The organism is Nitrospira sp., assembly GCA_015709715.1.
Lineage (GTDB): Bacteria > Nitrospirota > Nitrospiria > Nitrospirales > Nitrospiraceae > Nitrospira_A.
On the sequence record CP054184.1, the window covers coordinates 3,832,932 to 3,890,602 of the forward strand.

Genomic DNA, 57,671 nt, shown 5'->3' on the forward strand with positions numbered 1-57,671 from the left:
ATCAGAATCTGGCCGAAATGGTGAGAATCCAGAATCTGCAGCGTAGAAAAGGCGTGACAATTCCCCCTAATCGTCTGGAAACCCCGCATCTAGGGGTTGAACATGCGGATTACCTCACAACTTGCGGGAATGAATTTACGACGAACACTTATACCTATGCCAATAAGCCCATTTTCCGCCTTCCGATGGTGGTTCAAAAAATGTGGCCGTGGCCGGATGATAAAGATTTTGAAGCTTCTCGTCGACGGTTTCTCTGGTTCGGAAGTCGAGGAATGGTTCATAAAGGTCTCGATATAGTTCTGGAAGCATTCATTCAAATGCCCGAATACCAACTGACTATCATTGGGCCGGTGCTGGAGGAGCCGCAGTTTGTTGATTTGTATCGAAAAGAATTGTTTCATACTCGGAACATCCATTTCGTCGGATGGGTGGATAATGTAGATGAAGAGTTTGGAAAGATCTTGAAGCAAAACGTGGCGCATGTTTTCGCGTCCTGTTCAGAAGCAGGAGCGGCTGCAGTTCTAGAGACGATGGCTGGCGGGGTGATTCCTATTGTCACTTACGAATCGTCCATTGATGTGAAGAGTTTCGGAGTCCTGCTGGAAGATGCTACTGTTGAATCGGTTATGCATCGAGTTCGGGAGATAGCTGCGATGTCCAGAGAACAGTTGCTTAAGATGAGCAAGAGAGCGTGGGAGTGTGCACATAGTAACCATACGCCGGAGAAGTTTGAGCATGCCTATCGTGCAGTTATTGAGATGCTGTTGGCGAAGCACGGTAAGGGGTAATAGCAGCAGGTACTGTCTCCGCCTGCGTAGCAAGACAGTTGTGCCCTAAAACGCATGTCAGAACCAAGAAAGTCGAGCATCGTTCAGCGTCTCAGCCGGTTTTCCAGTGTCATATTGGGGACGGGAGCAGTGACATCACTGTTCGTGTTCGGATTACTAGTCAACCGTTACGGCATCACTCCTCACTATTTCGTCTTCGTCGGAGCGTCTATTCTTTTGGTTTGGGGATTACGGCTTCCCGAATCGATTCGCATAAACGTAGTGCTCTGCTCCATTTCCGTCATTCTTGCGCTGTATACCGCTGAATTCTTGCTCGCCCACGCTAAGCCGGCGATTAAAGCCATGGGGCCTCAGGCGTGGCTTAGCTTTCCCCAGGATGCCAACGCTAAGGTTGCCGCTGAGAGGATGAGAGCGCTCGATCAGACCCAAGATAGGTTTGACACAAGAACAAGATTAGAGGTGGTCCTGGATATGCGCCGGAAGGGCATTAATGCCTATCCGGATGTGTTTTCTATGGTTCTCTTTACACCATCTTCGGCTGAGTCGATCCGATCAATTTTTACCGAAGGCCAGGAAGAGTTTCTTCCGTTAGCAGGTATGGCCACAAGCACTACTGTTTTCTGCAATGAGAGCGGCGAGTATGTTGTCTACGAAAGTGATGAGCATGGATTTCACAATCCCAAGGGCATTTGGAGTCACAAACCAGTAGATCTGGTGGCGCTCGGTGACTCCTATACGCACGGTGTCTGTGTGCCGTCAGGAAAGGGATTTGTGGCTGTGCTGAGGTCGCAGTACCCGAATACCATTAACCTGGGCATCAACGGTCATGGTCCACTCACGAGTTTGGCGACCTTGAAAGAATATGGAAGCTTCCTCAAGCCTAAACTCGCATTGTGGTTTTATTATGAAGGTAATGACTTGCGGGATCTCGATGGCTGGGAAAAAAATTCACCGTTGTTAATGCGCTATGTAACGTCCTCCTTCTCTCAGCACTTGATCGATCGACAAGATGGCATTGATCGTTCTCTAAAGGACTATCTTGACCGTGAAATGGAAAAGGCGACGGCTGGCCCATCGATTGAGAAGATTGTCAAGTTACAGCATGTGCGCCATGCAATCCAGTCGTTTTATGATCGTCGGCCTTCCGAGGAGGGCCTGCCTGCGGAGTTGGTTGACTACCTCAGGCGGACCGGTGCTCCGGCCAATCCTGCGGATCTCAAGTTGTTCGAACGTGTTCTGGCAGAAGCGAAGAATACGGTAAATTTGTGGGGAGGCCGACTCGTATTTGTCTATCTTCCAACTTGGGAGCGCTACCGCTTTCCGGAATTGGCGAGCAAGGATCGCGATAAGGTCTTGCTGATTGCAAAGATGCTAGATTTAGAGGTTATCGATCTCCACGAGATCTTTTCTGCACACCCTGACCCCCTGTCGCTATTTCCGTTTCGCCGCTATGCGCATTATAACGAGGCTGGACATAGGCTGGTGGGAGAGGAAGTGTTGCGGCGACTGATCAAGTGACGTCGGTGTACCGAGAGAGGGAATATCTAGCCCGGCTGAATGCGCGATACAGGCAGGTGTGGATGGAATCGTAGATGGCGGGGAAAAGAAAAAATAGAGTGGCGGTAGTAGTGCCAATGCATAATCGCAATGAGTTGACGCCGGATGAGCAGATTTCCTTTCGGCATCTGACACACTATCTCAAAGACTATGACAAATACCTAATAGCGCCTGAGTCGCTGAGCATTGACTTGCCAGGGTGTGCAGTACGGAAGTTCGGAAACGAGTATTTCGGCAGTGGAGTGGCAAACACGCGGTTGCTATTGTCCGAACATTTTTATGCCTCATTCTCTGATTATCAGTATATGCTGATTTATCATCTCGATGCTCTGGTCTTCTCGGATCAACTTCGTGCCTGGTGTGATGCTGGATTAGACTATATTGGGCCTCCTTGGATTCCGTGTGCGGATAGTCCTTGGGTGAAAGAAGCTAGGGTAGGCAATGGGGGACTGTCGTTGCGGAGAATCGATAGTTTCTTGAAAGTCTGTCGGTCCCGGATACATTGGATGGATCCCGAAGAATATTGGAAAAGCCAAATCGCCCGACAGCCCTCATACATGCAGGCACTTCTCCTGCCGAAGAAAATAATCAAGCAATTCTCCTATTTCAATAATGCACGACGCGAAATGAACCAATGGCACCTGCGCCTAGACGGGTCAAGGAACGAAGACCACTTCTGGTCTGATCGTGCCAAACACTATATGCCAGAGTTTAAAGTTGCCACCGTCGAAATGGGTTTGAGGTTTGCTTTTGAGGTAGCTCCGCGACTCTGTTTCGAATTGAATCACGAGTGTCTTCCATTTGGGTGCCATGCCTGGCCTCGGTACGATCGGGATTTTTGGGAGCCGTATTTGCTTAAGTCCCAGGTCACCTAGCGCGATCTTTCGGAGAAGTTTCCACAAGATAGTCTGTATGGAAGATATTGCAGCAGCGAGCCTGAAGACGATGAGCTATGGCGAGAAGGTGCATACTTCTGATGGCGGGCTTTGAAATCAAGAAAGGCATAGAGTGGGTGTGGATGTAATCGCCAAACGTTTTGAGAAGAATTCAAAGCGGGATCGCATCGTTTGCGTGGAGTCTGTGAGTTGATCATCAGGTAAGAGGAGGAGCGGTCAGACTATGAAACGAATGCTTGTCACCGGCTCATCTGGACTCATTGGTTCGGAGGTGTGTGCGTATTTTCATGAGCAGGGATGGTTTATCCATGGGGCCGATAACAACAACCGAGCGGCATTCTTTGGACCCAGTGGTGATACCCGATGGAACCAACGACGGCTGCAGCACGAGTTGACAGCATTTAGACATCACGAACTTGATATTCGAGATCGGAAGGGTGTGCTTGGTCTCATTGAAGAATTGCGACCGGATGCGATCGTACATACAGCGGCGCAGCCTTCGCATGACCTTGCAGCAAAGATCCCATTTGATGATTTCGACACGAACGCGGTGGGAACGCTCAACTTACTTGAGGCCGCGAGGCTGCATGCACGTGAGACGGTGTTTGTGCACATGTCCACGAATAAAGTGTATGGGGATGCGCCGAATGAGCTTCCTCTGGTTGAACAGACTAAACGGTGGGACTATGCATCTCCTCAAGACTGGAATGGTATTGCAGAGCAGATGCGGATCGATCAATCAAAACATTCCTTATTTGGCGCGTCAAAGGTGGCAGCCGATGTCATGGTTCAGGAGTATGGACGGTACTTTGGGATGAAAACATGCTGTTTGCGTGGGGGATGTCTCACAGGGCCGAATCATTCCGGCGTAGAGCTGCATGGTTTTCTAAGTTACCTTGTTAAGTGCAATTTAGAGAAAAAGAAATACAGCATATTCGGATACAAAGGGAAGCAGGTGAGGGACAATATCCATTCTTTGGATGTGGCTCGTTTTATCCATGCATTCATTGAAAACCCGCGAAGTGGAGAAGTCTACAACCTGGGCGGGGGGCGTGAAAATAGCTGTTCGATTCTCGAAGCCTTTGAGATGATCGAGTCCATTTCTGGACAAAAAATGGAGTACGAATACGTGGAAAAGAACCGAGAGGGCGATCACATTTGCTACATCAGTGATCTCAGGAAAATGAAGAGTCATTATCCAAGTTGGAGCATTACGAAAAACCTGGCGCAAATCTTCGGTGAAATCCACGAGTCATGGTTAAAGCGAGGGGCGTCGGTCCAAGCCACGGCCTAACGAAGAATCGTTGTCGTAGTAATCAGAGGCTTCATCGAATGAAAGTGTTGGTGATTTCAGCGGCTTACCCTCCCATGCATGCGGGGGAGGCAACCAATACCTATCATTTATGCCAACGACTCGTAGACCGTGGCGTTGAAGTTCACGTTTTGACTTCAGTAGGTAATCGCGGAACGAACAATGGCCGAATTCATGTCTATCCGATCATGCGGGAGTGGGGCTGGGCCGAACTATTGCGAGTCCGCTCCTTTATCCGGAGTTGTGAGGTGGATGCATTTTTTCTGATGTACATCGGTTTGATGTACAAGTTCCATCCAATGGTCACGTTTCTGCCGACCCTGTGTAAACGTCTTTTCCGGGACATTCCTTTTGTCACGCGATACGAAAGTGCGTTCGTTGGAGCTGATCCATCTAAGACCAGCATACCTGCGCGGGTCTTTCGCAAGTTGATGGTTCGATGGGCGGGACCGGCGGGAGTGGCCTACAGTTCCGGAACGCTCTTGCGTGATAGCGATGCAGTGATCGCCCTTTGTGAGAGACATCGCGCGATGTTGACTGAGGAATGGCCCGCTGCGGAACAGAAGGTTGTATTAATCCCCCCTCCGCCGAATCTGTTGATCGCATCAAATGAGGGAGGTGGAGCGAGGGCGCGCGGCCGTCAGCGGCTAGGGCTTACGGGACAGGAGTTTGTAGTTACATTTTTTGGCTATCTGTACCCAATCAAGGGGATCGAGACGCTATTACGTGCATTTGCGATTGTGGCAGAGAAATATTCTCATGCCAGGCTGTTGTTCGTTGGTGGAAAAGTTGATCTGGCAGTGGAGGGTGCTGGCTCTTATTTTGACGAGATGCAGAGGCTTCATAGGACGCTTGGCCTAGAGTCCAAGACAATTTGGACTGGTGCATTCAAGTCTGAGGAGGAGGAGGCGTCGCTCTATCTACATGCCTCGGATGTGAGCGTATTACCATTTCTAGAAGGCGTGCAGTTGAACAACAGTTCCTTCGCGTCCTTGATTGCGCACGGACTTCCTGTGATCGTGACGAGAGGCCCCATGATGGATGGCGCCTTTGTTCATGGGGAGAATGTGCTGACCTGTGCACCACGAGATCATGAAGGGCTGGCAGAGCTGCTACTCCAAGTTATGAATGATGGAGATCTTCGGACACGTCTGCAGACCGGAGCCTTGAAGTTCGCGCAAGAGTGGTTTTCCTGGGAGTCAGCAGTGGAAAAAACCATCGCCTTAATGCGTTCTTCTAAAGAAGTAGTCAAGGCACACAAACACTATATCTAAGGGGCCACGCGCCATGCCTCGTGTTTCAGTCATCATCCCCACGTACAACTGTGAGCGTTTCCTGGGTCGGGCAATTGATAGTGCGCTGCAGCAAAATTATAAAGACTATGAAATTATTGTTGTTGACGATGGTTCAACAGACCATACCCGCAATCTTCTTTCTCTTTACGAAAAAAACGTTCAATGGATTCAACAAAAGAACAGCGGCGTTTCTGCAGCTCGCAATGTGGCAATAAGTCGTGCAACGGGTGAGTTTCTGGCCTATCTGGATGCTGATGATATGTGGTACCCGAACAAATTGGACTCCCAGATTGCATTCATGGATGCGCATAAAAAGTGTGGATTGGTTCATAGTGACGTATCCGTAATAGACGAAGATGACAGAATTCTTTACTCGCGCTTTAACCATGAGACACAAAGGTCAGTTCCGCAAGGTGAATGTCTTGAGCAAGTAATCCGGCGATGTCATATCCAAACTCTCACCGTAGTAGAGCGACGAGAGTGTTTTGATCGCGCGGGCTCTTTTGATGATCGACTTCCGATTGCGCAGGACTATCATCACTGGATGAGGGCTGCCGTTGAGGGGTTTGCCTTTGGCTACATCTCTGCTCCTTTGGGGAAATATCGCTGGCGCCGCGGAAGCCTCATGACAGATGGTACACGATTTTTGGAAGATGTAGTCCTAATCTATCAGAGTCTTCTTGATAAGGAAGTGGCCACGGGAAAGATTGACAAGAGCATGAAGGAGGTTGTGGCGGAGGAACTTCATTCGAAACATCGAGAATTAGCGTACCTTGAAAGAAAAGCAGGAAAGTTTTCTGGATCTAGAAGCCGGATAAAGAAGCTTCTTAAAGGCCGGCCTTGGACGTTTGCCTTATATCTTGATCTGCTGAGATTATATAGCGAGGAGATGTTTGTTCAGGGGCAGAGGTTGCTGGCCCATGGCTCGACAAAGTATGGGAAGCGATCATGAACATACTTTTTGTTACCCCGTTCTTTCCCCCGCAAACTGGCGGAGTTGCAACCTTCGTAGAAGATATTCGGCGATGTTTAAGTAATCGTGGTCATCGGGTTGTGGTTCTTCGTTCTGGCGAATCCGACACGATCACACCATGCGCAAGCAGCCAGCACGGTACTGTGTATGAATTCTACATGAGACCCTCCTGGTTTCCCGACAATCCCATGAAAGGGTTCGTCGCGACGCTTTGTTTCTTCATCCCAACGCTTTGGAAATTGGCGGAATTTATTGCTAAACACGAGATTAACCTGGTGAGCATTGAATACCCGCTTCCGAACGTCTTTTACTTTCATGTTTTGCGGCTCTTTATGCCATTTAAGTTGGTAATTGGGATTCATGGTGACGATATATTGTCTTTGCACTTGTTGCATCGCATAGGGCAGGAGACAGTTCGCAGCTCTATTAAGGGAAGCAACTGGCTCTTGGCGCACTCAGCGAGTCTCCTCTCACAAGCAGAGAGTCTTGTAGAAGGCCTCAAGGTAAGGCGGACTTATTTACCCTACGGAGTGGATATTGAGCGGCTCCGTGTTTTGGCCTATGACCAGAATCGTCATCAAATTCGGCTCAAAGAACCTTATGTATTGACGGTGGCGAAGTTGCACGAGAGAAAAGGCCTAGACATTCTTTTGCTGGCTTTGCAGAAGGTTAAACAAAAATCGAACGGAATCCAGTTTGTCATAGCTGGTGATGGTCCCGAAGAGGTTCGTCTGCGCAGAATGGCTGCGGAGTTGAAGGTGAATGACATGGTGGTGTTTCTTGGCGAGATTCATAGTGATGATATCCCTTTTTTGATGCTTGAGAGCCAATTCTTTCTGCTGCCATCTCGATCCGAGCCATTCGGCATTGTTCTGCTTGAAGCCATGACTTTTGGCAAGGCTATCGTTGCATCCGATGTAGGAGGAATACCAGAATTCGTAAAAACCGACTACAATGGCATTTTAGTGCCTCCGTGTGATGTTGATGCTCTTGCAGCTGCGATAGAACAGATGCTAGGAAGCCGGGAATTGCGTACCCGTCTTGGGGCGAATGGCCTTGCACTAGTGGAACGGCAGTATGACTACCCACGGTTGGTGGAACAGTATGAACGCTTGTTCGAAGGAATCCTCAACTGTGCATGATGCTGTCCTCCCATTAATAGTCTAGATAGGTTTGTAGTGCGATAAGTTGCGTTGGTAGTAGAGGAAACGAAAGTGATGAATATTTTGGGGGTATCCGCTTTTTATCATGACAGCGCTGCCTGTTTGGTTCGTGATGGCGAGATCGTAGCGGCAGCGCAGGAAGAGCGTTTTACTAGAAAAAAACATGATCCTGGATTTCCGCACAAGGCGATAGACTTTTGTCTTCGTGAGGGGCAGATCGGGCTGAAAGATGTTCGGCACTTCGTCTTCTATGACAAACCATTGATCAAGTTTGAGCGACTGCTGGAAACATACCTTGCTTTTGCTCCTCAAGGTATCCAGTCGTTTGTTGCCGCTATGCCGGTGTGGCTAAAGGAAAAGCTTCTATTAAAAAGTCTGCTTCAAAAAGAGTTTCTCCTTCATGCCCCTGAACTGACGGCTTCTGCGCTGTCGCCCATTTTGTTTTCGGAACACCATGAGTCCCACGCGGCATCTGCATTTTTCCCTTCGCCTTATGAGAAGGCGGTCGTCTTGTGTATGGATGGAGTGGGAGAATGGGCGACAACTTCAGCTTGGCTAGGAGAGGGCAATGTGTTGACTCCGTTATGGGACATCCCATTTCCTCATTCTATCGGACTCTTGTATTCAGCCTTTACGTATTACACTGGATTTAAGGTGAATTCAGGCGAGTACAAAGTTATGGGGCTTGCGCCCTATGGGGAGCCGAAGTATGTAAAAGCGATCTACGAACATCTGCTTGATCTTAAGCCAGATGGGACCTTTCGGTTGAACATGGAGTACTTCAACTACTGTACCGGTCTCACTATGACGGGGAACAAGTTTGATGAAGTCTTTGGTGGTCCTCCTCGGAAGCCTGAGTCAAAACTTACGCAACGCGAGATGGATTTGGCTCGGTCGGTGCAAGAGGTAACAGAGGAAGTAATGCTGCGCCTCTCTCGGACCTTGCAGAAGGAGACCGGAGTCGATTATCTCTGCATGGCGGGAGGTGTTGCCCTTAACTGTGTTGGAAACGGCCGCATTTTGAGGGAGGGACCTTTCAAAGGCATATGGATCCAACCTGCTGCCGGGGATGCTGGTGGTGCCTTAGGCGCTGCCTTGACGACGTGGTATCAGTTCGAACAGCAGCCGCGCAAAGTGAATCCTGCGAAGGATGGCATCAAGGGATCCTACTTGGGCCCCGCACATACGAATGATGAGATAGAAACGTATCTGAATAAAATCGACGCGCCCTATCTTCGATTGGATGATGATGCCCTGTTTTCGCGAGTCGCCGAAGAGCTGGCCGCGGGCAAGGTTGTCGGTTGGTTGCAAGGGCGTATGGAATTCGGCCCGCGAGCGTTGGGAGGAAGAAGCATTCTCGGCGATGCTCGTAACACAACCATGCAATCCGTGATGAATCTGAAAATTAAGTATCGAGAGTCCTTTCGGCCATTCGCCCCTTCTGTTCTGCGAGAACGGGTGTCTGATTACTTTGATTTGAATGCAGACAGCCCTTACATGTTATTAGTAGCACCAGTCATCGAAAAGCGCCGTATACCAATCAATGAACAGCAGAAGGGGCTGTGGGGTATCGACCTGTTGAATGTTCCTCGTTCGGATATTCCGGCGGTGACACACCTCGATTATTCTGCGCGGGTTCAAACGGTACATCAGGAGACCAATCCCCGATACTACGCGCTCCTTAAGGCATTTGAGGCTAAAACCGGTCATGCCGTATTGGTGAATACCTCTTTCAACGTCCGTGGAGAGCCAATTGTCAGCACACCTGAGGATGCCTATCGATGTTTCATGCGGACGGAAATGGATGTGCTGGTTCTCGAAAATTGTGTGCTATTCAAGGCGGAGCAGAAGCCGCTCGAAGGCGACTCTGACTGGAAGAAAGAGTTTGAACTGGACTAACAATGCGGCGGAGAGCCTGAGGAGGGCAACTTATGCGAGTTCTGATCACGGGGGGAGCTGGTTTTCTTGGTAGTCATTTGTCAGATCTTCTGATCGGTCAAGGTCATGACGTGATTGTGCTGGATAACTTAATCACTGGAAGAACGGAAAACATTGCGCATCTCATGGGGCATCCTCGGTTCAGTTTTGTGAAGTATAACGTCTGTGATTATCTGCATGTCGATGGTCAACTAGACGCGGTCATGCATTTTGCCTCTCCTGCCAGTCCCCAGGATTACCTGGAAATGCCGATTGCGACCCTCAAGGTAGGCGCATTGGGAACCCACAAAGCGCTTGGGCTTGCAAAAGCCAAGGGCGCGAGATTTTTGCTTGCCAGCACCTCGGAGGTATATGGAGACCCCCTACTTAACCCGCAACCAGAATCCTATTGGGGTAACGTCAACCCTATTGGGGCGCGAGGAGTCTACGATGAAGCGAAACGGTTTGCAGAAGCTATGACGATGGCCTACCACCGCTATCATGGCCTGGACACGAGGATCGTTCGAATTTTCAATACCTATGGACCTCGGATGAGGCCAAAAGATGGTCGGGTGGTGTCCAATTTCATTGTGCAGGCGTTGCAGGAAAAGCCGCTCACCGTCTTCGGTGATGGTACTCAGACTCGTAGCTTTTGTTATGTCGACGATCTGGTTCGTGGTATCGTGGCGCTGTTGATGGTGAAATCCGATAAATCAGTAGAAGAGCGCACTAATCGCGCTAAGTTTCTCACTCAAAAACCTGATGCGACTCTGGAAAGCATCCACGACCCTGTCAATATCGGCAATCCACGCGAACTGACTGTTCGTCAGATTGCTGAAATTATTCTGAAGTTGACCGGTTCAAGGAGTCAGATTGAGGAACGTCCGCTTCCAGCAGACGATCCCAAAGTTCGTCGACCGGACATTACACGGGCAAAGAGCCTGTTGAGTTGGGAGCCAAAAGTAGAGCTTGAAGACGGAATCAGGAAAACAACGGAGTATTTTCGACAGGTGATTGCGAAATAGAGGCGGAGAATAGGGGAACACTCGCGGAGGCTCTTAACTCGCAATGTGTGGAATTGCCGTTGCATTTGGAGTAAACGGGAAACCGATCGAACGACAGGCTATTGAGCGAATGGCTCAGAGCTTGATTCACCGCGGCCCCAATGATCGTGGCATCTATATGGATGGGGCGGTAGGGATGGGGTTTCGTCGCCTCTCCATCCTTGATCTGTCGGACGCCGGCCATCAACCAATGGTCAGTCCTGACGAGCGGCACGTCCTTGTCTTTAACGGGGAAATCTTCAATTACATCGAGTTGAGGACCGAGCTGAGTGCGTTGGGCCATGTATTTCGTTCCAGTGGCGACAGTGAGGTCTTATTGGCTGCTTATCGGCAATGGGGGCGGGAGTGTTTGCCGAAATTGAACGGAATGTGGGCCTTCGTCATTTATGACCGTGAGCATCGTCGGCTCTTTGGTTCTCGTGACCGCTTTGGTGTCAAGCCGCTCTATTACACTCAAAGTGCCGATGTCGTTCAGTTCGCTTCTGAAATCAAGGCCTTGCGTGCTTCCGGCTATTACGAGACGGATATGAACTGGCATGTGGCTGCCAAGTTTCTTTTTGACGGGTGTTTGGACTCTCAAGTGGAGACATTTTACGAGGGTGTCCTCCAGATTCCACCCGGAACGGGATTTGAGCTGTCATTCGATGGTGGATGGAATCGATGGTCGTTCTGGTCTCTGGATAATCTGCCCAGTGTTGCGTGTGAGGATCCTCCTGCTACATTTGCGGATATTTTTGAAGATTCGATCCGGATCCGCATGCGTAGCGATGTTCCTGTGGGGGTATGCTTGTCCGGCGGATTGGACTCAACAGCAATTATCTGTGCTGCCGCTCGATATCATGGGGAGCACGGCAGTGGAGATGCAGGGGGGATTCAAGCCTTCTGCTATATGGCCAAGGAATTTGATGAGTCAAAGTATATCGCGGACACGTTGGCTCAGACCCATGCGCAGTTGCGGTCGCTTCAGACCAGTCCAATCGAATTGTGGAACGATGTGAGCCGCATGCTATGGCACCAAGATGAGCCGGTCCACACCATGACCGCGGTCGTTGGATACCAGCTCATGCGCCTTGCTGCGGCACACGGTGTTCGCGTCGTGCTGAATGGACAAGGAGCCGATGAGACAATCGGTGGATATTCAAGTTACTTTCAAGACTCGTGGCTCGGATTGATCCGGCATGGACGGGCGGGGGCTGCATGGAAGGCCATTCTTGCGTATACCGCAGCTCATGGCGGTAATCCCGCTCGCCTTGCGAGCGACGCGGCACTTCGCTTGCTCTCGTGGGAGTTACACAGAATTGATGCCTACAGACAATGGGCTCTGGCAAAGCGTAGAAGAACCGCCAGAGGGAACCCATGGTTCTCACCTGATCTCGGCCGTCATCTTCTGTACGAAGACGAGCCTCCAACATCAGCAGGTCTAGGCACCGCGCTGAAGCAGTCCGTGAGTACTGCGCCATTACCGCTGTACCTTAGAATTGAAGATCGCAATTCTATGGCCAATTCAGTCGAGGCGCGGCTTCCTTTTCTTGACTATCGATTAGTGTCATTTGTTTCTGCGCTTCCAGATGAGTGGAAGATCCGTGGCCCCTGGAACAAGTTCATCTTGCGAGAGGCGATGAAGGACCGAATTCCTGACTCGGTGAGGACACGAGTCGACAAGATGGGCTTCCCCACTGCAAGTCGAAAATGGTTTGCACATGACCTCTATGAACCTCTACGGGATGTGTTGGGGAGTCGAACAACCCGTGAGAAGGGGATATATAACGTTGATATTTTGCTGGCTGATCTGGACCGGCATCATCGAGGCCAGGTCGATCTTGCTAACCGATTTTTTCATGTTGCAGAGTTTGAGATTCTCTCCGGACTAGTCCGACAACACCCGATGCCTTCCAGCAGAACTCAGTAACTGGCCCCCCCCATCGGCCGTTCGGAATCAATGGCTCGATAGAGTGTCGGCACGCAGAGCATGTGAAATCCACCAAAGGTACGCCATCAATGAAATTCGTGAACATCGTCGGTGCCAGACCAAACTTTATGAAAATTGCACCCCTGATAAGAGAGATGCGCCGACACAACCATCTGACGCCGATCCTGGTCCATACGGGGCAACATTACGATGTGAAAATGGCGGGACAGTTTTTCGAAGACCTGCAAATTCCCCTGCCGGATGTCTCGTTGGACGTGGGTTCCGGTACCCATGCCGTCCAAACCGCTGAAGTGATGAAGCGGTTGGAACCAATCCTGGAGCGGGAGCGTCCGGACCTCGTCGTAGTTGTCGGTGATGTCAACTCCACTATGGCAGCTGCCTTGACGGCAGTGAAACTCCATATCCCTGTCGCGCATGTAGAGGCAGGACTCCGCAGCGGCGACCGGTCCATGCCGGAGGAGATTAACCGTCTCGTCACTGATGCCATCTCCGACTATTTGTTTGTCACCGAAGAAAGTGGGCGTCGTAATCTTCTTGCCGAAGGCGTTCCGGAGAAGAAGATATTCTTTGTTGGAAATGTCATGATCGACTCCCTAGAAGCGTCGCGTCGGTTGTGGGCCAATTCGTCGATTCTTGAGCGGCTACACCTGTCTAAGGCTGGCTACGCCGTTGCAACGCTGCACCGTCCATCGAATGTCGACGACAGTGTGACTCTTAAGGGATTAATCACCACCTTACAAGTGATTGCCGAACGACTTCCGATAGTGTTTCCGATCCATCCTCGCACGAAGAAAATTATCGAATCGATTGGTGGAATGGCTCAGGGCCTTTACTTTGGTCCTCCTCCGACGCCGACCCGAGGCGTGCATTGCATGGACCCTATTGGCTACCTGGATTTCATGTCGTTGGTGGCGAATGCGCGACTTGTGTTGACTGACTCAGGGGGTATTCAGGAGGAGACTACGGTCCTTGGGATTCCCTGTCTGACGCTCCGTGAAAACACAGAGCGCCCAATCACGGTCACCCATGGGACCAATCGAGTGATCGGCGCGGATCCGAAACGTATTCTGGATGAGGCCATGCTTGCATTGACCACTGTTCCTCCGTCGCTCCCGCCGCCGCCAATGTGGGATGGTCATGCATCGGAACGTATTGTCAAAGTGCTGCGAGAGCAATTCAGGGGGAGATGATTCGATCAGCGTGCTGGCTTCGATAAATACTCCTGGTGATCGGCGGTGAACGGGTGAAACGCGTTCTCATGGTAGCCTATTACTTTCCGCCGGTTGCCGCGAGCGGCTCCATGCGGCCTCTGGCCTTCTGCAGAAATCTCCCAACCTTCGGGTGGCGACCTCAAGTTCTGACTACGACTCCCGACTGCATCTATCCAGCTCACCCCCTCGATACCAATTTGGGGCAGCGTGTTCCTGAGACCGTTTTCGTGACTCGGATTCCCTACCGGGACCGGCTTCAGGAACTTCTTCTCTGCAGGGAGAAGATTAAGAGTGTACTTTGGGGCAGTAGTTCCCGTGACCCTATCCCCGATCGTTCACTTGCGAATCAAGCGACCTCCGCGGAGAAAACGACTGTCACTCGGAATCCTCTTAAGGATTTACTGCTGGACTGGGCCTTTGCCTATCCCGATCGTCAATGCGGCTGGTACCGTCCCGCCTTGAAGCATTGGCGGAAAATCTCAGAAAACGGCACTCCCGACGTCATATTTGCGACGGGGGGGCCTTGGACCAGCTTCCTCATCGGGGCAGCCCTGGCCCAGCGATTTGATCGCCCGTTGGTGATAGACTACAGAGATCCGTGGACCTGCAATCCGTACTATTCCTTCAGCTCTCGAGCGTTAACTCAGAAATCCCAGACCCTTGAGCATCGGATTTGCAAATCTGCGGCTCACGTTATTGCCAACACTCAAGAGCTCCGAGACCGACTTCTCATGCAGTACCCCGCCCTGAAAGACCGATGCAGCTGTATTCCCAACGGCTTCGACCGGGAAGTCTTTCGTCCTGACGCGGTCATTGGGAAGGAGTACGTCTCCGTAATCGGAGCCCGGTACGAACTCTGCCACTTTGGCACGGTGTATGGAAAAAGAAGCCCGCGTATGTTGCTCCAAGCCGTGTATGAACTATCTCGTGATGGCCATCTCAAGTCTGACGATATCCGACTACGCTTCGTCGGCTCTTGGGATACGACTGACCAGGTTTGCGGCCGATACGCAGATGAACTGGAAAAAACGGGATTTCTTCGCCGCGAGCCTCCGGTGCCGCACAGCCTGTGCTTGCGGGAAATGCAGCGAGCCAGTGTGTTGTTGGTCCTTCAGCCGGAGTCTCCACTCCAAGTGCCTGCAAAAATTTACGAATATATTGCGACCGGTCGCCCGCTTCTCTTGATAGGAGGGGAGGGCGCAACGGCGAATCTAGTGGAGCGTTATTCGCTGGGGGTAAGGACCTCCAACCAAGTTTCAGACATCAAGCATTTGTTACGTGAGTTGATCGATGGTAAACGGAGTTTCGTCGCTCCGACCGGTAGTATGGTCAACCAATTTGACTATCACACTTTGACCGGTAAGCTCGCGGCCGTGCTTGAGGGAGTATCCGCATAGGACAGCGAAGTAGCATGTCTGTGGGGGAAATGTCGTTGATCTGTTCTATCGTGGGGCGCACGCATGCCGAGGCGGCGGCCTGGAACGAGTTTGTGCTGAGCGTTCCTGAAGCGACCGGGTACCACATGATTGAATGGCGTCGGGTCATCGAAGAGTCGTTTGGACACCCAACGTATTACCTAACCGCAAAAACGCCTGATGGATCCGTACGTGGCGTGCTGCCCATGGTTCTTCTGGCGAGTAGGATTTTTGGGCGGTTTCTAGTGTCACTGCCTTTTGTCAATTATGGCGGGCTTCTCGCAGACTCCACTGAGCGTCGAGAGCAGCTTCAAGAAGCGGCCATCAAACAAGCTCAAGCGCTCGATGCGGAGCATATAGAATTACGAGAACAAGAGGTCATCAGCTCTTCATGGGTATCGAGTCCGCGTAAAGTATCTATGCGCCTCATGCTGCCCGGTTCCTACGAGGAATTGTGGAAGGGCTTTCCCTCGAAGCTTCGAAGCCAGGTCCGCCGTGCCCAGAAGGAAGGCATGGTAACGAGAATCGGAGGGAGCGAATGCCTGAACGATTTTTACGATGTTTTTTCGCGTTGTATGCGTGATTTGGGGACGCCTGTTTACGGAAAGGATTTTTTTGCGAAGATTCTCGATGTGTTTCCAAAGGAGGCGTGTATCTGTCTGGTGGCCTACGAGGGAAAGCCGGTAGCCGCGGGTTTTCTATACGGATTTCGGTCTACGCTTGAAATCCCTTGGGCTGCCTCAGACAAACGCTTCAACAAGCTGGCGCCCAATATGCTGTTGTATAGTACAGTTCTCGATCACGCTTGCCAGCAAGGTTTCCATGTTTTCGATTTTGGGCGCTCAACGCTGGATAGTGGTACCTACCGGTTCAAGGAGCAGTGGGGAGCCAAACCGAAGCAATTGCATTGGTACTACTGGTTGAACACGGGGAGGCAGATGCCGCAACTCAATCCTCAAAATCCCAGGTATGCCCTCGCGATAAGAACGTGGCAGTGCATGCCACTCTGGTTAACGAATGCCTTGGGCCCAGGCATTGTAAAGTATCTCCCATGAGAATCCAACGAACGCTCCCTCCAGTCGCGGCCCCAATTCCATGGAAAGACATTCTGCGGAGTTTATGGGGAGTCATACGGCCACAGACCGCTTTGGAAACCATTCAGGAGGAATTTCGGACGTATTTCGGGGTAAAACACGTCTGGTTTGTTTCATCGGGTAAGGCCGCCCTTACGCTTATTCTCCTGGCCTTGCGCAATCTTTCCAAGGGGCATCGAGTCGTTGTGCCTGGGTACACTTGTTTTTCTGTACCTTCTGCAGTGGTGCGAGCAGAATGTTCTGTAGTGCCCTGCGATGTTGAGGAAAACTCCTTGGACCTCGATCTTGCGCAGCTCTCAAACGAGCTTGATGACGAGACCCTCTGTGTGCTGGTGACTCACTTATTTGGAATTGGACGCGATGTCGCACGTGTCGCTGATTTGTGTCGGCGTCATGGAGTTTTTGTAGTCGAAGATGTCGCCCAGGCGCTTGGGGGAACTTATGGGGGGAGTCGCCTGGGAACCATAGGAGACGTCGCATTCGTGAGCTTCGGACGAGGAAAAAATGTTTCTTGCGGCGCAGGAGGCGCCATTCTTACGAATAATGATCTCATTGGAAAAGCCATTGCGCGTGAGTACGATGCTATTCCCCAGGAATCTGTTTGTGAGATGCTGAGGAACTGGTTGGAAGTGGTACTGACCAAACTCCTGACCCATCCTGCTGTCTATTGGTTGCCGGCGAGCCTTCCGTTCTTGGGACTGGGCGAAACGAAATTTTATACCGACTTTCCTGTGACTCGTATGGGCGCGTTTCGTGCGGAACTCCTGCGCGGATGGAACACGCGGCTTCTCTCCTCCAACAATTGGCGAAGGGCTCGGGCCAAGCAGGCGCTCGATATCCTTGGTCGTGAGGGCGTCGAGCCGATCAAGTCTTCTGATTCGGATGGGGACGTTTATCTGAGGTTGCCGGTACTGATGGGCTCAGCCGAGGAAAAAACCTCACTGTGCCGACTGGCTCAGGAGGAGGGACTAGGCATCAGTAGTATGTATCCTTCCTCCATCGACCAGATCCCTGAGTTGAATCGGGAACTCTCTGGGTACAAGCTTCCATGCGCAGCGAGTATTGCCGAACGCTTAGTTACCCTTCCCACGCATCAACTGGTCACGGCGGGTGACGTAGCGCGCATCTGTCATACCGTTGGATCGATCCATCACCGATCTGCCAGCCCCCATAGTGTTTCAATAGCATTAAGTGATCGTCAGCGAGATGTCCCAGACTTTCACCATATCAAATGAGAGAGCTTTCAGTGAACACCCGTTCGCTTCAGAGTCGGGACCAGTAGCAACAGATGTCAAATGATGTGGATTGTTGAGAGTATATTCTGGGGGTCTGTTGCTTTTATCTTGTACGCCTACCTAGGCTATTTTGCTATCTTATATCTGGTCTCGCGCTTCAGGTGCCGGACCGTCCAAGGGGGTGAGATTTGTCCGACCGTTTCTTTTGTGATTACTGCATACAATGAAGAAGCCAGGATCAAAGAAAAAATTCAAAATACGCTGGGACAAGACTATCCAGCTGGGCGCTTGGAGATCGTGGTTGCATCCGATTGTTCCACCGATCGAACAGACGAAATCGTCAAATCTTATTCCACTGCTGGCGTCCGACTCATTCGTGCCGTTGAACGCAAGGGGAAAGAAGCTGCACAGAAGTTGGCCGTGGCCCAGACAAAAGGGGAAATCCTGGTATTTTCCGATGTGGCGACGACGCTGCCACCCGATGGAATTGCCAATATCGTGAAATCATTCAACGATCCGACGGTTGGTTGTGTCAGTAGCGTGGATCGGTTTGTTGATGAGGACGGAAATTTAAGTGGCGAAGGTGCCTATGTCCGGTATGAAATGATGCTCCGACAGTTGGAAACCACGGTCAATACTTTAGTCGGATTGAGCGGGTCGTTTTTCGCCGCCCGTCGAAGTGTCTGTTCTCCCTGGGTCGACGATTTGCAAAGTGATTTCAATACCTTGTTGAACTCCGTGCGTGCAGGCTTGCGCGGAGTGTCCGACCCCCAAAGCGTTGGGCTTTATAAGAATTTGAGCGATGAAAAGAAGGAATACCAGCGCAAGGTCCGCACGGTCTTACGAGGGATTGCGGTCCTTATGCGAAGTCTGCCAATGTTGAATCCGTTTCGCTATGGGCTTTTTGCCTGGCAGTTATTTAGCCATAAGTTGTGTCGGTGGCTGGTCCCGTTTGCAATGATAAGTGCGCTCCTGTCAAATCTTGCTCTTGTGACAGAGTCCGTTTTCTACCAAGTTCTTTTGGCGACACAGGTGTGCTTTTACTCAATGGCTCTGGCCTATGCCTGGTGTCACTGGGTGCCCAAGACTAATCTTCTGAGGCTCCCGTCCTTCTTTGTGTTGGTTAACCTGTCCATTCTTGATGCCTGGCTGAGGTATGTGCGAGGGGATCGAGTATTTCAGTGGGAGCCCTCTAAACGGTAAGTGTTCGAAGTAGGGGACGTCGATTCCGCGAGGTGGTTATGGAAGCAACCGTTTCACGCCATGAGTTACGAAATTTCGGTCTGATTGTGGGTGGGGTGTTTGCCTTGATTGGCCTATGGCCCATGGTTCGTCACGGAGAAAGCCTCCGCGTATGGGCTTTGGGACTGGCTGCAGGGCTCATTTCACTGGGGCTGATCGCTCCAATGCTGCTCGCCCCCGTGTTCAAGTGGTGGATGAAGTTAGGCCATGCGATGGGGTGGGTGAATACCAGAATTATTCTTGGAGCGCTGTATTTTGCCATTATCACTCCAATGGGAGTGGTCATGCGCTTGTTTGGTTGGGATCCGATGGGAAGAAAGTGGGACCGTGAGGCGCAAACCTATCGAGTGGTGCGCGAGGCGAGGCCCCCGAGCCACATGAAAAGACAATTTTAGATTTGGCAGGACGGAGGGAGTATGGGCGAGTTTTTGATTGAGCTCTGGGCTTTCATGAGGGAACGGAAGAAGTTCTGGTTATTGCCGATTATTGTCATGCTAGTTCTGCTGGGCAGTCTGATTGTCCTTACGCAGGGCTCTGCAGTAGCTCCGTTCATTTACACGTTGTTTTAGGTCGGCATCGGTTGACCTTATGAGTGCTGCGTTTGGAAGTGTCAAATCCGCCGTTCGAACAGCTGCAGCTCAATTCTATCATGCTTCAGGGCTTCATCAATGGCGCCACCGTGGAAAAGCGGTGATCGTGATGTACCATCGGGTTTTGACGCCAGGGGAGGTGTTGTCTCAAGCTGTCCAGCCCGGGATGTACGTACACGATACGGTATTTGCTCAGCATATGAGCTTTCTGAAGAACAACTTCACCGTTGTATCGTTACAGGATCTGCTGGACATGTGGAAACGGGAGGTGTGGAATGATCGACAGCGATACTGCGTCATCACCTTCGACGATGGATGGTTGGATAACTATCACCATGCCTATCCCATCCTAAAGAAACTGAACATCCCTGCGACAATATTCTTGCCTACAGACTACGTAGGTAGCCGTGAGTGGTTCTGGCCTGACCAGGTGGCATACATCTGCAGGGCTTTGAGCGGCAGAAGAAATGGTGAGCGAGCATACGAACGTTTTTCCAGTGTTCTAGCTCGACATGGCGGGCAGAAGGTTGGAATCGCCTCCGATGAATGGACTCGTCCAGGGGAGGTGGCTGATAGAGTCATCGAATGGTGTAAGCGTTTGCCAATCGAGAGTGTTCGAGAGCTCGTTGCAGCTCTTGTGGCAGAATTGGATGTCATGCTTCCCGAGGGGCGCGTCATTGTCAATTGGGACGAAGTCCGAGAGATGTCGGCTGGCGGGTTATCTTTTGGATCCCATTCATGCTCTCACCGCATCATGACGACTATTTCTCCCGACCTTGTGTGGGAGGAAGTTGCGAGATCCAGACAGGTGCTGTTGGAACAGCGCATTAATTACGTATCCGCGTTTTGCTACCCAAACGGCAATAGTGATCCAACTATCCAAGACCAGGTCCAGACATGCGGATACGAGGCTGCAGTTGGCGTGCAGATGGGTGTGGAAGGCCGCAAGCCCAAAAATCGGTACGCTCTGCGGCGTATTGGCATTCATAATGACATTACCAACACCATCCCTCTGTTCTGCCTACGATTGTTTGGGCCGGTAACGGAACGGCACTAGAGTGAAACGCATTTCCTGCAAGGCGGGTATGGCGTGAAGGTTCTGATCACCGATGGGAACGAGCGGGCGGCTCTTGCCGTTACGCGCGCGCTGGGTCGCAACAATGTGGCCGTTATTGTCGGAGCAGAAACCGAGAAATCGCTAGCTGGTTCATCGCGCTACTGCACTCAGCGAGCGGTCTACGCCTCTCCTTATCAGAACCCGGAACAGTTTGTGACCGGCCTGTTGGAGACAGTTCGAAAGCACCAGGTTGATGCATTGTTTCCCGTTTCTGACATTGCCATGCATGTCATTGGGCCTGTGCGTGGAGAGTTTGAAAAGTATACTCGCCTCCCGACTCCCTCCGACGAGGTGTTTCAACATATCTCTGACAAGTATCGGTTGATGCGTCGAGCAGGTGATCTCGGGGTGGCGATACCTCAAACCGTGTTTGTGTCGGATGGGTGTCTGGATAGTCTCATTGATACGATTTCTGAATTTCCCGTGGTAGTCAAGCCAGGCTATTCTTTGGTGAATGTCGGAGAACAATGGGAAAAGACCGCAGTCTGTTACGCAAAGTCTCGTGAGGAACTGTACCATCTCTATCGAGAGAGGCCGTATCTTTCACGGCCTTCACTCATACAGCGTCGTATTATCGGCGAGGGGCAGGGACTATTCGTTCTCATGGACCGTGGGGTGCCGTTAGCGATGTTCGCTCATCGCCGTATCCGTGAGCGTCCTCCGTCAGGAGGGGTCAGTGTCTTACGCGAGAGCATTCCCTTACCCAAAGTGATGGTCGAGTCTGCGCTCAGATTGTTGCAAGATGTGAAGTGGCATGGCGTTGCCATGGTCGAATTTAAGATCGACAGAGACAGTGAGGTTCCTCTGTTGATGGAGATCAATGGGCGGTTTTGGGGATCTTTACAGTTAGCACTGGATGCTGGAGTGAATTTTCCGCTGTTGCTGTTACACCTGGCGATGGGAAAGGCTCAAACAGTTCCTGAAAATGCTTACCGGCTTGGAGTGAAGTCACGATGGTTGTTGGGAGATCTTGATCAACTTCTGATGCGATTAAGGATCTCTGATGAGAATCTGAATCTGCCTCCCGGAAGCCCGTCGAAGGCCCACGCCGTACTTGAATTCTGCCGGTTTTTTGAACGCGACCTGCATTACGAAGTCGAGCAGAGAGACGATCTGAGACCAGCTTGGTTTGAGATCAAGAGATACCTCAAGGTCACCTGAGGAATACGTATGTCTGACACACAATCAGCGTCGGGCCTGCGGCCGGCATCCTATTCATTGTTGGAATTGGCTCGATCCGTAAAACGATCGCTGGGTACAGTGATAGATATCTGGCGATATCGAGCCCTGGTCAACGCGCAATCTCCTTCCCTGCCGGTGCGGTCTATTTTGGTGGTATGCAAAGGGAATATTTGTCGTAGCCCGCTCGCGGAGGCCTATCTCAAGCACTTAGCGCTCAAGCAAGGTCTGGCGACAACTGTGCGGTCCGCAGGGTTGGAGACGACTTCGGGCAAGCCGGCCCATCCCCTTGCCAGACTTGTTGGGGAACAAAGCGGACTCCAATTAGATGGACACATCACGCAGCCACTCCATAAAGAACAGGTGGATTGGGCAGATGTCATCATCGTCATGGAGTGGCAGCAACGAATGCGACTGTTGAGATTGTACCCACAGGCGGAGCAGAAAGTGTTCCTCTTGCGGCAGTTCTACGATCAGTCGGTGCGAGAAGTCGCTGATCCGTATAGTGGAACAGTGAAAGACTTCCAAATCTGCTTTGCGATGATCCAACAGGCCTGTGATGTCTTGGTAAAAACCATGCCTGTGGCCAGGTAAATCACCTGGATAATGACGGGGTGAGGGAGGCCAAGCATTCCTATGAGTTTACGGTCGAGGTTGTTCAACGTATATTGGACGATGCGCTCGGCCATTGCACCGACGCTTCGCTATTCACAATATTGGTACGAAGAAGCTTTAAAGCGACATGTGACCCCCTCGGTGGAATGGGTGGAGATTGGTTGCGGGCATTCCATCCTTCCAAGTTGGCGCGCCAATGAAGAGCGGCATCTTGTGAAAACGTGTAAGGCAGTATTCGGCATCGACTACGATCTTCCGTCGCTGAAGGCACACCCCACTATCAAGAAAAAGCTGCGCGGCGATGTCACCAAACTTCCATTTCGTAGTGAAGCGTTCGATTTGGTGACCGCGAACATGGTGGTCGAGCATCTGGATAACCCGGATGAGCAGTTCAAGGAAATCGGTCGTATTCTCAAGCCGAAGGGGGTTTTTCTGTTTCATACGCCGAATGCGTATGGGTACGGCGTGATTCTTTCAAAGCTTGTTCCCGAATGGCTCAAAGGTAAGCTCATTTACCTGTTGGAAGGCCGGGCAGAGCACGATGTTTTTCCAACTCACTATAAAGCGAATACGGAGGCGCAGGTGAAGGCCTTGGCCAGCGCAAACGGCTTTGAGGTGTTGCAGCTCGATTTGATCGCGACGGATGCCATCTTTGCCATGCTTCCGCCGTTGGCGGCGCTGGAGTTGCTCTGGATTCGCCTGCTCATGACTCAACCGTTTCGGTCCCTTCGAACGAATATGATTGTGGCTCTGAGAAAAGCAGGGTGACACTTACAAAGTATTATTCGAAGCTCCCCTTCGGATTCACAAGTCCGCAGCGGCGACCTTAAACAGCGCACTCACGAGGACGTTTGATCCTATCCGGTAAACAATCCATGGCATTACCGCACAGTTTGCATCCAGATAGAACTCCATTCATGGCAAGAACTGCTCCTGGTCCATATCCTGCCGGGGGTCAGGTTGCGCAGGAATCCAAGATCGGGTTTTACCTTGTGATGCTTGCCATGTTGTTTGAGTTTGGGCGGCCGCAGGACTTTTTCCCTCCACTCAAAGTGATTCCATTTCCCACTTTGCTGGACACCTCCCTCGCTCTCGCAGTGTTCCTGTCCGGTAAGGCCAATTTCTCCAATCCACAGACTAAGCTCTGGTTGGCTCTACTTGGGTTTATGGCATTGTGGGTTCCGTTTGCGACAAACAACTATCGTGCCGCCATGCTGTTGAAGGACATGACCCTGTATTTCTTTTTTTATCTCGGCATCATCACCTTCATCAACAGTACCAGTCGCATGCACAAACTTATTTTCATGTGGTTGGGGGTGCATACGGTGCTTGCGATCAATGGGATGTTGCATCAGGGGCGTGGGGTGGGCGGGTGGTTAGGAGATGAAAACGATTTCGGCATGGAAATGAATGTGGCCGTCCCGGTGGCTTTCTTTATGTATCAGAGCGCAAGCAATGTGCGTGCCAAGGTTCTCTACTTGGGGCTCTTAGGTTTGTTTGTAATGTCTGTGGTGGCCACATCCTCTCGTGGTGGATTTCTTGGACTATTGGCAGTTGGTTTGTTTTGTTGGTTTTACTCTCCTAGAAAGGTCCTCTCCCTCGTCACCGGCATCTGTCTTGTTGGTCTCGTACTCGTCGCGGCTCCACAGGAGTATTGGGATAGGATGAGTACAATCACGGAAGACAGTACTATGGAGTCCGGTACGGCGGGGCAACGAATGTTCACCTGGGGAATTGGCTGGGAAATGTTTTTGGCCAACCCCATATTTGGGGTTGGCCAAGCGAATTTTCCTTGGACAATTGGGGAGTATCTTGGGGGACGCACCTGGCAAACGAAGTCCTTAGCGGGTCGCCAAGCACACTCATTATACTTTACTCTGTTGCCCGAACTAGGGCTTGTGGGGGTGCTCATATTCGGATCAATGGTTTGCCTCAATTACAGGGATACCAGGATTATGCGATTTATCCCCCTAGGGTCTCACGTAGCTTCTAAAAACTCAGAGCAACCCAAAGATGCCCATTTGATGTACGCTGTCGGCTTTGGAAACGCAATTTTGGGTAGTCTCATCGGGTACCTTGCGACGAGCACGTTCATATCAACCCTTTACTATCCAACTTTCTGGATTATGATGGCGCTTGCTGTCGCGCTCAAGAATACGACAATTGCATACGTGAAAAGTCAGCGTGTAGGGCAGAGTGAAGTGAGGCTTCGATCGGGTACACTCTCGAGGAGCCCTCTTCTGTAAGATGATGTGAGGTTACACGGCAAGCAATCCCCACTCTTGCACGAAGTGCGACGGCCCCTCAATGGTGGACGCAAGCATGGATACACATACGATGAAGGGTAGCTTGATTTTTGCTGCCACTGCCCTACTGATCTTGCGAATTATGATTATTCTGTGGGGGGGGAATCATGATGCTCCAGGGGGTGACCAACTAGCATTTTACTCAGGCGCACAGCAGCTAACCCAATCGGCTAATGAATGGATACGTGGGGGAGGCGAGTTTGGCTATCGTGCTCCCATGTATTTTGTTTTTCTCGCAACTGTATTCAGTGTCTTCCCTAATTCAACATTTGTCACTGGCCAGATTGCAACGGCATGTATTGGAGTGGTGAACTGTATCTTGGTGTTTTTTCTCAATCGGAGAATTAACGGAACTGCGGGTGGTTGGATAGGATTCTGGGGGAGAGGGCTTATCCCATCGTTTGTTATTGCCGATACCTTCGTTATGAGCGAGCCGCTGTTTTCAACATTCTTATTGTGCATCCTGTTGACCATTTCAATAAATCCCGATCGTGCTCATGAGAGTAAGGCGATCGTGCTCGGTGTTCTAGTAGCGTGCTGTATTCTAACTAGAGAAGTTGCGGTCGTGTACCCTTTGGTATTTGGCGGCTATTTAGCTTTAGTATCGAAGACTAAAATGGAAGGGTTGCGCTGCTGTGCCCTCTTTGGATTGGCAATGATAATCATACTGAGCCCATGGATGTGGAGAAATACTATCGTATGGGGTAAGCCATTACCTCTGAGTTACACGTCAGGTGTGAATCTTCACATTGGTAATAATGCGCTAGCAACGGGTAAATGGGGTCACCTGCAAGAAGAGGAGGTTGATGGCCTGGGATTTGGTACTCCTCAATCCGATGCTTGGCACAGAGAGGCTGCGTTGAATTACATCATAGAGCGCCCATTTCGTTTCCTTGAGTTAGGATTCAAGAAGGTTGCGTGGCTTTTGTGGCCAAGATTCGAACGGGAAGAGATTAGAGAGCTTTATGACTTTACTGCTCGGCAGGCTACTCTACTGAGCTTACTGTTGGGGGGATGCAGTGCTATCTTAATAACTTTAGGGGTTGTGGGTTTTGTCCTTTCCCGACCAGATTGGTTCTGGTGCATTAGCCTGTCACTTATTTCTTATACAATTGTTGTGGCATTCATAGTGTATGGGGCGCCACGGTATCGGGATGCTATGGACTATCTTCTTCTAATATATGCAGTTAAGAGCATCGAACAGTTGCGGTTGTATGGCAAGGTAGGGAAAATAGATTGGCTAATATCAAAGAGAAAGGTTCTGATTCTTGGAGTTGTGCTCTCCTATCTTCTGATTAACTGGACGTGGATCGCTCTTGAGTTGAGCAATCAAAGCATCTGACCTACGGCCTGCGGCGAGGGTTAATCCTTACTTCCCCATCCAATGTTTAGGGTTCATCAGCGTAAGACCATTCTGTTCCTCTCGACGAGTAGTGGACCAGGTGGAGCAGAGCGGGTGATCAGCAGCCTCGCTGCTTCGCTTGACCCAAAGAGATACCGTGCCATCCTCTGCCTTTTCCGGCCAGGGTGGATTCAGGACCGAAGTGAAGCCCGAGGTGTGCGGACTCAGGTCATTCCGACGAAGGGAATGGCGGACTGGCGGTGGGCTCATCAATTCCGGCAGTTATTACAGGAGGAGCGGGTGGATCTCATCCATGCCCACGAGTTTGACGCGAATGTGCAAGGTACATTTGTGGCTGCATTGATGGGAATTCCCCTGGTGGCCACGGTCCACGGCAAGAATTATTTCCATGAAAAGTTAAGACGTCGTCTGGCCTATCGCTGGGTGAGTCGGTATGCCACCATGGTAGCTGTTTCGGAGAATCTCAAATCATTCATCGTAGATCGAGTCGGTATTGCTCCCAATCGAATCAAAGTGCTCTACAACGGGGTCGATGCCGTGCCACAGGTCCGACACGCTGACGTAACAGTCTGCAAGCAAGAGTTAGGCATGGCCGAGCAGGATCAGGTGGTTGGTGTGGTGGGGAATCTGTATCCGGTAAAAGGGCATCAATACTTGATCGATGCGATCCCAACGGTCTTGCAGGCCTGCCCGAGCACCTCGTTTGTGTTTGCGGGAAGAGGGCAGCTTGAGTCTGCACTGAAGGAGCGTGTGCGTCGACTGGGTTTGGAACCACGAGTTCATTTTCTCGGCCTTCGCCAAGATATCCCAAGAATTCTTGCCATGCTGAATGTCTTTGTGTTGCCCTCGTTATCAGAGGGGCTCTCGATGGCTATTCTCGAGGCTATGAGTGCAGGGAAACCTGTGGTCGCTACGGATGTAGGCGGTAACCCTGAATTAGTGCAGGATGGAGAGACAGGATTTCTTGTTCCGCCGCATAATAGTCAGGCACTGGCGTCTAAACTAATTACAGTCCTCACAGACAATACCTTGGCTGCTCAGTTCTCTGCGAGAGGTAAGCTCCGGGCAGATGGAGCGTTTAGCCTCGCCACGATGGTACAGAGGTACGAGGCGCTCTACGAGACATGCCTGTACCATTAAAAGTCTGTCATGTGGCAATGGGAGATCTGTGGGCTGGGGCAGAAGCCCAGCTTGTTTCTTTTCTAAAGGAGGCCATTCGTGTTGACGGAATCGAGTGGTCTGTGGTGCTTTTCAATGAAGGGCGGCTGGCAGATGAGCTGCGAAAGCTTTCCATACCTCCCATCGTAATATCAGAAACAAAACATAATGTGTTAAGCATCGCAGGGCGACTTGCACGAGCGTTCCGTACAATCCGTCCGGACATTGTGCATACTCACAAGTACAAGGATTCAATTTTGGCGTCGCTTGTGGCACGGGGTTTGGGGGTCCCAGCCGTCGTCAGAGTCGTTCACGGTCTGCCGGAACCTTTCCATGGACTAAAAAATGTAAAGATGGCCGGCTACGTGCTAGCCGATCGATGTGTAACCAGCTTGTGCACCCAAAAAGTTATTGCCGTCTCACGTGACATCTACGCAAATCTGGTTCAATCGCATGGGCCAGATAAGGTCGCGCAAATCCATAATGGGGTCGATCTTGAAACGGTACGAGTAACGATTCCCAGGGCGCACATGCTGCAAAGGTGGCACTGCAATGATCAAACTATGGTAATTGGAGCAGTTGGTCGCCTTGTCCCGGTGAAGGGGCACGGTGTCCTGCTGGAAGCATTTAAGTTACTCCGTGGTTTCCTTCCGAATGCAAAATTATTCTTGGTTGGAGATGGTCTTCTGCTCGGTCAGCTTCAGGCTGAGGCCCGGCGCCTGGAAGTGGAACATGCAGTAATCTTTACTGGCCATCAGGAGCAAGTCGCGAACTTCATCAACATGATGGACGTTTTTGTCTTGCCTTCGCTCCACGAAGGTATTCCAATGGTTTTATTGGAAGCGTTGGCACTCGGCCGTCCGGTCATTGCAAGTCGAGTTGGGGGTATCCCAGAAGTTATCACGCATCGTGAGAATGGTTTATTGGTCGAGCCAGGCGATCCATGGAGCTTGGCTGATGCGGTTTCCGAATTGCATCGAGACCAAACCCTTGCCGGTAGGATCGGCAGAACCGGGCGTAGTACTGTAGAGTCTGAATTTACGGCAAACCGCATGGTTTCGAAAACGCTCAGCTTGTACCAAAGCCTTCTTGGAAAAGGAAGAATTCCTACAATTTACTAGTTGAATCTCATGACTAACATTTTGGGAATTATATGTTCACTAGTTCTGCTCCTTATTACCGCTATTTCCTGCTACCAGCTTGTGCATGCTGCTCTGGCCATTTTCGTCAGCAAAGCGAGATCAGGTTCATCCAGAACACGTACCACTCGGTTCTTAATTCTTATCCCGGCGCACAATGAAGAAGACGGTTTGCCGTACACGTTGAAAAGCCTTGCCGAGTTGCACTATCCAAAGCATCTCGCTCAGACCGTTGTGATTGCTGATAGATGTGCAGATGCAACTGCAAGTGTTGCTCGGGAGGGTGGAGCGCTCTGTTTGGAAAGGTCAGAGGGGCAAGGTGGGAAAGGCTCGGCGATGTCATGGGCCATGCAGCAATTGAAAAATGCCTCAATCGAGTTTGACGCGCTTGTGATCATTGATGCGGACTGTCTAGCTGATGCCCATCTACTGGAGGCATTTGATGATGCCTTGGTTGCGGGGCATGCCGTCCAGCAGGGGTATAACTATCTCTCGAATCCATGGGAAAGTCCGTTCACGCGAGTTATTGCCGTGACCAGTGTACTACGTAACTTCCTGTTCTATGGCGGGAAGGAAGCTTTTGGTGGCTCAGCGATGCTGAGTGGTACCGGAATGTGTCTCGGCCGGGAGGTTGTCGACCGCTATGGGTGGTCGGCATTTTCAGTAGCCGAAGATTGGGAGTTTTCGGTTTCGTTGCTGTTAAGCAATGTTCGAATCCATTTCAATCCGCTAGCCCGAGTGTTTGCCAAAGAGTCCAAAGGACTTAAGCAGGCTGCACATCAGCGGCTTCGATGGGCAACCGGAAAATATGCAGTCATGACAAATGGAGCACGACGGCTGTTCTTGCGAGGGCTCGCTGAACGTAGGATAGAGCTGGTTGATGGTGCACTTACTTTGGTTTGTCCAAATTATTCAAGTCAGGCTTCGATGGCCTTGTTTGCGGTCGGCTGCAGTCTGCTTGTCCACCATGAGCCGGCATGGAGTTTTTTGCTTCTATGGTCTGTCGGGGTGTTCGTCTCTCTTGCAGCGTATTTTGCGTTGGGAATCATGTATACGCAGTCGCCACTAAAAACTCTCGCGGGAATTCCATATATTGCAATATTTCTACCATGGCGCTTAGCGATCGAGATCCTGGGCTTTCTAGGGTTTGGGCGAAAAGGCTGGGGAAGGACATTTCGAGACACCGCCACCCGCCGTCATAAGACTTAGTCGAGCTGTTACAGAATTTGCTTCGGAAATGTTAGATGTCTAGTCTCACTTCCATCAGAATGCTCTCAAATTTGCGCCGCTTAGATGGGATCAAAACCGATCACTTCTGTGTAGTAAGTCAATATGCAGGCGATCAAGAAACGTTGGTTGGTGGTCTGCGTCTGTTCTTCTCTGCCATAGGGAAAGACGTCGTCGTGCTGACCGGTGGAACTTGGAGAGTTATTGGCATTTGCGTAATGAAGTCAATTTTACCATTCATGCCCTGTAAGGTCGTGGCAGTTGATTTCATATTGTCACGCCCTCATGGCTGGAAGCAGATCATTCTTGCTCGGCTCAAGCGGGTATTCCTGAGAAAGGTCGATCGATTCATTCTCCACTTTAAAGATACGCGTGCCTATGAGGAAATCTATGGAATCCCTCCCGCCAAGTGTGAATTCATACCATTCAAGGTCAATTATTGGGAAACGATGTCATCCGATGATCGATCGTCGGCGATGGAGGAGTATGTTTTTACCGCCGGGCGAAGCTATCGAGATTTTCCAACCTTTATCGAGGCGATGAGGAGAGTTGACCATCCTGGACTTCTCCTTTTCGAAGAAGCAGCGCTCCTAAAGAGGTCGGCCACCGACGTGGATCTTGCAAATCTGCCTGCCAATCTGGCTGTGACAAAGAATGAGGGAGAGCAGAGTTGGGTGCGGTACATCCGGCGAGCCAAAATTGTGGTGGTACCGTTGCTGCCCAGCACGATGTATGCTCCTGGGCTCAGCCTGTACCTTATGGCAATGGCGATGAATAAGTGCGTCATCGTTACAGAGGGGCTGGCTACCAGAGGGATGCTCACTGACGAAGCGGTGATTGTGGTGCCAAAGGATCCGGAGGCCCTGGCTGTGGCAATCCGTCGAGTATGGCAGGACGATGAATTGCGCAGAAAGACGGCTGAGGCTGGGAGGCGATACGCTGAAAAATGCGGCGGAGAGTCTCGACTACTTGAGGATATTGTGAAAGTGGCTGCCGAGTGTGCGCTCTCTTGAGTTCCCGCCAAGGACCATCTTTCAATTCGTGTAATTTCGGTAAGGGATTCGCCTTATGAGTCAGCTTAAGTTACATCTGGGGTGTGGAAAATCTGCGCTTCCTGGGCATATGGGAGTTGATATTAGCCCTCAGCCTGGTGTGAGTGTAGTTTGTGACTTATCCAGCCGGCCGTGGCCATTCGAGGATTCCAGCGTTGAGCGGTGTGTCTTGTTCAACCTCTTAGAGCATCTTCCTGATACCATTTTGGTCATGGAAGAACTCTGGCGTGTGACTAAGCCGGGCGGCATCGTGCATATTCAGGTTCCGTATTACAATTCTGCAGGCGCATTCCAGGATCCCACACACGTGAAGTTCTTCACTGAGCGAACGTTTGAGTATTTTACGGTAGATGGCGCGACCGAGCTAAGTCATTACAACTATTACTCGCGTGCTCGGTTTGAAATCGAACGGCTTGATTTTTACCAACGCTCTTTTTTGAAACGGCTGCCAAAGCGAATCCAGATTTTCTTAGGACATCACTTGGCCACGATACAAGCGCTGGATGTGGTGTTGAAGACGGTCAAAGCTTTGTGAGCAGCTTTGACCGTCAAGAGAGCAGCAGTGGATACTAGGGCGTCGTCACGCTTCGCAATGTGGGGCTTGCCGGCGGGCCAGGAGGCTGATCTGAGGAATTGCCGCCTCCAGGAATTGAGATGTGGAGATGATCAATAAAGTGACTCCAATCAACCGTTGGCATGGGATTGACAGTACCATCCCAGGTTTCTGACCAGACCCATTCATTAATGCCAAGGGAAGCGACATTCATGTTCGTATAATTTCCTGCCTGGACACCATTGACCCACCACCGTACGATTCCGTCTCTGGAGGTATTCGTGGTACTGGCCTTGATATAGGCTTCAATTTTCGTCCATGCGCCGACCGTTAGAATCCCTGGTCCGACATTAGGGAAACATGCCAACCCCATATCTAACGAGCACGTATGGCTATTGTCCAAGTTTGCACTATTATGGCTGTAAATTAATAGACCAGTTCCACCATTTAGAGCTGCGTTGTTGAATAAGAAGACCCCATTATTTTGTGGACCTCGAATAAAAAAGAGTTTATTGCCGACTTGACGGCCTTGGAATTGTGAATTAGTTTTCCACATTAACCCCACATACATCTGACGATGGACTTGCGGTGTTACGTAATTGAGCTGCATCCCGCCCGCTGAATTACCGGCATAAATAGTAGATTGCACTACATTTGTTGCTGAGACAGGAGCAGCTGAATCAGAGACGATTCTAGATGATGAATAGGCATCCAGAATTCCGCATCCGCTCACACTGTTGAACGGGCAATCCAGTACCACACTGGCTCCCGTTGGCTCATTCGTCCATACACCCGCGCTGTAACTCGACAGCGGGTTCAGAATGGGCGTCCATGTGATTATTAGCACCATGAATACCATCCATCCTCTCGATGTCTGCGATGCGGAGTTGTCTTCCATGATTAGTCTCCCAGTCGGATGTGGACACTCTATTGGTGTGTCAGCAGATGTAGGGCTTACTGTCGACGTGATTTCTCTAGCAGTGAAAAAGCCTCAATGGGCCGGCTCGATTAGAAAGTTGTAGGGCATAAATCGAGCAAGTTATGTGCCATCGAGTGCCTCACATTACAACAGGACCGAGAACCATGCAAATGCTTCGAAGTTAAGGAGTCACTTGTTCGTTAACCCTCTACCGGTTTGAAGTCTCGTCTTGGCTTGGTATTTGCCCTGTGGTCTTCAGAGGTCAGTGTGGAACAAAATCGTTACCTCTGAGCTAAGGTTTTTGCAGAGAGAACGTCATTTGTTCCTCAGAGGTGTAGCGGCGGTATGCGGTTCCGGATGTTTATGCGAGCGGTAAAGCGCTTGGCTGCGGGGGACTACATGGCTAGGTAACAGACGAGCACTATCCTGCGCTGGGTGGTCTTTGGATACTTCCTTATCGCGTAACGAATGAATATATCGTTTTCTGTGCCGAAGAAATGGCGACTCAATATATCGAAAGCTGAAATGCCCTAACGCGACCATGAGTAGGAAGAAAAACAGCGCCCAGGCGAGAGCCACATAGAAATTCGTGAGGCTCATGATGTGCTGATCAATGAATCGAGCCGCTCGAAACACAAGATTATAGTGAATGAGATAGATGGAGTAAGAATAGGCACCTGCATACCCTAGGTACTTGGAAAAGCCTCTGCTAGGTGGAGAGAAGGAGCTATCGTACCAGGCAATGGCGACCGCATAACTCGCACCCTCTATCGTAGGCAGAAGGACCCAAAGACTGCTGGGAGAGGGATATGCTGGAGCAGCCATAAATCCCCCCAGCGCATTGAAATATGCGTAGAAGCCTGCGAACGATCCCAGCCAAAGAACGACCATTCCATGGCGATGCGCGAGGTGTAGTCGAAATTGAAATGCCAACATTCCCAAAACGAATTGGTCGATACGTCCGATGATGGTCCAATATGCCAATGTCTGAACCTCGCCTGTACTTTGATGCATGATGGTACGAAATGCGATGGAAAGCAGTAGCACCGATGCAGGTAACCACCGGGAGTGTCTGAGCATCCATAATAAGAGAGGAAGGATGAGATAGTAGTGAAACTCGACGGTAATGGACCAGCCACCATTGGGCAGAGTAGGCAACAGGATTCCGGATGTCACGGTCTGCAGGAACGCACTCGGACTAGTCTTTCCCATAACAATGAGGTAGAGCCCGCTCGCTGCCGTGACGACTGTAAGTAGCGGCAGAAGGCGAAGTGCGCGGTTCCACAAGAAGGCTTTGTAGTCGATGGTTTTCCCATTCAGAAGCTTCGCAAATAGATAGCCGCTGAGGGTCATGAACAGTGCGACCCCAGTGTGTCCTTCATCGAAGAGGGAGAGCAGGAAAAGGTTCGGTGAGTAGTCAAAAGCGATGGGGAATCCGGTCGAGCCGTGAATGAAATGCCATGTGACAACTAAAAGCGCAGCGATCGCCCGTACATGATCCAAAGCGAGGTAGTGTTGTCCAGTTGAGGACTGCATGTGCGTTTGGACTCAATGACCCATTTGGGGCGAAGTAGCTTCCCTAGTTTCAGAGACTAGGTGTGTGGTGATTTGAGCGAAGCATATGTAGCCTAGTTGGGCTACGGCGGCAGGGGCGAAAACAGAATCACGTATAGCTTTTCGTGGGTCTCAAGGTCAACGGTAATCTCGCCTCATTGAGTGGTGATTGGAGCGTTCGCCCCTAACTCTCACCAGAAATCGTTGACGGATTAGACGTATTCTGCCATTCTTTTTTACGCGTCGGCCAGGCGCAATGTCGAGCGACGAAGGGAGTGACATGCCAAAGAAGACTCAGCGACAGATTGCAGTGGTGGGGTTGGGCTACGTCGGATTGCCGATCGCCGTCGCGTTCGGCAAGTACACAGCAGTGATCGGGTTTGATATCAATAAGACCAAGGTCGATGAGCTGAGAAAGGGGGTTGATCGGACGGGTGAAGTGTCCTCGCAGGATCTCAAAGCCAGCCGCGTTCGATACACATCGGAGCCCAGTGATCTGAAGGCTGCAGACTTTATCATTGTCGCAGTCCCGACCCCGATTAATGAGGCCCTTCAGCCTGATCTGACCGCCCTGAAGAAGGCCTCCGAGCTGATTGGAGCGAACCTTGCCTCCGGTGCCATTGTCGTATACGAGTCGACGGTCTACCCCGGTGCGACGGAAGAGGATTGCCTGCCGATTCTTGAAAAGGCATCCGGCCTCAAGAGCGGCATCGACTTCAAAATCGGATACTCCCCGGAGCGTATTAATCCCGGTGATAAGGAACACACTCTCGAGCGCATCATTAAAGTGGTGTCGGCGCAGGACGAAGAGTCTTTGGAAATCGTCGCCCAAACCTATGCACTCGTGGTGAAGGCCGGGATCCATCGGGCATCCAGCATCAAGGTGGCGGAAGCGGCGAAGGTTATTGAAAATACACAGCGGGATCTCAACATCGCCCTGATGAACGAGTTGGCCCTCATTTTCCATCGTCTGGGCATCGACACCAAGTCGGTACTTGAGGCGGCTGGTACCAAGTGGAACTTCCTGAAGTTCAATCCCGGGCTGGTAGGAGGCCATTGTATCGGCGTCGACCCCTATTATTTGACTGCCAAGGCGGAGTCGGTGGGGTATCATCCACAGGTTATTTTGGCCGGTCGGCGCATCAATAATAGTATGGGGAAATATGTCGCCGAACAGACCATGAAACTCTTAAGCCAGGTGGAACGCCCGGTGAGTGATCTGAAAGTCGCCGTGCTCGGGTTAACTTTCAAAGAAAACGTCCCGGATTTGCGTAACAGCCGCGTTCCAGACATCGTGAACGAGTTGAAGGAATATGGCATTCAGGTCATGGTTCACGATCCGCTGGCGGAGCCGGAAGAAGCCGTTGGGGAATATGGCCTGCGATTGTCTTTGTGGGATCAACTCAAACAATTGGACGGCATCATTTTGGCTGTGGCGCATCGCGAATACCTGCAGATGGGGGTGCAGGAGTTGCTCCGGCCGCTACGCAAGCAGCGCAACAATGTGGTGGTCGATGTGAAGAGTGTCTTGACTCCCGATGCCTTGCCGGGATCAGTGAAGTATTGGAGGTTGTAACCGTCTGCCGGTGGAACCCGAAGGAGTCTCCAACATCTTTCTCTCCCGACTGTCTGCTGAAGTCTCGTCGATCCGCCCGTTCCTCCAGGTGTCAGTGGCCTGATCCGGCGTCCTAGGGGTTTCCTTGGGAGCCGGATCGAGAAGCCCTTGCATTAAGGCCCAACCTCGTTTCTACCGAAAGAGGTTCGAGAAAGGGCTCCTTCGCGTGTTGTGCCATGCGAGAAACCAATTGTTGCATCTAATTGAGTTTGATATATGAGAGAGGTTGCAAACTTGCTGATCAGATCTATGGGTTCCTCCCTCTGCGCGGCCCGTCTTGCCGACAGCCGTTGGTTTCACGCCACTCCGTTCCTCACCCTTGCAGGTATAGGCGGAGCTCTCTTGTTCAGCGCCTGCGGCACCTTCAACTCTCCGGATGTGAAACGGGGCGATCAGCATCTGGCTGCCGGGAATTGGGAGGAGGCGAGCGTTGCCTATCGACAGGCGCTGAAGGACGATCCATTTGAACCCTCCTTGCAGAACAAATATGCCATCGCTAGAGAGCGAGCGGCGGCCATGCACGAAGAGCGGGGCCGGCAGTTGCTCAAGGAGCGTCAGCTGGAATCGGCCGCCGACGAGTTCAAACGCGCGTTGACGATTGAACCGACGAGCAAGGAACATGAGTCAGGGTTGACGGAGGCTCTGCGTCTCAAGGAGGCTCGGGATCGGTTTCGTGAGGCGGAACGTTTAGCTGAATTAGGGCGGCTCAGCGAGGCCATGGAGGGATATCGGCGCGCCGTCGAACTCGATCCCTCGTTCAAGGAGGCGCTGGAAGGGGTTGCGCGACTCTCGGAACTCCAACACGCGACCGATCGTGACGACCGCCAAAAGCAGCCCGTCACCCTGCAATTTCGAAATGCCGGTTTGAAAGAAGTGCTGGAAGCGCTGGGCAAAGCTGCGCGGGTCAACTTCGTGTTCGACAAGGATGTGCGGAACGACCCGGTCACCGTGTCGCTGGAAGACAAGCCGTTCGATGAGGCCTTGACGTTGGTGCTGAACAGCAACAGTTTGTTCGCGCAAAAGGCCGGTCCGGCTCTGTTCATTATCAGCCCCAACACCAAGCAGAAACAGGAACAGTACCAGGATTTGATGATCCGGACCTTCTACCTCTCGTCGGCGAAGGCCAAGGACATGGTGGCGCTCCTCAAAACGATGTTGGACGTGAAGCATATTCACGGCAATGAAGCGCTGAATACGATTGTGGTGCGAGACCAACCCGAAAAAGTGGAATTGGCGGAGAAGATCATTCAAGCGAATGATCGCGAGGATTCGGAGGTGCTGTTCGATGTGGAAGTGCTGGAGGTCAACAGGACGGTTGATCAGACCTATGGCTTGTCCTATCCGAAGCAGATCGCGGGAGCTCTGATCCCGCCCGGATTCGCCGGAACGATCGCCGGAGACATCGCCCAACAATTGACCTATCGGAACCTTGCGAGTCTGGGCAAGGACAGCTACCTGTTCAAACTGCCGACCAACGTGCAGTTGGATTTTTTCAAGCAGGTCACCGACGCCAAGACTCTGGCGGCTCCGAAGGTGCGTGTCATCAACAACAAGAAAGCCGAGGTCAACATCGGCGACAAACAGCCGATCCTGCTCTCGACCACCAACGTCCTGCCGGGGCAGGCCGCGACCGGAGCCGTGCCCACCACCTCGACCGTGACCTCCATCGAGTTCCGCGATACCGGCGTCAAGTTGACGGTGGAGCCTAATATCCATCTAGGGAATGAACTCTCGCTCAAGATGAAGATCGAGGTCATTCGGTTGGGAGATCAGGTGCTTCTGCAGGCCTCGCCGCCGATCACGCAGTTCAAATTCGGCAACCGATCGGCTGAAACGATGTTGAATGTGCGTGATGGAGAAACCATCGTGCTGGGAGGCTTGCTCCAGGAGGAAGACCGGCGAACGAAGGTGACTATTCCATGGATCGGGGACATCCCCATCCTTGGCAATCTGCTGAGCTCGTTCAAGACCCAGCGGGTCACGACGGAAGTGATCTTGACCATCACTCCCCATATCGTCAACCCGATGCGTCCTCCGAGCGTGCAAGCGCAGGCGTTCTGGTCGGGGACCGAGTCCGTTTATGCCACGTCGCCCTTGTTCGCGCCGCAGCCGAAAAAGGTTTCCGCACGTGTGCCTGCCGCCGGCGAGGCAGGCACCGTCTATCAGAAAAGCTCCGCGAAGAAGTCAAAGGGAGAAGCGTCCGTGCTGGAGCCCATTCCCTTATCCTTGGCCTTGACCATTCAACCGGCGGATACGGTGGTTCAGGTGGGAAAGGAGTTCCACCTCGACGTCATGGCGAAACATGTTCAGGGACTGGATACGGAAACCTTTACCTTGGACTTTGATCCGCAGGTCATCGAGTTTCGAGAAGCTGCGGAAGGGGAAGTGTTAGGCACCGAAGGTGGAAAGGCGGCCGTAGCCGTGGCCTCCCAGTCACCTGACGGGGTGGTGGAATTACGTCTGCACCGGTCCGCGACTGCGACGAAGGAAGACGGCCGCCTCCTCCGGCTTACGTTGATGGCCAAGGCTCCTGGGGTGACACCCTTGCGTCTCCAAGCCACAAAGCGAGATGGCGTCGGCACATCCGAGGGCATGGGCGAAGCCAAAGGAGTGGTGAGGGTGCGGTGAAACAGTCCGGCGTCACCCTGCTTGAACTGCTCGTCACCCTGACCATCCTCACGATTCTTGCCTCGGTGGCGCTGCCCTTTACCAAGGTGTCCGCCAAACGGACGAAAGAGATCGAACTCCGGCAAAACCTGCGCATCATTCGAGCGGCCATCGATACCTTCCATCTGGAATGGGCGCGAGACGGAGATACGCTCACCGGTCCGGCCTGTGTCAAGAATCGGTTGAGCTGCAAAGATGTGACCGGTCCCTATGGATATCCGAAATCCTTGGACGTGCTTCTCGGTATCAAGCTGACGGGGGAGCAAGCCAGCATCAAGGGGACGACAGTGAAGCGATATCTGCGCTCGATTCCCCCGGATCCCATGACGGGATCGCCGACGTGGCAGCTGCGTTGTTATCGGGATCCGGCCGGCGTAAAAGATTGGTGTGGAGAAGATGTCTACGATGTGTCGACACCCAGCCAAGAGGTCGCGCTTGATGGGACAAAGTACCGAGACTGGTAGAACCGTCTCGGCGCTGGCTTCGTCCCAGGGTTTTACGATCATTGAATTGATGATCGTGGTCACCATTGTGGGTATCTTGGCCACCTTGGCAGTCCCCTCCTATCAAGCCGCCATTATCAAGGCCAAGGAAGGCGCGTTGCGGCAGGATTTGTTTTCGCTGCGCGACGTTATCGATCAACATCGGGCCGATAAAGGGAAATATCCGGATTCGATCGCGGCCTTGGTATCTGCCGGTTATCTGCGTCGTGTTCCCACGGACCCCATGACCGGATCGGCTGACAGTTGGCAGGAAATGGTGAATGAGACGGAGGAGGGGATGGTCGACGTCTTCTCCGGGTCCGATTTAGTCGGCACCAACGGAGTTCCTTACAACCAATGGTAATGGCTATGTATACCCTGATGCGGCTGCCTCGTTCTTTCGCCCGTCGCTCCGTCAGCCTTCGATTCGGCTGGTGCGTGGCGAGTATATTGCTCGTACCGATCTGGGGGGGCTGCGCTCGAATGGAGACGGTTCCTGATGCGAAGCCGTCCGATCTCCAGGTCACCGTCGATCAACTGAAAATCGCAGTTCGCGATGCGCAACGCACGGCCGCCGACTTGCGGGCGGAGTTGGACGGACAACGGCAACAGTTGGCTGAGGTGGAACTGGAGCGGGCGCGACTTCAAGGGATGTTGCGCGAGACGGAACGGCGCTTGACGGAGGCACGCCAGATTATCGAGTTGCAACGAGAGGAACTCGCTTCTGCGCGAACGGAGCGGGAACGCATGGCGCACGCGCTCCGCTCTCTTCCTGCCAAACCGAGGCAGGCGTCGACGGGAGCGTTACCGCAGGCGCACAGTACCCACCCGGAGTCGATTCCTCGAACGATTACGATTCAGGCAGGGGACACCTTATGGGATCTTTCGCGTCGTCATAACGTAAGTATGGAAACTCTCCGTGTGCTGAATGGATTGCGGGATAGTCGCCTCTTGACCGGTCGGAAGCTCCGCTTGCCGGATCCTCCCTCATCGGAATCGACCACCGTACCGGCGGTGGCCCAATAGGCCGGCTGTCGAGAGACCTGTTTCATCGATCGCACCCATGGCTGTGTTCGCATATAGAGCGGCTCGCGCGGATGGCACCACCTTTGAGGGGCAAATCGAAGGTGAAGATGAGCAACTCGTCCGCGCCAAACTTGAATCCGACGGGTTGTTAGTCTTTCGCATTGCTCGGAGAGGCGCGGGGTTCGGTGTGCCCGGACTTATCGCCGCCCGCTGGGGCAAACTGCCGCTGCAGGATTTTTTGGTCTTCAACCAAGAGCTCCTGGCGTTGATCAAGGCCGGGTTGCCGGTGTTGCGGGTGTGGGACCTGCTGATAGACCGGACCCAACGCGCCCCCTTTCGTGAGGCCTTGAAGGCGGTGCGGCAAGACATTCGCGGCGGTCACTCCGCCTCCGAAGCTCTGGCCAAACACGCCACCTACTTTTCAGATCTGTATTTGGCCACGATACGTGCCGGTGAGCAGTCCGGCAATCTACCGGAGGTGCTGCAGCGCTACATCGCGTATCTCAAGCTGATGATCGGTCTGCGACAAAAAGTGAGCAAGGCGTTGGCCTATCCGGCGTTTCTGGTCGTCGTGGGCATCGGAGTCGTCGGATTCCTACTCAGTTACGTAATGCCTACCTTCGTGTCGGTCTATGGGGAATCGTCCGCTAGTCTGCCGGCGGCCACACGCATCTTGATTACCGTCATTCATGCAGGAGAGGCGCAGTTGATCCCGGTGGCCGTGGTTCTGGTGGGAGCGACGGTCCTCGGGCGGGCCTGGTATCAGACATCGGCTGGCCGGTTGGCGGTGGATCGGCATCTTCTGCGGCTGCCGCTGATCGGGCAGATCCTCGTGCAGCACCATACGATCCAACTGACGCGCACCTTGGCTACGGTGTTGGCCGGAGGAACACCCCTGGTCGAGGCGCTGGAAATCGCTCGCAGCGCCGTTTCAAACCGGTTCGTCTCCCGAGGCCTTGTATCGGCGGTGAATGAGATCCGCGAGGGGAGTACGCTGGCAGCGGCCATCGAGCGACCGCACATTCTGCCCAAACTCGCGATCGAGATGTTGTCGGTGGGGGAAGAAACCGGGTCGTTGGAGCCGATGTTGCGGGACGTGGCCGAATTTTATGAGGGGGATCTCGACGTGCGACTCAGTCAGTTGACCACGTGGATCGAACCGATTCTGTTGCTCGTCATGGGACTCCTTGTGGGAGGCATCGTGATCATCATGTATCTGCCGATCTTCCAGATGGCCGGGACCATTCAATAACAGGTAGTCTATGACACACCCTGAATTTATCGTTTGGCACTCCGCCATGGTTCGGAGGATGTTCGTATGATCATGCAGCGTCATCTTACTCGGCCGTCGCTCGCCGATGTGTTAGTCCGCGAAGGCATTCTGCCGAAGCGGACCGTGGACCAGGCCGTGGCTCGTCTTGGAGGAAACACGCCGAACCTGGGCCAAGCCCTCGTCGAGGAAGGCACCATCTCGGAGACACAACTGGCGCAGGCCTTGGCCGCCCAATTCGGACTTCCCTCTGATCCGCTCACCGGCTTCCGGGTGGACTCGGAGTTCTATCACACCATTTCCGTGAAATTGATGCGGCGCCATCCCTTCGTACCGGTCAAGGAAGAGAACGGGGTGTTGACCATCGCGATCTCCGATCCGCAGAACTTGCTTGCGCTCGATGAGTTGGAAATTCTCCTCAACCGGCCCCTGCGGTACGTCGTGAGTTCCCGTACGGCCATTCAGGCGGCTTTGGAGCGTAGCGAAGGATCGAGCCAGGCCCTGCGTGAACTGGAAGCAGAGTACCGTTCAGTCCTCGTGAAGGAGGATGAGCGGGGAGAAGAGGTGCTGACCGTCGATCATTTCGGCGAAGACCAAAGCCCCGTCGTCAAACTGCTGGACACGATTCTCTTGAGCGCCATGCAGCGTCGAGCCAGCGACATTCATATCGAGGCAACCGACCGGGCCACGACGGTCAAGTTCCGTGTGGACGGGATTCTGGTCTCGGCGATGGATCCACTGGACGTCAAACTTCACCCGCCCCTCGTGTCCCGCCTGAAGGTCATGTCCGACTTGGATATCGCCGAGCGGCGGGTGCCGCAGGACGGCAGCTTTCGCATGCGCCTGGATCGTAAAACCGTGGACTTCCGGGTGTCGATCCTCCCCAGTGTGTTCGGTGAGTCTGTGGTCATCAGAATTCTGGACCGCGAGGCCATCACGACCGGCGTCTCGAGCCTGCGATTGGACCGTCTGGGCTTCAATCCCGAAGATCTCAAGCGCTTTCGCCGTGCCATTACACGGCCCTATGGCATGGTGCTGGTGACGGGCCCGACCGGCAGCGGCAAGACCACCACGTTGTATGCCGCCATCAGCGAAATGAACATCCAAGAAGACAAGTTGATCACGATCGAAGATCCTGTGGAGTATCAGTTGCCCGGTGTGGTGCAGATTCCGGTGAACGAGAAGAAGGGCCTCACGTTCGCGCGAGGCTTGCGGTCGATCTTGCGGCACGATCCGGACAAGATCATGGTCGGAGAAATTCGCGATGCCGAGACTGCGCAGATCGCCATCCAATCGGCGCTGACCGGTCACCTGGTGTTGACCACCGTACATGCCAACAACGTCTTCGACGTCATCGGTCGGTTCGCCTCGATGGGCATCGATTCCTATAACTTTCTAGCTGCGTTGACCTGTGTCCTGGCGCAGCGGCTGATTCGCGTGATTTGTCCCGACTGCCGCCACCAGGTGACGCTGGATCAGGCGCTGGCCGAGGAGTCCGGTCTCGACTATGAGCACTACAAGAGTCAACCGTTTTATGAGGGAAAAGGCTGCTCGGAATGCCATGAGACCGGCTATCGAGGCCGAAAGTGTATTACGGAGTTCTTGGACCTGACCGACGAAATCAAGGAGATGATCCTGGCCGATCGGGCGCTCTCCGAAATCCGCTATCGCGCGGTGACGGATGGCATGATTACCCTTCGACAATCGGCCGTGAAGAAGGTGCTGGCCGGCGAAACCACGCTGCGTGAAATCAACCGTGTGACGTTCAGCGAAGAGCGTTGACCCATGTGGGATTGGATCACCAGTCGACCGCAGTACTGCCTCAAAATCGGCGCGCGCGATCTGGCGTGGGCGGAAGTGCATCGGAACTGGCGCGGGCGGCCCCGGTACCAATGTGTCGTGTCGGCCTTGCCCGAGGGCGTAATGCGGCTGTCTCCGTTGGAGCAGAACATCGTCTCGCCCGAGGAGTTGCAGTCGCACATCCGGGCCATCGCCGGTTCCGCTGCGTCGCAGTCGGCGTCGCGTCCCTCGGCGGCCGGGGTTCCTCGCGCCGCCACGATCATTTTGCCCGACTTGGCCGTGCGTTTGGCGATCTTGCGCTTGCAGGACTTGCCGTGGAGTTCGGAAGAGCGTGACGCCTTGGTGCGATGGAGGCTCGGCCAGGAGCAATTGTTGTCGCTGGCGGGTGCCAAGGTCTTCTCGCAAGTGTTATCCGAACCGGCCGGCGCCAGTGACGGTCCTTGTACGGTTCTGGCTGTGGTGGTGCAGGAGACGGTGCTGGCCCAATATGAAGCCGTATGTGAAGCGGCGGGGCTGATTCCGCAGGAGGTGGACGTCGCGAGTCTTCGCCTCTTCAATCTGTGGGCGCATGGGGCTTGGCAAGCGGGTCGTCTGACGGCGGATTTTCTCTGGGTGAACGCAACCGACGGCTGTGTCACCGCCTTTATTTTTCATAACGGCGCGCTCGTCTTCTTGCGTTCCAAGTTGCAGGGTGGGGCCGGAAGCGGAGCCTGGGCAGGAGGCGGGCAGGCGAGCATCGACCGTATCGTGCAGGAATGTGCCGACTCCATTTATGCTTGCCAACAGCAGACGCCGGATTTGGCCATCACCCAGACGGTGCTCGTGGCGGATGAGCTGATCGACGCAGGGTTGCACCAGCAATTGGAGAAGGGGCTGGGCGTGCCGGTGAAGGGGCTGGAGTGGGACCGTGTCCGTCAGTATGGCGGAGGCGCCATCGCCGGTCCGCAAACGAGTGCCGCCTTGTCGGCGATCGCGGGGGTGGTGTAGGGGATGTCGTTGGGAGCCCTGGCAGGGTCTGTGCGGGATCTGTTGTTGCGTCTGGGGCAACCTTCGGCCAAGACCGGCCTCTTCACCATCAACATGAGCAACCGTTACCGGTGGTACCTGGCTCCGGCCAGACTGTTCATCATGGTCATGGCCGGGATACTCGGCGTGGTGATGCTCTGGGACGTGTCCCAAGCCTGGTTGGTGTGGCAGGAGGTCGAAGCCATGGAGTCGGCCTTGAATCAGGTGCTGGATCGGGACCGTGAATTGCTGAAGGAGGCGCAGCAGCAGGGTATCGAGCTGTCGGAAACGTCGCTCCAGGTGTTGCCCAAAGAAATCGAGTTCGCCAATCAGTTGATCGAGAAACGCAGTTTTTCCTGGACCAGGTTTTTGACGGAATTGGAGCGGGCCATTCCTCAGCGTATCGCCGTGAACAGCATTCGCCTCGATCCCGCCAATTCCACGATCATGCTGACCGGTTCAGCCAGGGCCTTGGAAGACGTCACCACCTTGACCATCACGTTTCAGGACCATCCGCAATTCAAGGATCCAGTGTTGGGCCAGCATCGCGATCTGGGCAATGGCTTGGTCGAGTTCGATCTTTCGTTGCGGTATCGGAACCATAACCCATGATGATCCCGGGATTCGAGCGGTTCCAAGATGTTTGGCGGCAACCCTACGCGCCGATCCTCCCTTGGGTGGGGTTCGTGCTGAGTTTGTGTGTGGTGAGCTACGGCATTCACAGTTTCGTGTTGGGAGCGGCCGAGCAGGAGAAGGTCCGGCTCGAATCGGAATGGGTGAAGGCGCGCCACCAGTTGACCCGCCACAAGGAGGCCAAGAAAGCCAAGATGGACCTGCAGCGGGTGTGGGCGGTCTTACCCCTGTTTCGCGACTTTGCGCCCTTGGCCCTCGGTGTGACGGAAGAGGCCAAACGTGATCAAGTCACCTTGCCGGCTCTGTCCTATAAGACCGAGAAAACGGCGGTGCCGGATGCGACCAAGGCCGTGCTGCAAGGGACCGTCACCGGCCGCTACGAGGATTTGCGGCGGTTTCTGTACAATCTCGAATCAGCGGAAGAGTTGTTGTTCATTGAGGACCTGAACCTGGTCCGGTCAGGCAACGTGCAAGATCAATTGTTGACCTTCAACATTCGGATCTCGACCTACCTCAGGGGGGAACACCTCCAGGCGCCGGCGCCCTGATTGTTATGAATCGAACCAATAAGAATCAGGTCATGGTGCTCATGAGCTTGGTCGTAGGTTGGGTCGGGCTCCTGATCTGGCAATTCGGCCACTCCGACGAGCCGGCTCATGTCCCCTTGAAGAACGTTCGTGGGACGAAGGTGGTGGGGAAGGCGGCGAGCGTCGCCGCGCCCGTGACCCTGCAAGTGAATCTGGATCGGTTGGCGGCCATCAAGGGGCAACGCGAAGCGACATTCTCGACCCCGCGGAATATCTTTGCCAGCCTCACCCCTCCGGTAGAACCGCCGCCCCCTCCACGGAAGGGGCGAGCCCGTCCTCAACCGAAGGTCGAGGCGCCCGCGGCCCCTCCAGAGCCCGAGGAAGAACCGGTGGTCGAGGGGCCCAAGGGGCCGACGGCCGAGGAGATCGAGCGACTGCGGATTGCCACGGAACTGAATCAATTCCGGTACGTGGGGTTCATGACCGTAGGAGACGGCCCCCAAAAGAAAAAGACGATGGCCGTTCTGGTAAAGAATGAGGAGATGCATCTCGTGCAGGCCGGCGAGACCATCGGTGGGGAGGTGCTCGTCAAGGCGGTCTCGGCGTCGGAAATCACCCTGCAAGACGTGGGGTCCAAGATTACCCAGGTGATTCCGGTGACCGATGAACCGAGCGCGCCTGATCAACCGACCCAGTGAAGCAAGCCTCTCGCCGCCGACCCTGAATTCATGACAACCGGCCCTTTCCATATCCGCAACAACCGAGGGGTCACCTACCTGGCGCTGATGTTCATGATCGTGCTGATCGGCCTTTCGGCCTCAACGGCGGCCAAACAATGGAGGGTTATGGTGCAGCGGGAGAAGGAAGCGGATCTCATGGCCAAGGGGATCGAAATCCAGAACGCCCTGGCCCTCTATTCGGCCTCCATGAAGGTCGGGCGCATCATGACGACGGAAATTTACCCCCAGACCCTCACGGATCTGACGCGAGTGCCCAAACCCTATTTGCGCAAAATCTATCGGGATCCGATCGACGGAGGAGACTGGGAATATGTGCGGGCGCCGACCGGCGGTATCATGGGGGTCCGCAGCAAGAGCAAGGCTAAGCCGATCAAGGAGCGTGATTTCCCATTGTCGATCCGGCACTTCGAAGGCCGCAAGACCTACCACGACTGGATTTTCCAGCATCCCAACCCCTCGTCCCAGTCCATGTTGATGCCGCCCATGATGGGCCTCTCTCCCGGCGGGATGCCCATGCAGCCTGGTGCGGGCGGTCCCGTTCCCGGCGCTCAGCCGCCCGGCGGACCAGGCCAGCCCGGCGCCGTTCGCAACCCTTGACCGGACTCCAAACCCCACAGTATCCTGTCGCGCGACAGAGTACGCGTCTTCTTCCACCCTCTTGAGCGATACGCGGCGCCTTCGGGTGCCACGCGGTCCGACGGCAGGAATTCACGACATGGAACAGGATCTCACCCAATCCCCCGCGACGGAACAACCGGCTGCGCCGGAGCCTCTCTCCCCTGAAGACTATGTAGCGACGGTGGTCACGAAAGCGAAGGGCGCGGCTGGCCGCCTGGCCAGCCTCTCGACCTCGGTGAAGAATCAGGCCCTGCAGGCCATGGCCGATGCGCTGGAGGAGCACGAGGCGGAACTGCTGGCCGAGAATGAGAAGGATCTCGAACAGTTCGACGCCACGCCCGAACGAAAGGCCATGGGTGATCGGCTTCGGCTGACGGCCGAGCGCATCAAGGGCATGGCGGCGGGCATTCGAGACATTGCCCGGTTGCCCGACCCTTTGGGCGAAATGCCGAAGATGTGGACGCGGCCGAACGGGATGCAAGTGGGCCGGATGCGTGTGCCCATCGGGGTCATCGGCATCATCTATGAGGCGCGCCCCAATGTGACGGCAGACTCGGCGGCCCTCTGCCTCAAGTCGGGAAACGTCTGTATCCTCCGCGGCGGATCGGAAGCCATTCACTCGAATACGGCCGTTGCCCGGATTCTGAGTGAATCGGCCGAAAAGGCCGGGGTGCCGGCCGGGGCGATTACCTTTGTCGATCGTCCGGAGCGGGAGGTGGTACATCTTCTGCTCAAGCAGGATCAGGCCATCGACCTTCTCATCCCGCGGGGCGGCGAGTCGCTCATGAAGACCATCGCCGAACACGCGACGATCCCAGTCCTCAAGCACGACAAGGGCGTCTGTCACATTTATGTGGATGCCGATGCCGATCCGGTGGAAGCGGAGCGCATTTGCCTCAATGCGAAGGTCCAACGTCCCTCGACCTGCAACGCGATGGAAACCCTCTTGGTTCACCAGAGTATGACGCGTCTCTGGATTCCGGCCCTGGTGCAGAAGCTGACCGACGCCAAGGTCGAGGTCCGCGGTTGTCCCAAGACGATCCAACTCTGTCCGGAGGTCAAGGAAGCGGCGCCGGACGATTTCGGGCGGGAGTTTCTGGACCTCATTCTAGCCATCAAGATCGTCAAGAATATGGACGAGGCACTGGAGCACATCGCGACCTACGGCTCCAGACATACGGAGGCGATCCTCACCAAGGATTACCCCAGGGCGATGCGATTCGTGCGAGAGGTCGATGCGGCTGCCGTATTGGTGAATGCCTCCACGCGACTCAACGACGGGTATCAGTTCGGCTTGGGGGCTGAAATCGGCATCAGCACCTCGCGTCTGCACGCCCGCGGCCCGATGGGATTGGAAGAACTGACCTGCTTCAAGTTCGTGGTCCTCGGGAGCGGCCAAATCCGCGAGTAGATGCCGCTCGACCACGCGATAACGACCATCCTCAGCCATCCCGGGACTCTGGCCTTTCCGTCCAACCGTGCGGCCCTCCAGGCGGCCGCGGTTACCACCGTGCGCCGTGCGACCGGACATCTGATCGTCTATGGCGACCATGGTCGTCGCCTGCTGGCAACCGATCCGGGCGGACATCCATTGCACGAATGCGAGTGGGGTACGGAGGGGAGCAACCTGCGCCTCACGCGCGCCAGGGTGCAACTCGACTGGGGGGCCTGGGTGGGCCTGGTTCCCGGTGGGCTGGTCAACGAGATGGGCCTGGACCTGTCGCGGAAGCCGGGCTGGCAACGCTTGCGGGCCGACGATCTGCGCGGGATGGCGGCGCAGGCCCTCGAGGTGCCGCTGGACGAAATCCGATTCTTCTATAGCGATCAGGATATGACGATCAACGTGAAGGGAACAGCGACGATCCGTCATCGCAAGGACGCCATTTTTTTCCTGCCGGGCGGCACGTTCGACGAGGCGCGGTTCATGGCTTGTATGGGAGCCATGCATTGGGAAGCCATCGACTTTCTGCCCGTCGTCGAACTATTCCTCTCTCTGCTGCCCGGAACAGGCTCGGCCCTGTTCGAGCTGATTCGGGGGCTGTACGACGATCAGAACCAGGGCACGACGTCACCGCGTATCCTGCGCTATCGGGGCATTCCCACCTATCCGTCCGAGGCGGCCTATCGCCTCTTCAGCCAGTTCTTCGCGCCGCAGCTCACCGGCGGGGGCAATCCCTTTCCGCTGTTTATGGATCCGCCGCGTTCACACATGGTGACCTGGACCCCGGTGGCGGACCCGCCGAGACGTTACATGGAGCCATCGCACCACCTCTGTGTGACGATCCAGGGGCGGCGGATGTTGAAGGCCACCTGCTGGGACGATGCGGCGGGGCTCTCCTATCATCCCCTGGACCGGGCTGGGCTCGCGCCTTGCCGACGAGGGTTGGCAATCGAGGGAGAGCAGGTCCTGTTGACGGACGGAAACGCTGTCAAGCCGATTCCGCTCCAAGCCGGGTGGGGGCCGGTCACCGAACCAGCGCCAAGCGAGCCAGCGCCCTCTTTCATGAATTGGCAGGAACTGTTCAGCGTGGCTCCGCCGTCGGTCAGCCCGTCGGAGGCGTTCGGCGCCGTCCTCCTGTATCCTGAGGATGAGCAGGAGATCGGGGAGTTGCCGACGCAGCCCTTCGTGGCCGACTATCTGCAAGACCTCATCGAGCAGGATCGCACGTTGGCCGTGCGCGTCGCGCGCGCGGGGCGGCAGTTGATCAGGGGATTCGATGCCGCCGTCACCGCCTGCCTGCCGAGCGACCGCCCCCGGGCCTGTACGGTGTTGTATCGTCATCCCGCGTTTGCGCAACGACAGGCACAGGCCCTCTGGAATCTCTGGGCTCGTGCCCAACGACTCGATTGGCTGGCCCAGGTTCGCATGAAACCCTGTGACGAGGGTACCGGGCAGGGTGCGGCGGAGCGGTATGATTTGGCCCATGACTGGATTCCCTTCGCCCATTACGAGCAGCCGGAGGCGCTCACCGCCGACCTGCGCTCGTTGGCGGATGTGCTGTCATCCGGGGCAACGGCGTTTCTGGTGGGGCCTCGAAGCGTCCCGGATTTCAGTCGTGCGGTCGGGCTTGTTGTGCAAGCCATTACACCCGTGGCCGACCTTCCGACCTTCCGAATGCACCAGAGTGTCTTGCCGCGTGCGCGACTCAAACCAGGGGTGATCCTGTACCAACTGACTCTACCGTGATGCCAGGGCCGTCTGGTCGGTCACGACGAGGGGCGGCTACAGTCTTCGGGAAGAGTCTGTTACAATTCGCCGCCGGGCTGAGGGGGCTTGTGGCCGCCTGGCTCCCGATGAAAGGAGCATCCTGCGCATGGGGCTGCAACAGATTCGCACAGTATGGTTCGCACAGGGCGCCCGGCGCGGGTTGCGTTGCTGCGGAGGATTTTCCTTCATCGAAGTCATGATCGTGGTGGTGATCCTGGCGATCCTGGCCACGCTGCTGATTCCACGGGTGATGGGAAGGACAGAGGACGCCAAGCGTGCTGCCGCCAAGGCGCAAATCGCAAACATCGAAAGCGCTCTGCAATTGTATAAGCTCGACAATGGCAACGTCCCCAGCACCGAGCAGGGATTGAAGGCGTTGGTCGAACGGCCTGCCTCCGGCCCGGCGGCTCCGAACTGGAAGGCGGGCGGGTACCTGGCCAAGGTCCCGGTCGATCCCTGGGGGAACCCCTATAAATACGCCACGCCTTCGTCGCAAGGCGGGGAGTTCGAAATCATTTCCTTCGGCGCCGATGGCGCAGCCGGCGGCGAGGGGAAAAACGCCGATATCGTCAGTTGGGATCTCGACCGCAACTAGCCCTCCTCCGTTCCCCGCTCGAACCTGCCTCCCTCACGCCCCATGACCTTGCTCTCCGTCTTGACCCTTCCTCTCTTGCCGCAGTACAACCTTCCCAGATACCGTGAACATCCTGCCTCCATCCATGACCAGACAGGCCCGAGTCCACTCTTTGCCCTGTATCGCCGCTGCGTGGATCTTTCTGCTGTGTTCGTTCACGACCGTGGAGAGCGAGGCAGGGACCATTGCGGTCGATCTCGGTGCCGAACAGGGCGTGATGGGCCATCGGGCCAACGGTTATTTGGTCAGCATCGAACCGACCGACCCACCGATGGACCTGATCCTGCCCCTGAAGCCGACGAGCTTTCGCGGGAACGCCGGGTATGTGCTCAAGAACTACGAACGGCTGCGGCTGGCCGGCGTGACGGAGTTTCAACTCACGCTCGGGCTGGTCTTCGAACACCTGGCGCTCCAGATTTTCGACATCAATCAGATCGGGCGGGATGGACACTTCGCTCCATGGTTGGCCCATGTGGATCGGCTGATCGATCAGGTGACGGAGCGGCGGCTGACGGTCCTCTGGGACATCTACAATGAGCCGGACCTGGCGGCCTCGCCGATGAACGAAAACGATCGCTTGAAGGAGGGCTGGCGGCTGGCCTATCGCCGCATCAAGGAGCGAATCCCGGGGGCCCTGATCGTCGGCCCCAGCGTGAGCCGCTATCGGTTGCTGAAGCCCTTTCTCCAGTGGAGCGAGGAACAGGGGCTGTTTCCGGATGTCGTGGCCTATCACGAATATGAAGATCCGGCTGAAGCCCTCTCCTACGTCAGCGACCTGCGCACATACCTCAAGGCGCGTGGTCTTGAACGGCCGATCTCCGTCAATGAGATCCTGGGACAAGAATACTGGACCGGCGCCGGTTATACGGCGGGAGTCATTGCTGCCTATGAACGAGCGGATATTCAGAGCGCCATGCGAGCCTGTTGGCCGGATCCCCAGGACACCAGCCGAGACGGCGTAGAGAACACCTGCGACAACCCGACCCTGGATGGATTGTTGTATGTCGATCGTCTCTCCAAACGGCCGGCCTGGCACATCTATCAGACCTATGCCGACATGGTCGGTGCGAGGCTCGCGATCATGACCGACGATCCGAAGCTGCATGCCTTGGCTGCGTTGGATCACGAGTCGGGGACCCTGCGTCTGTTGTTGGGCAAGAACGGTGACCGCTCGGGGGAATCGACCAAGCTGCTCCTCAAGAACCTCAAGAAGGCGCCCGCGTCCTGGCAGGCCGGGATCGTGCATCTGTGCGCGGAACAGATCCCGGATGTCGGATCCGGCCCATTGGTCGCTCCTGTCGCCACCCTCGACTACGACCTTCCAGTGGTGGATGAGGAGATCTGGTTTCCGCTGCCGCAGTTCTTCCACTCCGATGCCTATCGGCTCACGTTGGGGCCTGGCGTGTCGTGCGGGTCCGGTCGCTAGACGAGCGAGATCCTGTGCCGTATCACCAGTGGAAGGCGGCGTTCGTCGATTTCTGGGGGGAAGCATGGGACGTCGATTGTTTCTGCTCGTCGTCTTCGCGATGGTCTGGTGTTGCGGTGGTGTCGGCGGAGAGGGTGCGTTCGCGACTGAAGGGCAAGTGCCGCTCCGGACCCATGGTCCCTTGCGGGTCTCGCCGGAGAACCCCCGCTACTTCGCCGATGCCGAGAATCGGATCGTGTACCTGACCGGCTCCCACCATTGGGAAAGCTTTCAGGATGTGACGGAGCCGTTCGACTACCAGGCCTATCTCGATCGACTGGTCACGCTGAATCACAATTTCATTCGGCTGTGGGTCAGCGACACGATGCGGTCTTCAGGAGGGTGGTTGTTGCATCCACCGACCGAAGCAAATCCGGTCAGCCCTCTTCCCTATCTGAGAACCGGTCCTGGTGCGGCGTTGGACGGCGGCCCGCGAGTCGATCTGGTTCGCTTCAACCCACGATATTTCGAACGGCTCCGAGACCGGGTGATCAAGGCCGGGCAGCGAGGGCTATACGTTTCCGTGATGCTGTTCCAAGGATTTGGAGTCTCCGAGCGAGGAGCATGGCTAGCCCACCCGTTCAACGGGGCGAACAATTTGAACGAGATCGACGGGGATGACGATCACGATGGGGTCGGCACGGAGATCCAACGCGCTCCGTCAGGCCTCGTCCTCGCTGCGCAGGAGGCCTATGTGCGGCAGGTGTTGGACACGCTCCATGATTTGGACAATGTGCTGTATGAGGTCGTGAACGAAGCCGTGCCGGAGTCGGTTCCCTGGCAATACCACTTCATCCGCTTCATCAAACGGTATGAGCGCGACCGTGGTTTCATGACCCATCCGGTCGGCATGACCTTCTTTCAGCTGGGCGAATTCGGCGGCGGTGACAATGCCACTCTGTTCGACAGCGAAGCCGACTGGATCTCACCGGGCGGCTATACGAAGTATGCCCGCAATCCACCGGTGGCCGACGGGCGCAAGGTGCTGATTCTGGATACCGATCACATCCATGGAATCGGCGGCGACCGTAATTTCGTCTGGGAAAGCTTCTTCCGCGGCTACAATCCGATTTACATGGACCCCTTCGGTGCCGTCCACGAGTTGACGATCGGGGAGCCGGTCGCGAACGAACCGCAGCACGAGCGCGCGCGGCTGGCGATGGGGGAGACGCGTCGCTGGGCCGACCAACTCGACCTACAACGGCTCACGCCGCAGGGCGAGTTGGCCTCGACTGGGTACTGTCTCGCGGAGCGCGGGGAGGAATACCTGGTCTACGTGTCTGCGCCGGCCAATCCGCTCAGCGCGGCGGGGACTACTCGCCCCATCACCATCAACCTTGTCGGATCGGTCGGTCCCTTTACGGTCGACTGGGTCGATCTGGAAACGGGACGGCAGGGGGCGGGCGACCCACTCGTCGGGGGAGGGGAACGTGTGATCACCGCGCCCTTCCAGGCGGACGGGCTAATTCATCTTCGGAAGGTCAAATAGACAATCGAGCTGCGGCCGTCACGGCGTCAGCGGACCGGTCAATGGGCTTCCGGCTCCCGGCTGTGCCGCCGCACCTTCTTGCGGCAGGATGCGGAAGTGGGTGACGGCAAAGGAGACCGCCTGTCCCACCGTGAAGCGGCAACGGCGGAATTCTTCTTTGTTCATGCGTGATCGCAGGATCAGCCCGTCGGTCGTCTCGATTTCCAGGCGATAGGCTACGCCCAAAAAGTAAATGTGTCGCAGCTTGGCTTGCTGGCGGTAGCGGGTCGGGTCTTCGGCCACCTTCACGTAGTAGGGGCGGAAGCCCACTTGCAGCGTTTGGCCGTCCGGGAATTCAGGGGCGGGAAACTCCAGTGAACCCACCTGTACCTGCCCTCGCCGCACCGTTCCCTCCACGATGTTCATCGAGCCGATGAAGCGGGCCACGAACTCGGTTGCCGGTTCCTCATAGACATCCGCGGGAGAGCCGGCCTGCTCCAATTTTCCCTTGGAGAAGACGATGATCCGGCCGGAGACTTCCATGGCTTCTTCCTGATCGTGGGTCACGAAAAGGCTCGTCACGTTCAGATCCGTGTGCAGCCGGATGAGCCACTCGCGCAGCTCTTGCCGCACCTTCGCGTCGACGGCCCCGAAGGGTTCGTCCATGAGCAGCACGCTGGGGCGTGGCGCCAGGGCGCGGGCGATGGCCACGCGTTGTCGCTGGCCGCCGGATAGTTGATGCGGGTACCGGCCCCCCAAACCTTCCAGGCTCATGAGAGACAGGAGCTCCTGCACGCGCCGAGCGATCTCCTGCTTGCCCCACTTCTTGATCTTGAGGCCGAAGGCAATATTATCGAACACGGTCATGTGTTTGAACAGGGCGTAATGCTGGAAGACGAAGCCGATGTTCCGATCCTGCACGCTCAAGTCATTGACGCGCTTGCCGTCGATGAAGATCTCGCCCGCAGTCGGGACCTCCAGGCCGGCAATCAGGCGCAACACCGTTGTCTTCCCACTGCCGCTGGGCCCCAGCAGGCCGAGCAACTCGCCCTCCTGGACGTCGAACGACACGTCGCCCACCGCCGTGGCCGATCCGAATTTCTTGGTAAGCCCGCGTACCTGAATCTTCACCGGTCTACTGTGCTCCCGCTTCCGCCACCGTCGCGTCGGCTCGCGCCTTGGCGATTTCCAGCAGCGCCAGGATTGCAAAAGACACTGCCAGCAGGGTCAGCGCCACCGCATTGGCCGCCACGTAGTTGAAATCGACGTAACTTTGATAGATGTGCAGGGTCGCGGTCTGGGTGAGCAACAGGATGTTGCCGGACACCACCAACACCGCGCCGAACTCGCCGATGGCGCGCGCGACCGTGAGCGTCGCGCCGTACACCAGGCCCCAGCGGAGCGCCGGCAACGTGACCTTCAGAAAGACCTGCCATTCGTTCGCTCCCAATGTTCTTGCCGCTTCCTCTTCCTCGGTCCCCAATGTTTGGAGTAGGGGCGTGAGTTCCCGGACCATGAACGGAAACGTGACGAACAGGGTCGCAAGGATCATTGCCGGCAGGGCGAAGAGGATCTTCACTTCGGCTTGACCGAAGAAGGCCCCCAAGAGGGTGTCCGGTCCGAACAGCAGGATCAGCATGAATCCCGCAATGACGGGGGACACCGCGAAGGGCAGATCGATGACGCCGCTCACCAGACTCCGCCCCCAGAACTGTTGGCGCACCAAAACCAGCGCCGTCATCGTGCCGAAGACGAGGTTCAGGGCCAGCACGATCAGTGTGATTTCCGCCGTAAGGGTGAACCCATGCAGAGCCTCCGGCCTGGTCACTTCCGTCCAAAACGCCGCCAGGCCCTGGTCGAAACTTTGGCCGGTCAGGTAGAGCACCGGACCCACCAGCAGGACCAGAAAGTAGAGCGAGACGATGCCGATCAGGACGCGCCGCATAGTCACACCGCCTTGGAGGTGAAGGACTGGTTCGGTCCCTCGGGTGCCTGTTCAAGGTTCCATCGGAGCAGGCGTGGCAACCGTTCGCCGGGGCGACGCGTCAACCGTTCCAAGACTAGCAGGGCGATGAAGGAGATGAGCAGGATGAGTACTGAGACCGATGTGGCGGCCTGGGGATTGTAGCTCTCGATTTCGCCGTACACGTACACCGAGGCCACTTGGGTCTTCATCGGGATGTTGCCGGCCACGATCACGATTGAGCCGAATTCGCCGAGCGCCCGCACGAACGTGAGAAACACGCCCGTCAGCAACCCCGGTAGCACAGAAGGCACGGTCACTGTCCAGAAGGTCGTCCAAGGGCTAGCGCCCAAGGTAAAGGCAGCCTCTTCCTGATCCTGTTCCAAGCTCATCAACACCGGTTGAAGTGAACGAATGGTAAAGGGCATGGTGACGAACAACATGGCCAGGATGATGCCCGGTTGGTTGTACAACACGGCCATGCCGCCTTGTTGGAGCCAGGTGCCCAGGAAGCTGGTCGGGCCATAAATGGCGGCGATCATGAGGCCTGCCACCAGCGTGGGTATGGCAAACGGCAAGTCCACCAAGGCGTTCAACAGCCATCGCCCTGGAAATTCATATCGCACGAGTACGATTGCCGACAGGGTGCCCAGGATCCCGTTGATGACCGTCGCGATCGCGGCGGTTTCGACCGTCAGCCAGAGAGCCGCGGAAGCCTGGGGCGCCGATAGATCTTCCAGAAAGCGATCCCAGCCCGCCATGACCGATTGCTGCGCCAAGGCGGCAAGCGGGAGGAAAATCAGCACGAGCACGTACCCGACCGACGCGGATCGCAGGGCGAGGCTCAGGAGGAGGTGGGGAGTCACGCGATGGTCTCGCTTCCTGGTGGAGGCCGGTTATTTCTTCTTCGCGAGGTCTTCCACGACCTTCGTCCAGAGGCCCTGCGGGCCGAAGAGTTTGTTGCTGACCTGGTCCCAACCGCCCAATTCCGCAATCGTGAACAATTTCGCCGGCTGCGGGAACGTCGCGGCGCCGGGACTGGTGTGATCGAGCGGACGGAAGCCCAATTCGAGAAACGCGGCTTGCGCTTCCGGTCCATGGAGAAAGGCGACGAACGCCTCCGCCACGTCGCGCACCTTGTGCCGGTCCGCATAACTGTCCACCACCGTGGCCGGGTTTTCGATCCAGACAGTTTCCGCCGGCACGACGATTTCATAGGGGCGCTGGCTCTTCACGCGCGGCAGCAATTCATTTTCGTAGGTGACAATCACGTCGCCCACGCCGCGTTCGAAGGTGGTCACCGATTCCCGTCCGCTCTTGTCCATCACCTTCACGTTGCGTTGAATGCGCGTCAGCAGGTCGATCGCCTGGGCTTCGGCCGCGTCCGGCGTCACCGGCTTGCCGCCGCCGTGCGCTTCGGCGAGTTTCAGACCGGCTCCATAAATGGCAATGATGTCCCACATGGCGCCGCCGGAGGTCTTGGGATTTGGGTACAGTACCTCCACGCCCGGCTTCGCGGCATCGTCCCAACCCTTCACGCCCTTGGGGTTTCCCTTTCGAACGCCCAAGGCCACGACGGAGGCGGAGATCATGCCGCCGTGCGGCGCCTTCCGCCAATCGTGCGTAATCAGACCGGCCTTGCTGATTTGGTCGACATCTCCCTCCACGGAGAGCACGGCCACATCGGCATCGAACCCTCCGATGATGGCGCGGGCCTGCGCGCCGGACGCGCCATAGGAGCTGCGGATGCGCACGTCCTGCCCCGTCTTCTGTTTCCAATGTTTCTGGAAGGCGGGGATGATGCGCCGCTCGTAGGCCTCCTTCGGCACACTGTAGGCTGCCAGGATGAGTTCGCGGCTGTCGGCGGCCTGTGCGAGGGGCGACGGCAGGAGTGACAGAGATGCGAGGGTCACCGCCGTCACGGTTAACAGGCTGACTGTCTGGCCGATCATGGTGCGCATGGGGATCCTTCCGCCTGTTTGGTCAGGGCGAATCGACTGAGGGTGTAATGGTCGAGCACATTGGCAATCGCATCACGCACCTCTCCCATCGCCTGCTGGAGGGGGCAGGAGGGTTTGGTGGCATAGGGGCAATCCGAGCATTTTTGATAGGCCGTCTTGCTGACGCAGCTGATCGGGGCCAGGGGGCCGTCCAAAATGCGAATGACCTGCCCAAGCGTGATGTCCTCCGGGGATTTAATCAGGGCATACCCGCCCCTGATCCCGCGGCGGCTGGCCAACAGTCCGGCACGCTTGAGGGCCAGGAGGATCTGTTCGAGAAATTCCACCGGGATATGTTGGCGTTCGGCGATTTCATGCCGTTGCAGCACCCCGCCGCCATAGGTGGCACAGAGTTCCAGGAGGGCGCGAAGCCCATATTCGCTTTTCTTCGAGAACTTCATCGCGAGTTGTCTAGTGACTTGCTCAAGAATTGGAAGAATAAACGAGCCCCTGCTCTGTTTCAAGTCAGGAAGTCGAGTGCAACTTATTGAAATCGGACGCGCTCTTTCTTGACACCCTGTCTAGGTTCTTGCTAGCTTCAGCGCTGCTTTTTCGGCGACGGCCACGGGCCCTCAGCGGAATCTGGACGACCGGTGAACTTCCAAGACCTCATCCTGACCCTCCATCGTTTTTGGGCCGACCGTGGCTGCGTGGTCCATCAACCCTACGACTTGGAGATGGGAGCG

Annotated in this window: 52 protein-coding genes (2 of these 52 cut by a window edge); 45 read left to right on the forward strand and 7 right to left on the reverse strand. The window is 54.8% G+C overall.

Annotated features, from left to right (window positions below; translation table 11 throughout):
* From HRU82_18275 to HRU82_18405, 27 genes are all read left to right on the forward strand, one after another.
* Nucleotides 1–788, forward strand: partial view of a glycosyltransferase gene (locus tag HRU82_18275; GenBank protein ID QOJ36774.1) — the 3' portion only. The gene continues 436 nt to the left of window position 1, outside the view; 788 of the gene's 1,224 nt are visible here — the last part of the coding sequence; its start codon lies off the left edge, out of view; it ends in the stop codon at nt 786–788.
* Between the two features lie 54 nt (nt 789–842).
* The gene (locus HRU82_18280; GenBank protein QOJ36775.1) at nt 843–2,306 is read left to right on the forward strand and encodes a hypothetical protein; all 1,464 of its coding nucleotides are present in this window, start codon (nt 843–845) and stop codon (nt 2,304–2,306) included.
* 74 nt (nt 2,307–2,380) lie between these two features.
* Complete coding sequence (locus tag HRU82_18285) at nt 2,381–3,220, forward strand: hypothetical protein (GenBank protein ID QOJ36776.1); 840 nt, start codon at nt 2,381–2,383, stop codon at nt 3,218–3,220.
* Between the two features lie 244 nt (nt 3,221–3,464).
* Entirely contained in the window at nt 3,465–4,535 is a 1,071-nt protein-coding gene (locus HRU82_18290) for an NAD-dependent epimerase/dehydratase family protein (GenBank protein QOJ36777.1), read from the forward strand.
* Between the two features lie 38 nt (nt 4,536–4,573).
* The gene (locus HRU82_18295) at nt 4,574–5,827 is read left to right on the forward strand and encodes a glycosyltransferase family 4 protein (GenBank protein QOJ36778.1); all 1,254 of its coding nucleotides are present in this window, start codon (nt 4,574–4,576) and stop codon (nt 5,825–5,827) included.
* Between the two features lie 13 nt (nt 5,828–5,840).
* Nucleotides 5,841–6,800 carry a glycosyltransferase gene (locus tag HRU82_18300; GenBank protein QOJ36779.1) on the forward strand — a complete coding sequence of 320 codons (960 nt, stop codon included), beginning with the start codon at nt 5,841–5,843 and terminating at the stop codon, nt 6,798–6,800.
* Nucleotides 6,797–7,963 (forward strand): glycosyltransferase family 4 protein, encoded by a 1,167-nt coding sequence (locus tag HRU82_18305; GenBank protein ID QOJ36780.1) that lies wholly within the window; start codon nt 6,797–6,799, stop codon nt 7,961–7,963. The genes HRU82_18300 and HRU82_18305 overlap by 4 nt, the downstream gene beginning before the upstream one ends.
* A 75-nt stretch (nt 7,964–8,038) precedes the next feature.
* Nucleotides 8,039–9,883: a carbamoyltransferase gene (locus HRU82_18310; protein ID QOJ36781.1), complete on the forward strand. Its 1,845-nt coding sequence runs from the start codon at nt 8,039–8,041 to the stop codon at nt 9,881–9,883.
* A gap of 32 nt (nt 9,884–9,915) precedes the next feature.
* Complete coding sequence (locus tag HRU82_18315; GenBank protein QOJ36782.1) at nt 9,916–10,926, forward strand: SDR family oxidoreductase; 1,011 nt, start codon at nt 9,916–9,918, stop codon at nt 10,924–10,926.
* A 43-nt stretch (nt 10,927–10,969) separates the two neighbouring features.
* Entirely contained in the window at nt 10,970–12,874 is a 1,905-nt protein-coding gene (asnB, locus tag HRU82_18320) for an asparagine synthase (glutamine-hydrolyzing) (protein ID QOJ36783.1), read from the forward strand.
* 89 nt (nt 12,875–12,963) lie between these two features.
* Nucleotides 12,964–14,085 carry a UDP-N-acetylglucosamine 2-epimerase (non-hydrolyzing) gene (wecB, locus tag HRU82_18325; protein QOJ37263.1) on the forward strand — a complete coding sequence of 374 codons (1,122 nt, stop codon included), beginning with the start codon at nt 12,964–12,966 and terminating at the stop codon, nt 14,083–14,085.
* Nucleotides 14,086–14,120: 35 nt separating this feature from the next.
* Entirely contained in the window at nt 14,121–15,503 is a 1,383-nt protein-coding gene (locus tag HRU82_18330; protein QOJ36784.1) for a glycosyltransferase, read from the forward strand.
* 29 nt (nt 15,504–15,532) lie between these two features.
* Nucleotides 15,533–16,576, forward strand: coding sequence for a FemAB family PEP-CTERM system-associated protein (locus tag HRU82_18335; GenBank protein QOJ37264.1), 1,044 nt, complete (start codon nt 15,533–15,535; stop codon nt 16,574–16,576).
* Nucleotides 16,573–17,850, forward strand: a complete 1,278-nt coding sequence (locus HRU82_18340; protein ID QOJ36785.1) for an aminotransferase class V-fold PLP-dependent enzyme — start codon at nt 16,573–16,575, stop codon at nt 17,848–17,850. Before HRU82_18335 ends, HRU82_18340 begins: the two co-directional genes overlap by 4 nt.
* Before the next feature lie 63 nt (nt 17,851–17,913).
* The gene (locus tag HRU82_18345) at nt 17,914–19,053 is read left to right on the forward strand and encodes a glycosyltransferase family 2 protein (protein QOJ37265.1); all 1,140 of its coding nucleotides are present in this window, start codon (nt 17,914–17,916) and stop codon (nt 19,051–19,053) included.
* A gap of 38 nt (nt 19,054–19,091) precedes the next feature.
* Nucleotides 19,092–19,487, forward strand: a complete 396-nt coding sequence (locus HRU82_18350; GenBank protein ID QOJ36786.1) for a hypothetical protein — start codon at nt 19,092–19,094, stop codon at nt 19,485–19,487.
* Between the two features lie 193 nt (nt 19,488–19,680).
* Complete coding sequence (locus tag HRU82_18355; protein ID QOJ36787.1) at nt 19,681–20,739, forward strand: polysaccharide deacetylase family protein; 1,059 nt, start codon at nt 19,681–19,683, stop codon at nt 20,737–20,739.
* 33 nt (nt 20,740–20,772) lie between these two features.
* A complete protein-coding gene (locus tag HRU82_18360; GenBank protein QOJ36788.1) occupies nt 20,773–21,960 on the forward strand; it encodes an ATP-grasp domain-containing protein in 1,188 nt (395 codons plus the stop codon).
* Between the two features lie 9 nt (nt 21,961–21,969).
* On the forward strand, nt 21,970–22,572 hold the full coding sequence (locus HRU82_18365) for a low molecular weight phosphotyrosine protein phosphatase (GenBank protein QOJ36789.1): 603 nt from the start codon (nt 21,970–21,972) through the stop codon (nt 22,570–22,572).
* 81 nt (nt 22,573–22,653) lie between these two features.
* Nucleotides 22,654–23,361, forward strand: a complete 708-nt coding sequence (locus HRU82_18370) for a class I SAM-dependent methyltransferase (GenBank protein QOJ36790.1) — start codon at nt 22,654–22,656, stop codon at nt 23,359–23,361.
* 107 nt (nt 23,362–23,468) lie between these two features.
* Complete coding sequence (locus tag HRU82_18375; protein ID QOJ36791.1) at nt 23,469–24,839, forward strand: O-antigen ligase family protein; 1,371 nt, start codon at nt 23,469–23,471, stop codon at nt 24,837–24,839.
* A gap of 76 nt (nt 24,840–24,915) precedes the next feature.
* Nucleotides 24,916–26,241 carry a glycosyltransferase family 39 protein gene (locus HRU82_18380; protein ID QOJ36792.1) on the forward strand — a complete coding sequence of 442 codons (1,326 nt, stop codon included), beginning with the start codon at nt 24,916–24,918 and terminating at the stop codon, nt 26,239–26,241.
* Nucleotides 26,242–26,355: 114 nt separating this feature from the next.
* Nucleotides 26,356–27,402 carry a glycosyltransferase family 4 protein gene (locus HRU82_18385; GenBank protein ID QOJ36793.1) on the forward strand — a complete coding sequence of 349 codons (1,047 nt, stop codon included), beginning with the start codon at nt 26,356–26,358 and terminating at the stop codon, nt 27,400–27,402.
* A complete protein-coding gene (locus tag HRU82_18390; GenBank protein ID QOJ36794.1) occupies nt 27,387–28,541 on the forward strand; it encodes a glycosyltransferase family 4 protein in 1,155 nt (384 codons plus the stop codon). The genes HRU82_18385 and HRU82_18390 overlap by 16 nt, the downstream gene beginning before the upstream one ends.
* Before the next feature lie 9 nt (nt 28,542–28,550).
* Complete coding sequence (locus tag HRU82_18395; GenBank protein QOJ36795.1) at nt 28,551–29,768, forward strand: glycosyltransferase family 2 protein; 1,218 nt, start codon at nt 28,551–28,553, stop codon at nt 29,766–29,768.
* Nucleotides 29,769–29,803: 35 nt separating this feature from the next.
* Nucleotides 29,804–30,799 (forward strand): glycosyltransferase, encoded by a 996-nt coding sequence (locus HRU82_18400; protein ID QOJ36796.1) that lies wholly within the window; start codon nt 29,804–29,806, stop codon nt 30,797–30,799.
* A 55-nt stretch (nt 30,800–30,854) separates the two neighbouring features.
* A complete protein-coding gene (locus HRU82_18405) occupies nt 30,855–31,373 on the forward strand; it encodes a class I SAM-dependent methyltransferase (GenBank protein ID QOJ36797.1) in 519 nt (172 codons plus the stop codon).
* A gap of 34 nt (nt 31,374–31,407) precedes the next feature.
* Here HRU82_18405 and HRU82_18410 read toward each other — a convergent pair whose 3' ends face one another.
* The gene (locus HRU82_18410) at nt 31,408–32,289 is read right to left on the reverse strand and encodes a hypothetical protein (protein ID QOJ36798.1); all 882 of its coding nucleotides are present in this window, start codon (nt 32,287–32,289) and stop codon (nt 31,408–31,410) included.
* Nucleotides 32,290–32,625: 336 nt separating this feature from the next.
* Complete coding sequence (locus tag HRU82_18415) at nt 32,626–33,846, reverse strand: acyltransferase (GenBank protein QOJ36799.1); 1,221 nt, start codon at nt 33,844–33,846, stop codon at nt 32,626–32,628.
* A 298-nt stretch (nt 33,847–34,144) separates the two neighbouring features.
* Here HRU82_18415 and HRU82_18420 point away from each other — a divergent pair, with 298 nt between their 5' ends.
* The 17 genes from HRU82_18420 (at nt 34,145) to HRU82_18500 (ending at nt 53,043) form a co-directional block, all read left to right on the forward strand.
* Nucleotides 34,145–35,440, forward strand: a complete 1,296-nt coding sequence (locus HRU82_18420) for a nucleotide sugar dehydrogenase (protein ID QOJ36800.1) — start codon at nt 34,145–34,147, stop codon at nt 35,438–35,440.
* Nucleotides 35,441–35,713: 273 nt separating this feature from the next.
* Nucleotides 35,714–38,107 carry a hypothetical protein gene (locus HRU82_18425; protein ID QOJ36801.1) on the forward strand — a complete coding sequence of 798 codons (2,394 nt, stop codon included), beginning with the start codon at nt 35,714–35,716 and terminating at the stop codon, nt 38,105–38,107.
* On the forward strand, nt 38,104–38,610 hold the full coding sequence (locus HRU82_18430) for a prepilin-type N-terminal cleavage/methylation domain-containing protein (protein ID QOJ36802.1): 507 nt from the start codon (nt 38,104–38,106) through the stop codon (nt 38,608–38,610). Before HRU82_18425 ends, HRU82_18430 begins: the two co-directional genes overlap by 4 nt.
* Entirely contained in the window at nt 38,585–38,992 is a 408-nt protein-coding gene (locus HRU82_18435; GenBank protein ID QOJ36803.1) for a prepilin-type N-terminal cleavage/methylation domain-containing protein, read from the forward strand. Before HRU82_18430 ends, HRU82_18435 begins: the two co-directional genes overlap by 26 nt.
* A 119-nt stretch (nt 38,993–39,111) precedes the next feature.
* Nucleotides 39,112–39,654 (forward strand): LysM peptidoglycan-binding domain-containing protein, encoded by a 543-nt coding sequence (locus HRU82_18440; GenBank protein QOJ36804.1) that lies wholly within the window; start codon nt 39,112–39,114, stop codon nt 39,652–39,654.
* 37 nt (nt 39,655–39,691) lie between these two features.
* Entirely contained in the window at nt 39,692–40,906 is a 1,215-nt protein-coding gene (locus HRU82_18445) for a type II secretion system F family protein (GenBank protein QOJ36805.1), read from the forward strand.
* Nucleotides 40,907–40,972: 66 nt separating this feature from the next.
* Nucleotides 40,973–42,706, forward strand: coding sequence for a Flp pilus assembly complex ATPase component TadA (gene tadA / locus HRU82_18450; GenBank protein QOJ36806.1), 1,734 nt, complete (start codon nt 40,973–40,975; stop codon nt 42,704–42,706).
* Between the two features lie 3 nt (nt 42,707–42,709).
* Entirely contained in the window at nt 42,710–43,711 is a 1,002-nt protein-coding gene (locus HRU82_18455; GenBank protein QOJ36807.1) for a hypothetical protein, read from the forward strand.
* A 3-nt stretch (nt 43,712–43,714) separates the two neighbouring features.
* The gene (locus HRU82_18460) at nt 43,715–44,341 is read left to right on the forward strand and encodes a PilN domain-containing protein (protein ID QOJ36808.1); all 627 of its coding nucleotides are present in this window, start codon (nt 43,715–43,717) and stop codon (nt 44,339–44,341) included.
* Entirely contained in the window at nt 44,338–44,910 is a 573-nt protein-coding gene (gene pilO, locus HRU82_18465) for a type 4a pilus biogenesis protein PilO (GenBank protein QOJ36809.1), read from the forward strand. The genes HRU82_18460 and pilO overlap by 4 nt, the downstream gene beginning before the upstream one ends.
* A 32-nt stretch (nt 44,911–44,942) precedes the next feature.
* Nucleotides 44,943–45,587, forward strand: a complete 645-nt coding sequence (locus tag HRU82_18470; GenBank protein QOJ36810.1) for a hypothetical protein — start codon at nt 44,943–44,945, stop codon at nt 45,585–45,587.
* Between the two features lie 30 nt (nt 45,588–45,617).
* Nucleotides 45,618–46,226 carry a type II secretion system protein gene (locus HRU82_18475; protein QOJ36811.1) on the forward strand — a complete coding sequence of 203 codons (609 nt, stop codon included), beginning with the start codon at nt 45,618–45,620 and terminating at the stop codon, nt 46,224–46,226.
* A 118-nt stretch (nt 46,227–46,344) separates the two neighbouring features.
* The gene (locus HRU82_18480) at nt 46,345–47,658 is read left to right on the forward strand and encodes a glutamate-5-semialdehyde dehydrogenase (protein ID QOJ36812.1); all 1,314 of its coding nucleotides are present in this window, start codon (nt 46,345–46,347) and stop codon (nt 47,656–47,658) included.
* Nucleotides 47,659–49,434 (forward strand): hypothetical protein, encoded by a 1,776-nt coding sequence (locus HRU82_18485; protein ID QOJ36813.1) that lies wholly within the window; start codon nt 47,659–47,661, stop codon nt 49,432–49,434.
* A gap of 127 nt (nt 49,435–49,561) precedes the next feature.
* A complete protein-coding gene (gene gspG, locus HRU82_18490) occupies nt 49,562–50,050 on the forward strand; it encodes a type II secretion system major pseudopilin GspG (protein QOJ36814.1) in 489 nt (162 codons plus the stop codon).
* Nucleotides 50,051–50,174: 124 nt separating this feature from the next.
* Complete coding sequence (locus HRU82_18495; protein QOJ36815.1) at nt 50,175–51,515, forward strand: hypothetical protein; 1,341 nt, start codon at nt 50,175–50,177, stop codon at nt 51,513–51,515.
* A gap of 64 nt (nt 51,516–51,579) precedes the next feature.
* The gene (locus tag HRU82_18500; protein QOJ36816.1) at nt 51,580–53,043 is read left to right on the forward strand and encodes a hypothetical protein; all 1,464 of its coding nucleotides are present in this window, start codon (nt 51,580–51,582) and stop codon (nt 53,041–53,043) included.
* A gap of 18 nt (nt 53,044–53,061) precedes the next feature.
* On the opposite strand, the gene HRU82_18505 is transcribed toward HRU82_18500, so the two are convergent.
* The 5 genes from HRU82_18505 to HRU82_18525 are packed head-to-tail and all read right to left on the reverse strand — an operon-like array spanning nt 53,062 to nt 57,386.
* Complete coding sequence (locus HRU82_18505; protein QOJ36817.1) at nt 53,062–54,153, reverse strand: ABC transporter ATP-binding protein; 1,092 nt, start codon at nt 54,151–54,153, stop codon at nt 53,062–53,064.
* Between the two features lie 4 nt (nt 54,154–54,157).
* On the reverse strand, nt 54,158–54,967 hold the full coding sequence (locus HRU82_18510) for a sulfate ABC transporter permease (GenBank protein QOJ36818.1): 810 nt from the start codon (nt 54,965–54,967) through the stop codon (nt 54,158–54,160).
* 2 nt (nt 54,968–54,969) lie between these two features.
* A complete protein-coding gene (gene cysT, locus HRU82_18515) occupies nt 54,970–55,851 on the reverse strand; it encodes a sulfate ABC transporter permease subunit CysT (protein ID QOJ36819.1) in 882 nt (293 codons plus the stop codon).
* A gap of 30 nt (nt 55,852–55,881) precedes the next feature.
* Nucleotides 55,882–56,937 carry a sulfate ABC transporter substrate-binding protein gene (locus tag HRU82_18520; protein QOJ37266.1) on the reverse strand — a complete coding sequence of 352 codons (1,056 nt, stop codon included), beginning with the start codon at nt 56,935–56,937 and terminating at the stop codon, nt 55,882–55,884.
* On the reverse strand, nt 56,934–57,386 hold the full coding sequence (locus tag HRU82_18525; protein QOJ36820.1) for an Rrf2 family transcriptional regulator: 453 nt from the start codon (nt 57,384–57,386) through the stop codon (nt 56,934–56,936). The genes HRU82_18520 and HRU82_18525 overlap by 4 nt, the downstream gene beginning before the upstream one ends.
* Before the next feature lie 192 nt (nt 57,387–57,578).
* Here HRU82_18525 and HRU82_18530 point away from each other — a divergent pair, with 192 nt between their 5' ends.
* Nucleotides 57,579–57,671 carry the 5' end (the start) of a glycine--tRNA ligase subunit alpha gene (locus HRU82_18530; GenBank protein QOJ36821.1) on the forward strand. Its footprint extends 792 nt past the window's final position, so the window shows 93 of its 885 coding nt (coding positions 1–93); it begins with the start codon at nt 57,579–57,581; the stop codon falls past the right edge of the window.

What these genes read in the sequence shown, in the direction of transcription:
- HRU82_18415 (QOJ36799.1), bottom strand. Translation starts at nt 33,846, where the DNA reads ATGCAGTCCTCAACTGGACAACACTACCTCGCTTTGGATCATGTACGG.
- HRU82_18375 (QOJ36791.1), top strand. Translation starts at nt 23,469, where the DNA reads ATGGCATTACCGCACAGTTTGCATCCAGATAGAACTCCATTCATGGCA.
- HRU82_18305 (QOJ36780.1), top strand. Translation starts at nt 6,797, where the DNA reads ATGAACATACTTTTTGTTACCCCGTTCTTTCCCCCGCAAACTGGCGGA.
- HRU82_18290 (QOJ36777.1), top strand. Translation starts at nt 3,465, where the DNA reads ATGAAACGAATGCTTGTCACCGGCTCATCTGGACTCATTGGTTCGGAG.
- HRU82_18435 (QOJ36803.1), top strand. Translation starts at nt 38,585, where the DNA reads ATGGGACAAAGTACCGAGACTGGTAGAACCGTCTCGGCGCTGGCTTCG.
- HRU82_18475 (QOJ36811.1), top strand. Translation starts at nt 45,618, where the DNA reads ATGACAACCGGCCCTTTCCATATCCGCAACAACCGAGGGGTCACCTAC.
- HRU82_18405 (QOJ36797.1), top strand. Translation starts at nt 30,855, where the DNA reads ATGAGTCAGCTTAAGTTACATCTGGGGTGTGGAAAATCTGCGCTTCCT.
- HRU82_18300 (QOJ36779.1), top strand. Translation starts at nt 5,841, where the DNA reads ATGCCTCGTGTTTCAGTCATCATCCCCACGTACAACTGTGAGCGTTTC.
- HRU82_18400 (QOJ36796.1), top strand. Translation starts at nt 29,804, where the DNA reads ATGTCTAGTCTCACTTCCATCAGAATGCTCTCAAATTTGCGCCGCTTA.
- asnB (QOJ36783.1), top strand. Translation starts at nt 10,970, where the DNA reads ATGTGTGGAATTGCCGTTGCATTTGGAGTAAACGGGAAACCGATCGAA.
- HRU82_18365 (QOJ36789.1), top strand. Translation starts at nt 21,970, where the DNA reads ATGTCTGACACACAATCAGCGTCGGGCCTGCGGCCGGCATCCTATTCA.
- HRU82_18445 (QOJ36805.1), top strand. Translation starts at nt 39,692, where the DNA reads ATGGCTGTGTTCGCATATAGAGCGGCTCGCGCGGATGGCACCACCTTT.
- HRU82_18525 (QOJ36820.1), bottom strand. Translation starts at nt 57,386, where the DNA reads ATGAAGTTCTCGAAGAAAAGCGAATATGGGCTTCGCGCCCTCCTGGAA.
- HRU82_18350 (QOJ36786.1), top strand. Translation starts at nt 19,092, where the DNA reads ATGGAAGCAACCGTTTCACGCCATGAGTTACGAAATTTCGGTCTGATT.
- HRU82_18410 (QOJ36798.1), bottom strand. Translation starts at nt 32,289, where the DNA reads ATGGAAGACAACTCCGCATCGCAGACATCGAGAGGATGGATGGTATTC.
- HRU82_18335 (QOJ37264.1), top strand. Translation starts at nt 15,533, where the DNA reads ATGTCGTTGATCTGTTCTATCGTGGGGCGCACGCATGCCGAGGCGGCG.
- HRU82_18455 (QOJ36807.1), top strand. Translation starts at nt 42,710, where the DNA reads ATGTGGGATTGGATCACCAGTCGACCGCAGTACTGCCTCAAAATCGGC.
- HRU82_18280 (QOJ36775.1), top strand. Translation starts at nt 843, where the DNA reads ATGTCAGAACCAAGAAAGTCGAGCATCGTTCAGCGTCTCAGCCGGTTT.
- wecB (QOJ37263.1), top strand. Translation starts at nt 12,964, where the DNA reads ATGAAATTCGTGAACATCGTCGGTGCCAGACCAAACTTTATGAAAATT.
- HRU82_18340 (QOJ36785.1), top strand. Translation starts at nt 16,573, where the DNA reads ATGAGAATCCAACGAACGCTCCCTCCAGTCGCGGCCCCAATTCCATGG.
- HRU82_18420 (QOJ36800.1), top strand. Translation starts at nt 34,145, where the DNA reads ATGCCAAAGAAGACTCAGCGACAGATTGCAGTGGTGGGGTTGGGCTAC.
- HRU82_18500 (QOJ36816.1), top strand. Translation starts at nt 51,580, where the DNA reads ATGGGACGTCGATTGTTTCTGCTCGTCGTCTTCGCGATGGTCTGGTGT.
- HRU82_18345 (QOJ37265.1), top strand. Translation starts at nt 17,914, where the DNA reads ATGTGGATTGTTGAGAGTATATTCTGGGGGTCTGTTGCTTTTATCTTG.
- HRU82_18380 (QOJ36792.1), top strand. Translation starts at nt 24,916, where the DNA reads ATGGATACACATACGATGAAGGGTAGCTTGATTTTTGCTGCCACTGCC.
- HRU82_18440 (QOJ36804.1), top strand. Translation starts at nt 39,112, where the DNA reads ATGGAGACGGTTCCTGATGCGAAGCCGTCCGATCTCCAGGTCACCGTC.
- HRU82_18520 (QOJ37266.1), bottom strand. Translation starts at nt 56,937, where the DNA reads ATGATCGGCCAGACAGTCAGCCTGTTAACCGTGACGGCGGTGACCCTC.
- HRU82_18355 (QOJ36787.1), top strand. Translation starts at nt 19,681, where the DNA reads ATGAGTGCTGCGTTTGGAAGTGTCAAATCCGCCGTTCGAACAGCTGCA.
- HRU82_18285 (QOJ36776.1), top strand. Translation starts at nt 2,381, where the DNA reads ATGGCGGGGAAAAGAAAAAATAGAGTGGCGGTAGTAGTGCCAATGCAT.
- HRU82_18495 (QOJ36815.1), top strand. Translation starts at nt 50,175, where the DNA reads ATGACCAGACAGGCCCGAGTCCACTCTTTGCCCTGTATCGCCGCTGCG.
- HRU82_18295 (QOJ36778.1), top strand. Translation starts at nt 4,574, where the DNA reads ATGAAAGTGTTGGTGATTTCAGCGGCTTACCCTCCCATGCATGCGGGG.
- HRU82_18395 (QOJ36795.1), top strand. Translation starts at nt 28,551, where the DNA reads ATGACTAACATTTTGGGAATTATATGTTCACTAGTTCTGCTCCTTATT.
- HRU82_18485 (QOJ36813.1), top strand. Translation starts at nt 47,659, where the DNA reads ATGCCGCTCGACCACGCGATAACGACCATCCTCAGCCATCCCGGGACT.
- HRU82_18460 (QOJ36808.1), top strand. Translation starts at nt 43,715, where the DNA reads ATGTCGTTGGGAGCCCTGGCAGGGTCTGTGCGGGATCTGTTGTTGCGT.
- pilO (QOJ36809.1), top strand. Translation starts at nt 44,338, where the DNA reads ATGATGATCCCGGGATTCGAGCGGTTCCAAGATGTTTGGCGGCAACCC.
- HRU82_18370 (QOJ36790.1), top strand. Translation starts at nt 22,654, where the DNA reads ATGCGCTCGGCCATTGCACCGACGCTTCGCTATTCACAATATTGGTAC.
- HRU82_18510 (QOJ36818.1), bottom strand. Translation starts at nt 54,967, where the DNA reads ATGCGGCGCGTCCTGATCGGCATCGTCTCGCTCTACTTTCTGGTCCTG.
- HRU82_18390 (QOJ36794.1), top strand. Translation starts at nt 27,387, where the DNA reads ATGCCTGTACCATTAAAAGTCTGTCATGTGGCAATGGGAGATCTGTGG.
- HRU82_18470 (QOJ36810.1), top strand. Translation starts at nt 44,943, where the DNA reads ATGGTGCTCATGAGCTTGGTCGTAGGTTGGGTCGGGCTCCTGATCTGG.
- HRU82_18480 (QOJ36812.1), top strand. Translation starts at nt 46,345, where the DNA reads ATGGAACAGGATCTCACCCAATCCCCCGCGACGGAACAACCGGCTGCG.
- gspG (QOJ36814.1), top strand. Translation starts at nt 49,562, where the DNA reads ATGGGGCTGCAACAGATTCGCACAGTATGGTTCGCACAGGGCGCCCGG.
- HRU82_18315 (QOJ36782.1), top strand. Translation starts at nt 9,916, where the DNA reads ATGCGAGTTCTGATCACGGGGGGAGCTGGTTTTCTTGGTAGTCATTTG.
- tadA (QOJ36806.1), top strand. Translation starts at nt 40,973, where the DNA reads ATGATCATGCAGCGTCATCTTACTCGGCCGTCGCTCGCCGATGTGTTA.
- HRU82_18310 (QOJ36781.1), top strand. Translation starts at nt 8,039, where the DNA reads ATGAATATTTTGGGGGTATCCGCTTTTTATCATGACAGCGCTGCCTGT.